This is a genomic window from Nocardioides sp. Bht2, assembly GCF_047308515.1.
Taxonomy (GTDB): Bacteria; Actinomycetota; Actinomycetes; order Propionibacteriales; family Nocardioidaceae; genus Nocardioides.
Map to the genome: position 1 here is coordinate 1 of NZ_JBLBWI010000013.1, position 56,003 is coordinate 56,003.

The window sequence follows — 56,003 nt, forward strand, 5'->3', positions numbered from 1 at the left end:
GAGCGGTCGCCGACCGACAAGAACGCAGGCATGTGCAGTGCATCGCGACTCTCAGTCCCAGTCCAGGCCGCCGCGTCGCCATACGTACGCGTAGGCCACGAAGACCGTCGCGATGAAGATGACCATCTCGACCAGCCCGAAGAAGCCCATCGCGTCGAAGTGGACGGCCCACGGGTAGAGGAAGATGATCTCGATGTCGAAGACGATGAAGAGCATCGCGGTGATGTAGTACTTCACCGGGAACCGGCCGCCGCCGACCGCTTGCGGGGTCGGTTCGATGCCACACTCGTAGGCGTCGAGCCGCGCGCGGTTGTAGCGGCTCGGGCCGGTCGCCATGCTCATCACGATCGAGAAGACGGCGAAGCCGGTGGCCAGGATCAGTAGGCCGAGGACCGGGGTATAGAGCTCCATGGTGACCTCCCTAGACGCCCTCACCCGGCGCAAGCGGGCGCCGTCGAGGGCTGAGAATCTCCAGCGGGGCCGTCACATCACCAGCCGCTTGTGGCCTGGCACCCCGCACGCGAGCAGCGATCCGGTTCAGTGGATCGGCATCGGCGAAGGCCATAGGGCTCCCTTGTGACGAACGGTCGCGCCGCGCTCACCGGCCACACTCTGACTTTGTGAACGCATTCACGAATGACGTACGTCACAGTGTATGAGGCACGAATCACATTGGTGAAGGGCAAACCGCCAACGATTCCGTTTTTCCACCGAACCCGTGCCACAGAAGGCAATTAGCCCACGGCCGCATGCCCTAATTCCACGCCTCGCGATAGTCCCTGACGAACGGCCCCCGACACGCCGGGCGAACGGGGCGCAACGTTCGGCAGCGGCACGGGGACGACGTCAACCCGCGACTTCGCACGTCTGGCCAGCCTCGACGCCCGGGATCGGGAAGTCGACGGTTCGCGCCATCACCGCTTCGCTGCCGAACGAAAAGCCCCTGAAAACGCAGTTTTCAGGGGCTTTTCGTCAGGGACTATCTCCCGCGGTGCGCGGTCAGGCGTTGGGAGCGACCTTCGTGAGTGCATTGATGACCTTGTCGTGGGCGTCGCCGCCGCGAGCGTCGGTGAGGTTGGCCATCAACTTCAGGGTGAACTTCATCAGCGTCTTACGCGGCAGGCCGTACTTGGTGGCCTGCTTCATGAAGGTGGGATTGCCGACCAGTTTGGCGAAGGCTCGGCCCAAGGTGAAGTAGCCGCCGTAGGCGTCGTCGAGCGCCTTCTGGTACCCGTAGAGCACCTGCTCCCGAGCAGCACCCTCAGGCACCGCCAACGCGGAGACGATGGTGTCGGCAGCCATGTGGCCGGCCTCCAGGGCGTAGTCGATGCCCTCACCGTTGAACGGATTCACCATGCCGCCGGAGTCACCGACCAGCAGCAGACCCCGTCCGTAGTGCGGCTTCCGGTTGAAGCCCATCGGCAACGCTGCCGACTTGATCGGCGCGACCAGGTTCTCGTCGGTGAAGCCGAACGCCGGGTCGACGTGCGCCAGCCAACGCCGCATCGAGTCCTTGTAGTCCATGTTCTGGAAGGCCGACGAGGTGTTCAGGATGCCCAGCCCGACGTTGGCGGTGCCGTCACCGAGCGGGAAGATCCAGCCGTAACCGGGGAGCTTGTTGCTTTCGCCGGGCTTGCCGTCCCACAGCTCCAGCCACGACTCCATCCACTCGTCGTCGTGCAGCGGCGTCCTGTAGTAGGCGCGGCAGGCCACCGCCATCGGACGGTTCTCCCGACGTTCGATCCCCAGCGCCGTCGCCAGCCGCGCGCTGACGCCGTCGCAACCGACCACGATCGGCGCCCGATAGGCGACCTCGTCACCGACCTTGCGGCCCCGCTCGTCGACCGGCTTGGCGGTGACGCCGACGACCCGGCCGGTGCGCTCGTCGAGCAGCGGGCCGGTCACCGCGGTCAGCTCCTGCAGCCGGGCCCCCGCCTTCTGCGCGTGCCGGGCCAACATCTCGTCGAGCTCCATCCGGGCCCGTGCCATCCCGAAGGAGGGGAAGGATGAGAGTTCCGGCCAGGGCAGCTCGATCCGGTGCCCGGCGCCGACGATCCGCAGACCCTTGTTCTTCTGCCAGCCCGGCTCGTTGAGGTCGAAGCCCATCGCGACCAACTGCTTGACCGCACGCGGTGTGAGTCCGTCGCCGCAGATCTTGTCGCGCGGGAACGCGGACTTCTCCAGCAGCAGGACGTCGACCCCCGCATTGGCCAGGTGGAAGGCGGTCGCGGCACCGGCCGGTCCCGCACCCACCACGATCACCTGCGCGTCGTATCCAGCAGCGTGGTCAACCGAAGTCATCGGCGCTCCTTCGAATCAGCGGGCCAAGCGTTAACGAGCGTAGGCGCGGTGCAGGGCGACGATCCCGCCCGACAGGTTACGGATCTCGCACGAGGCCCATCCGGCCTGGCGGATCAGCCGGGCCAGACCCTGCTGGTCGGGCCAGGCACGGATCGACTCGGCCAGGTAGACGTAGGCGTCCGGGCTCGAGGAGACGGCGCGGGCGACCGCGGGCAGAGCCTTCATCAGGTACTCGATGTAGACCTTGCGGAAGAGGCCGTTCGTGGGGTGGCTGAACTCGCAGACGACGAGACGGCCACCGGGCTTGGTCACCCGGCGCAGCTCGGAGAGCCCGGCCACCGTGTTCACGATGTTCCGCAGACCGAACGAGATGGTGACCGCGTCGAAGGTGGCGTCCGCGAACGGCAGCTTGGTGCCGTCTCCGGCGGTGAACGCCAGGTGCGGCTTGGCCTTCTTGCCGACCTGGAGCATGCCGAGCGAGAAGTCGCAGGGGACCACGGTCGCGCCACGGTCCGCGAACGGCTGGCTCGAGGTGCCGGTGCCGGCCGCGAGGTCGAGGATCAGCTCCCCCGGCTGCGGGGCGACGGCGTCCAGGACGTCCTTGCGCCACCGACGGTCCTGGCCCAGCGACAGCACATCGTTGGTGATGTCATAGCGCCGCGCCACGGCGTCGAACATGCGTCGGACGTCGCTCGGGTCCTTGTCAAGGTCGGCTCGGGTCACCCGGCAACCGTACTCGGCACAGTTCCAAAGATCGGCATCGGATCACCGCAACCAAATTCCCCGCTGCGGCGTCAACATCTATGACTGCTCTAGTGAACTCGGGAGGTAACGCATGAAAGCGCTGCGGATCACCACGCTGACCGCCTTGGTCGGCGCCTTGCTGATCGTGATCGCCTATGGAGCGGGGTACGCGACCCGCCACCTGGACAACCGGTCGGACGACCACGCCGAAACCTCGGCACCCGCAACGCCGTCGCCAGGCAAGGGGACCCACTCCCCCGACACCCCGGGGGCCAGCCCCAGCGCCGCCCCGAGCGACCTCCCGACCTCGCCGACCCCGTCGCCGACCAAGAAGCCGAAGCCACCCAAGCCCACCCTGACGCCCGGCCCCGCGCTGCTGAGTTCGGGCGACACCGGAGCGAAGGTCCGCGACCTGCAGGCCCGGCTCAAGCAGATCGCCTGGCTGTCGGGCTCGGTCAGCGACCAGTTCAACCCGGCCACGGTGGAAGCGATCCGCGGCTTCCAGGCGAAGCGCAAGATCCCGGTCACCGGCGAGGTGGATCAGCGCACCCTGGACCGGCTGCACGCGATGACCCGCCAGCCCACCAGGGCCGAACTCTTCAACCTCGCCCCACCGTCGGCCAGTACCGGCGCGCCGCTCGACGCCCGGTGCCAGACCGGTCGCGCGCTCTGCATCGACAAGTCCAGCCGCACGGTGCGCTGGGTGGTCGACGGCGAGGTGCAGCAGACACTTCAGGTCCGGTTCGGCGCCTCCTCCACGCCGACTCGCGAAGGCGCGTTCTCGGTACAGAGCAAGTCCCGGTACCACGTCTCCTCGCTCTACGACAGCGAGATGCCGTTCGCGATGTTCTTCTCCGGAGGCCAGGCGGTGCACTACTCCTCGGACTTCGCCGCCCGCGGCTACTCCGGCGCCTCGCACGGCTGCGTCAATGTCCGCGACCGGGCCGGGATCGAGTGGCTCTTCGACCAGGTCCGGGTGGGCGACAAGGTGATCGTCTACTGGAGCTGAGCCGAATCCACTCCGGGGCCACTACAGGCGTAGGCTGAGCCGCCATGAGCGGCACAGCACCCCGGGTGGTCACCACCGTCGCGGTCGAGGCGATCCACGGGTCGCTTCTCGACCTCGTCCCCCAGAGCGGACCGCTCAGCTGGCTACGCCACGGCGACGGCATCGTCGGTTGGGGCAACGCCGCCGAGATCCGGACCAGCGGCCCCACTCGGTTCGCGGACGCCGCCAAGTGGTGGAGCGAACTGGTCGCCGGCCTGGAGATCCACAACGAGCTCAGCGAACCCGGCACCGGGCCGGTCTGTTTCGGCACCTTCGGCTTCGCCGACGAGCCGGGCGACTCGGTGTTGGTGATGCCCGAGGTCGTCGTCGGTCGCCGGGGCAACCTGACCTGGGTGACCACGATCGACGGTGCCGCCCCGGAGCTGGCCGTCCAGTCGGCACCGGCCGCGCCGACCGTCACCTTCGCCGACGGCGCCCGCAACGGCGAACAGTGGATGAGTGCGGTCAGCGAGGCGGTGGCCCGGATCAACCGGGGCGATCTGGAGAAGGTCGTCCTGGCCCGGGATCTGGTCGCCACCGCGGACGCCGAGGTCGACGTCCGGTGGCCGCTGGCCCGGCTCGCCGAGGGGTACCCGACCTGCTGGACCTTCCACGTGGACGGCATGTTCGGCGCCACCCCGGAGATGCTGGTGCGCCGCGAACGTGGTCTGGTCACCTCGCGAGTGCTGGCCGGCACCATCCGGCGGACCGGTGACGACGAGCGCGACCTGGCACTGGCCGCCGCCCTGGCCCGCTCCTCGAAGGACCTGGAGGAGCACGAGTACGCCGTCCGTTCGGTGGCGGAGGCGTTGGAGCCGCACTGCACCGGGATGAACGTGCCGGATGTGCCGTTCGTGCTGCACCTGCCCAACGTGATGCACCTGGCCACCGACGTCACCGGCGTGGTCCAGGACGCCGCGCACCCGCACGGCGGGGTCTCCTCGCTCCGGCTGGCCGAGGCCCTGCACCCTTCCGCTGCGGTCGGCGGCACACCGACCGCGACCGCGGTCGCGGTGATCGCCGAGATCGAGGGGATGGACCGCGGCCGCTACGCGGGCCCGGTCGGTTGGATGGACGCGGCCGGCGACGGCGAGTGGGGCATCGCGCTTCGCTCCGGTGAGATCGACGGCAACACCGTGCGGCTCTTCGCCGGCTGCGGGATCGTCGGAGACTCGGCCCCGGAGGCCGAGTTGGCCGAGTCGCAGGCGAAGTTCGTCCCGGTCCGCGACGCCCTCAGCTGATTCAGAAAAGTTCCCTGTTCCAAACCGCGTCACGCCCGGGCGGTTGGACCGTCTCCTGGGCATGTCCGAGAGCAGCGCGGTCCGCCTGCGGCGCCCCACCTACGGGTCGCCGCAGCCCGCCGTGCCGTTTCCGATCATCGGGCCGAAGACACGGGAACGGACCCGAGCCGTCCTGGAACAGCTCGCCACACTGACCGGTTTCCGGGTCGCGGCGCTGAGCATCGTGCGCAACGGGCAGGACCTGATCCAGATGGCGGAGGTGGTCGGTGCCGAGCTCAGCCAGGCAGACAAGGAGCAGACCTGGCTCCCGCTCAACCGCTGGCTCCGCGACGGCGTCGAGCGCGAGCAGTGGGGGATCTGGATCTTCCGTCCATCAAGCTCCCAGCACCCCGATGACTGCCGCTACGACTGGCAGATCGACCCGAACACCGGTACCGACAACGACTCCGAGGGCGACTGGGACCCGGCCCACGCGCTGGCCTGCGAACTTCGCGACACCGACGGCAACCTGCGCGGCGCGCTCCATCTCGACGCCCCGGTGGACGGCCGGGTGCCGCCGCCGGAGGCGCGCGCTCAACTCGACGCGGTCGGCAGGATGGCCGTCCAGTCCATGATGAGCATCATCGAGGCCGAGGACGCCCGGCAGCGCGCAGAGCTGGCCGCCGGCGCACGGCAGATCGCCGAGACCGCCCCCGCCGCACCCGCCCGCGAGCACTCGCTTGCGATCCGGCAAGCGTTGATGTCGACCTTCGGTCTGGACGAGATCACGGTCTACTGGTTCCACCCCAGCACGGCGTCTCTGCTGCCCCGACCGGCTCCGGCTCCGGAGGTCCGCTCCGCAGCGATCCGGAGTTGGCGCCAAGGCACCGCGCTGGTCGTGCCGTCCCAGCGCCCCGGCGATGCTTCCGTGCTCCATCTCCCGATCGGCGACGAGACCACCTGCTACGGGATGTTGGTGCTGGAGCGTCGTACCCACCCGGCGCCCTGGAGCCCCGCCGAGATCGCCGGCGCCGTCACCATCGGGCGCGACCTCGGCCGGCAGCTGACGGACCGTGAGGTCCGGCGACGCCTGCGCCGGGAGGTGGAGGACCTGCGTGCCGAGGTCACCAACCGGGCTCAGATCGCCGCATCGGTCGCCCACGACCTGGCCTCACCGCTGCACGCGATCCGCAACTACATCGATCTGCTCAGCCACCCCGCGATGACGTCGGAGGAGCAACGCCACACCCTCCTGGAGGCGCTCCGCAGCGGCACCTCCCAGGCGGCAGAACTCGCCGCCCAACTCAGTCTGCTCAGCGATGCACCGGCAGCCGAGGCCGCCCCCACCACGGACCTGGCACCGCTGCTCCAAGAGACCCTGGACCTGCACACCCCGAGCGCGGAGGCGAAGGACCAGGTGCTCGGCGCCGAGATCGTGGCACCCACCTACGTCTCGATGGCCGCCGTCGAACTGCGTCGGGTGCTGGCCAACCTGACCAGCAACGCGTTGAAGTACACCCCGCCCGGCGGGAGCATCACCGTCACGGTCACCCACCGCGACGGCGAGGCGGTGATCCGTTGGCGCGACACCGGGGTAGGGATCGCCCCCAGTCAACTCCCCCGGGTCTTCGAGGAGTTCTACCGGTCACCGGACACGTTCACCCAGGCGCAGCCCGGCACCGGGCTCGGTCTCCCGATCGTCAAGCGTCTCGTGGAGAACGCCGACGGCACGGTCCAGGTCAGCTCGGCGCTGGGAGTCGGCACCACGGTTGAGGTGCGGCTACCGCTCAGCGTTGCGGAGGCTGCGGCCCCAGCGGTCCCCGGTTAGCACCGACGCGCCTCGCCAGGTCCGCCCCGGCCGACTCAGTCCAGGTCGGTGCCGTCCGGCACCCGTAGGTAGCGCTGCTCCGAGCCGAGCAGCGCCTTCATCTGGGTGTCCAGAACGCCATGGCCGAACTCGGTGTAGACGCGGTCGTGGATCGCCAGGTTGGTCGGGGCACCGACGGCACGGGCGAAGTCGACCGCATCCGCCGAGCGCAGCCACGGTGCGCTGGACGGCACCATCAGGACGTCGACGGTGCACTTCGGGAGGTCCAGCGCGTCCCCCGGGTGGAAGACGGTGCTGCCGCCGAGGTCGAACAGATAACCGCTGTTGAAGAACCGCGGCAGGTCCGGGTGGATCACGGCGTGCTGCTCGCCGAACACCTCGACCCGCAGGCCCAGGTCGAGCACGTCACCAGGGGCGACCACGTGGAGCCGGTCGACGGCTTCCGGGATCTCGGCGCGGATCTTGGTCGCGACGGCGTCGATCGTGTAGATCGCCGCGCTGCTCGTCCGCAGCAACTCCGGCTGATAGTGGTCGGGGTGCTCGTGGGTGATCAGGACCGCGTCCGCCCCGGCCAGCACCTCGGCGTCGGCGAAGAGGCCCGGGTCCACGACGAGGCTGACCCCGGCGTGCTCCAACCGAACACACGCGTGGCCGTACTTGGTGATCCGCATAGGGGGATAGTAGAAGATCGGTCACCATCCAAAAATCGTCTGGCCCCTACACATATTGCGCGCAAAGGCTAACGTGAGTGATAAGGGGTTGTGCTGGAACCGGGATGAAGGGGGCCGCATCGATGACAGATTCAGCGCGCCACTATCAGCGCAAGGCACCGACACCACGCACCTTCATCGAGACCGGCTCGACCCGTGCCGCCCGCGCCCTCTCCCTCGTCGCCCCAGCGACCCGGTCCAGCCTGCGCGAAGTACTCCATGAGCTCGCCGACCTCACCAACTTCGAGGTCGCGGCGTTCAACCGGGTCCGCGAGGACGGGTTCATGCAGGTGGTAGAGACGGTCGGCACCACCCTGAGCGATGCCGAACTGGAACGCACCGCCATCCCGTTGGAGATCTGGCACCGCGCCGTCGGCCAGACCGCGCACTGGGGCGGCTGGATCTACACCTCCGGCGCCGACTGTCCCGAAGATATCCGCGAGATGCTGCTGGTCGTCGACGAGCCGCCGGCCACCGACCCCGACGACTGGGACCCGTACTGCGGTCTCGACTTCCCGATCCACGACGACGCCGGCACCCTGATCGGCAGCATGAGCCTGGACATGCCGAAGAACGGGCGGGTACCGCGGCCCGAGGAGCACGCCGCCCTGAACGGCATCGGTCGTCTCGCTGCCCGCAGCATCCTGGCGATCGTCGAGGGCGACCTCGCCACCCAACGCGCCCGGATCATGCAGGCCACCCACGATGCCTCGGTGCGCGCCAGCCGCGCGGTCTCGGTCCCGGACCTGGTCGCCGACGCGATCGAGGGGATCACCCAGGGCATCGACGCCGACGAGGTGAGTGCCGGCTGGTTCCACCCCGCCGTCCTGAACCTCGGGATGGCAAGCGACCGCGCGCTGAGCGGTCAACGGCTCGCCCTCGTCAACGTCTGGCACCGGGACACCATCCTGCGCCTGGTCGAGGCGCCGAACCCCACCACCGACGTCTACCCCGAGACCCTGCTGCTCCCGGTCGGCGACGACACCACCTGCTACGGCGCTCTCGTGGTCCGGCGCTCGGCCACCCGTGCCTCCTGGACCCGGGCCGAGTTGGAGGGTGCTCGCGCGATCGCGGTCGAACTGGCCCATGCGATCAGCTCGTACCTGGTCCGGAACCGGCTCCACAACCAGCTCGACGAGCTCCGCGAGGAGATCGACCAGCACGCCCAGCTCGCCGCTTCCGTGGCGCACGACCTGGCCAGCCCGCTGCACGCGATGAACAACTACCTCGACCTCCTCGAGGAGCGCTCGATCGCCGACCCCGCGCTGCGCAGCCGCCTGCTCAGCGCACTGCGGGCCGGCACCACCCAGGTCACCGACGTCGCGGACCAACTCCAACTGCTGCACGGCGAACGGCCGAACCACGAGCTGCACATCCTGGACCTGGCCCCGCTGCTGGACGAGGTCCTGCAACTGCACCAGCCGCAGGCCGAGCAGAACCGGCAGGTGCTCCACGCCAAGGTCGACGCCGAAGACACCCGGACCAACGGCAATCGCAGCGATCTGCGCCGGATCCTGGTCAACATCACCTCGAACGCCCTCAAGTACACCCCGCCCGACGGCCGGATCGAACTGACCTTGAGGACCGAAGGCGACGACCTGGTGATGGAGTGCCGCGACACCGGGATCGGGATCGCCGACCGGCAACTCCCCCATGTCTTCGAGGAGTTCTACCGGGCGCCCGACCCGTGGGCACGTGCCCAACCTGGGACCGGCCTCGGCCTGCCGATCGTGAAACGGCTGGTCGAGGAGCAGGGCGGCGCGGTCCGGCTCACCTCACGACTCGGCGAGGGGACCAGCGTCGAGGTCCGACTCCCCCGGATCCACTGAGGCTCAGGCGTCGGTGACCAGCGCGCCCAGGCGAGCGTCGAGTTCGCGGCGGTTGTCGCGGCGGACCCGCACCTCGATCACTTCGATGCCGCCGTTCGGAGAGTTCAACGCCTGCTCGAGTTCGGCCGCCGACTCGACCCGCCAGTGCGGCGTCCGGGTCGAGGCGCAGAGCGCGGCAAGGTCGACCCCGTGCGGCGTCCCGAAGAGCTTCTCGAACCGGTCGTCGAAGGTAGGCGCACCCTGCTCCAGCATGGTGAAGATCGAGCCGCCGTCGTCGTTGACCACGACGATCGTCAGGTCGGGACGCGGCTCGTCCGGGCCGAGCACCAGACCGTTGGTGTCGTGCAGGAAGGTGACGTCGCCCAGCAGAGCGAAGTTCCGCCCGCCGTGGGACCGCCCCCACGCGGCACCGATCGCCGTCGAGATCGTGCCGTCGATCCCAGCGAGGCCTCGGTTGGCGATCACCCGACGTCGCTGCCCCACCGGGTAGGGACGCGCCATCAGATCCAGGTCCCGCACCGGGCTCGAGGCGCCCAGGATCAACAGGCCGCCGGGCGGCACCGCGGCGCTCACCGACGCCGCCACCCGGTACGGAGTCAACTCCGACTCCCCGGCCAGCAACGCATCGACGCGCTGGGAGAGTGCGCCATCGGCACGACGCCAATCCTCAAGCCAGGAAGGCTCCTCGGCCTCGACGCGAACCGTCTCGACCTCGACGTCGACCGCGAAAGGACGCTTCCCCCAGATGCCGCGGGACGGCAACGCCACGACCTCGACGTCAGCGCGTTCCAGCAACTGGGTGACCGGCCTCGACAGGGTCGGGTGGCCGGCGACGACGACGCGTTGGATCCTGGCACCGAGCTCACCGCCCAACAACAACCGGTAGCTGCGGATCGCGTTGCGTCCGGTCCGCGATCCGCTGCTCGGTTCGGCCAGCAACGGCCAGTTGGCAGCCTCGGCGAGTTGGCGGGCCGCCTTGCCGGCATCATCGCCGGCGACGACTACGGTGCGCGGGCCCGGCGCCAGCTCGGTGACCGTCGCCTCTCCCACGGGCGCCACCGCGACCGGCTCCGGGGCGATCCGGTCGGCCCACGGGGCGTCCGGCACCAACGGCAGGTCGAACTGAACGTTGACGTGCACCGGCTGGTCAGGCTGCGCCAGAGCTGCCCGCAGCTCGACACGGTCGACGCCGTCGGCGATGTCGAAACAGGGCACCTGAGCACCGAAGATGCCGACCTGGTCGGTGGTCTGGCTCGCCCCGGTACCCCGGAGCCGCGCCGGACGGTCGGCGCTGGCCACGATCAGTCCGACCCCGGAGTGCGCTGCCTCCAGGACGGCGGGATGCAGGTTGGCCACCGCCGTACCCGAGGTGCAGATCACCGCGGCACGGCTGCCGACCTTGCTCAGCCCCAGCGCCAGGAAGCCGGCGCTGCGCTCGTCGATCCGGGTGTGCAGCCGGAGCCAACCAGCCTGATCCGCCTCCCAGGCAGCGAACGCCAACGGGGCGTTGCGAGAACCCGGGGAGAGCACCAGCTCGCGAACACCAGCAGCCGCAAGCTCCTCGAGGAGTTCACGGGCGAGACGCGTCGACGGGTTGGCAGGCGGGAACATCACCGCCGATCATCCCGCACGCCGCCGCCAGAGGCAGCAACGGCGTCCCGGAAGGCGTAGACCTCGGCCAACCGGGTCGCCCACCAGTGCTGACGCTCCAACGGCGCAGTCACCTCCGCGAGCAGTTCCCGGTCGACCAGTAGCTCGTCCGCGCGCCGCACCGGCAGCATCCCGTCGCGGGGCAGCAGCCGGTCGCGGACGAGGTCGTCGACCAGCAGTTGACCGGTCGCCAGACCGCAGGCGTGCGGCAACTCGGGCAGCGCCGCCGCCAACGCCACCCCGGCGGCGAGGCCCAACGTGGTCTCCAACGCGCTGGAGACCACCACCGGCAGCCCGATCTCCTCCGCGATCCGCAGGCAGGCCCGGACCCCGCCGAGCGGCTGGACCTTGAGCACCGCGATGTCGGCGGCCTCCAGATCGCGGACCCGGTACGGATCCTCGGCCCGACGGATCGATTCATCGGCAGCGATCGGCACCTCGACCCGGCGCCGGGTCTCGGCCAACTCCTCGACGCTCTTGGTCGGCTGCTCGACGTACTCCAGGCCGCCGGCGGCGCGGTCCAGGGCCGCGATCGCGGTCACCGCCTGGTCGACGTCCCAGCCGCCGTTCGCGTCGACCCGGATCAGCCCACCGGCACCGAGCGCGTCACGGACCGCCTCGATCCGGGCGATGTCGTCGGCGAGGGTCTGTCCGCGTTCCGCCACCTTGACCTTCGCGGTCCGGCAGCCGCCCTGGGCGACGATCGCGTGTGCACGTTGCGGATCGGTGGCCGGCACCGTCACGTTGACCGGCACCTCGCTCCGGATCGGCTCGGGCCAGTCGCCCGCCGCCGCCTCCTCGGCACAGCGCAGCCACGGCTCCACCTCGGCGGTGCCGTACTCCCGGAACGGGCTCCACTCGCCCCAGCCACGCTCGCCTCGGATCAGGGCCCCTTCGCGGACGTTGAGTCCACGGAAACGCGTGTGCAGCGGGGTCTGCCAGACCACCAGGTCACTCATCGGGCCTCCTCGGCCAGTCGTCGGATCTCGGCGCGGTCGGGTTTTCCGTTGTCCAGCAACGGCAACGCAGCCAGCCGCACCAGCTGCTGCGGTGCCCAGCGCCGGTCGAGCCGATCCGCCACCCAGGCACGGAGCGCGACGAGCTCAGGCGCTGCCGCGCCGGTCACCACCGCCACCACCCGCTGGCCCCACTCGGGATCGGGCAGACCCACCATCTCCACCAGGTCGACGTCCGGGTGTTCGCGGAGCCGGGCCGCCACCGCGGGCATCGGCACCTTGACGCCGCCACTGATCACCACGTCGTCGGCGCGGCCCAGCACCTGCAACCGGCCGTCGACGATCCGGCCCAGGTCGCTGGTCAGATACCACCCGTCGCGCAGCGTCTCGGCGGTGAGCTCGGGGTCGTCGAGGTAGCCGTCGAAGATCGTCGCGCCACCCAGCCTGATCCGCGACTCGGCGTCGATCTCCACCAGCGCCCCCGGCAACGGGACGCCGTCGTAGACGCAGCCACCGGAGGTCTCGCTGGCGCCATAGGTCGCGATCACCCGCACTCCGGCGGCTTCGGCGCGCGCCCGCAGCGCGGGGTCGAGCGGTCCACCACCCAACAGGACGGCGTCCAGGCGGGTCAGCGCCGCCAGCGCGGCGCCGCCGTCACCATGGGCGTCAGCGTCGGTCAGGATCCGATGTAGCTGAGTAGGCACCAACGAGGTGTAGCCGACGCCGTCGAGCTGCTCGACAGCCGCCGTCCAGTCGTCGTCGACGACGATCGGCGGCTGACCCGCGAGCAGCGAACGGATCGCCACCTGGAGGCCGGCCACGTAGCTGATCGGCAACGTCAACAGCCAGCGCCCCGGGGCACCCAACCGCTGATGGGTGGCCTCGGCAGAGGCGAGCATCGCCCGACGGGAGAGAAGCACCTGCTTGGGACGGCCCGTCGACCCGGAGGTCGCGACCACCAGAGGCTCCGGCTCGCCCGGTGCGGCCAACCACTCGGCGAGCGCCCCGAGCACCTCGTCGGTGGTGCCGTGCACGGGCCGCAAGAAGTTCACCGCTGAAGGCTATCCCCGCAACGTGTGCCCACTGGCGGTACATGCTTGAATCGCTGATCATGGCCTCCCCGTCACAGTGGCTCGCCGGCGCGCGACCCCGCACCCTTCCCGCCGCTCTCGCTCCCGTCCTGATCGGTACCGGCGTCGCAGCACACACCGCTGAGCCGGTGTGGTGGAAGGCGGCCCTGGCGTTGGTCGTCGCTCTCGCGCTGCAGGTCGCGGTCAACTACGCCAACGACTACTCCGACGGGATCCGTGGCACCGACGAGGACCGGGTCGGCCCGCTCCGACTGGTCGGATCCGGCCTGGTGGAACCCGCGCTGGTGAAGCGCGCCGCCTTCCTCGCCTTCGGGGTGGCCGCCGTCGCCGGGCTCGCGCTCGCCGCAACCACTGCCTGGTGGCTGGTCGCCGTCGGCGCGCTCTGTGTGCTGGCCGGATGGTTCTACACCGGCGGCAGCAAGCCCTACGGGTATCTCGGCCTCGGCGAAGTGATGGTCTTCGTCTTCTTCGGCCTGGTCGCGGTGATGGGAACCACCTACGTCCAGACCGAGAGCTCGGCCGGCGACGTCGTCCTGCCCTCGCTCTACGGCGCGATCGTGGCAGGTGCGATGGCCTGCGCGATCCTGGTCGCCAACAACCTGCGCGACATCCCCACCGACAAGGAGTCCGGCAAGATCACCTTGGCCGTGCGGCTGGGCGACGGCGGGACCCGCAAGCTCTTCGCGCTGATGGTCTTCGCTGCCGCAGCAGCCGTCGTCGCCCTGGCAGCGACCACCACCTGGTGGGCCCTGGCCGGTCTGATCGTGGTGCCGATGAGCGGTCGTCCGTTGCGCCGGGTGCTCTCCGGCGCCCAGGGGCGCCACCTCGTGCCGGCACTGGCGCAGATCGGTATCGCCCAGCTCGGGTGTGCCGTTGCTCTCTTTGTGGCACTGGTTGCCACGGCCTGAGGCACTCAGTGCCACACTTCTTCCAGGCTGGCGCCGAATCCCGGCGACCGACTGTTTGAGAGCTGAGGAGTGACCATGGAGATCGTCTTCTTCGAACGTGCCGGCGAGAGCCTGGTGCCGACCGACGTCGCCCGCAGCCTGTGGTCGGCCGACCAGATGCACGGCGTCGCGATCAGCGGAGCACTCGCCCGCGCCGCCGAGCAGGCGGTCCTCGCCGAGGGCGGTCGCGAACTGGTCCCCGCTCGACACACGGTCGACCTCTTCCGTCCGGCCGCGATGGCCCCCTGCTTCTTCGCCACCACCGTGGTCCGCTCCAGCAACCGGCTCGCGCTGGTCGACACCCTGCTGCTCCAGGACGACGAAGTGATGGCCCGCTCGTCGGCGCTCTTCCTCAAGGCGACCGAAGAGCCGCCCGGCGACGTCTGGAAGCGGACCACGCCTTTGCCCTCGCCGCCCGACGTGCCGGTGGCCGGGCCTAACGACGTCCGCCCGCCGTTCTTCCTCAGCGGCGGCGAGTGGTCGCAGAACTTCGCCGCCCACCAGAACGCCGACCACAAGACGATCTGGAACACCGTGCCACAGGTCGTCTCCGGCGAGGTGTCGTCCGGGTTCAGCGCCGCGGCCGCCGTCGCCGACTCCACCACCCTGGTCACCAACTGGGGCAGCGCCGGCGTCAACTACATCAACGCCGACGTGACGCTGACCCTCTCGCGCCAGCCGGTCGGCCGCGAGATCGGTCTGACCGCTCTCGACCACACCTCCTACGACGGCGTCTCGGTCGGCAGCGCCCTGGTCTTCGACCGTGCCGGCGCGCTCGGCACCACGATCGTGACGGCACTCTCGAACGCCAAGCGGACCGTGAACTTCGGCGAGGTCTTCAACGGCAACCGTGGCGACCACGGTGACCAGGATCCGACCAGTCGGGTCTGAGGCCCACCGCCAGCCGCGCCGCGGGGCTAGATTGAGCCCATGACGTGGCTCATCATCCTGCTGGTTATCGCCGCTGGTTTCGCGGTGTACAAGTTCCGCGCACCGATCCTGGCCAAGGTGCTGGGGCAGCCGCGGTCTCGGATCGACCGGCACCTGAAGTAAGCCCTTCCCGCTCCCTCGCCCCATGCCGAGGGAGAACTGTTCTGCGCCCATTCCCAAGGAGTGTCCATGCCTGAGCCCCGTAAGTTCCTGCTCGACGACTCGGAGATGCCGACCCACTGGTACAACATCGTCGCCGACCTGCCGACGCCGCCGCCCCCGCCGCTGCACCCGGGCACGCACCAGCCGGTAGGCCCCGACGACCTCGCGCCGCTGTTCCCGCCGGAGCTGATCGCCCAGGAGGTCACCACCGAACGTTGGGTGGAGATCCCGGAGGCCGTGCGCGAGGTCTACGCGCAGTACCGCCCCTCGCCGCTGATCCGGGCCCGCAACCTGGAGCAGAAGCTCGGCACTCCGGCCAGGATCTACTACAAGTACGAGGGCGTCTCGCCGGCCGGTTCGCACAAGGTCAACACCTCCGTTCCGCAGGCGTACTACAACAAAATCAACGGGATCACCCGGCTCACCACCGAGACCGGTGCGGGCCAGTGGGGCACCGCACTCTCCTACGCCTGCGCGCTCTTCGACATGCAGTGTGAGGTGTGGCAGGTCGGCGCCTCCTTCGACACCAAGCCGCAGCGCCGGACCCTGATCGAGACCTTCGGCGGCACCGTGCACCGCTCCCCGTCACGGATGACCGAGTCGGGCAAGGCGTTCCCCGAGGACCACCCGGGCTCGCTGGGCATCGCGATCTCCGAGGCGGTCGAGCTCGCCGCTCAGGACCCGGAGGCCAAGTACGCCCTGGGCTCCGTGCTCAACCACGTGCTGCTGCACCAGACGGTGACCGGCGAGGAGACGCTCAAGCAGTTGGCCAAGGCCGGCGAGAGCGGCGCCGACGTGGTGATCGGCTGCGCCGGCGGCGGTTCGAACTTCGCCGGTATCGCCTTCCCGTTCCTGCGCGAGAAGCTGGCCGGCAACCAGAACCCGCGGATCATCGCGGTCGAGCCGTCCTCCTGCCCGACGCTGACGCGTGGCGAGTACCGCTACGACTTCGGCGACACGGCCGGGCTCACCCCGTTGATGAAGATGTACACGCTCGGCCACGACTTCGTGCCGTCCACGATCCACGCCGGCGGCCTGCGCTACCACGGCATGGCGCCGCTGGTCTCGCACACCGTGCACGAGGGCCTGATCGAGGCCACCGCACTGCACCAGACCGAGTGCTTCGAGGCCGCCGTCGAGTTCGCCCGTACCGAGGGCATCGTGCCGGCTCCGGAGTCGTCGCACGCGCTGGCCCAGGCCCGCCGCGAGGCGCTCGAGGCCAAGGAGACCGGCGAGGAGAAGGTGATCGTGGTGCTGCTCTCCGGCCACGGCCTGCTCGAGCTCGGCGCCTACGACTCCTTCCTGACCGGCCGCCTCGAGGACGACCCGCTCTCCGAGGACGACCTCCAAGCCGCCCTGGCCGGCGTCCCCCAGGTCAACTGACCGATAGTCCCTGACGAAAAGCCCCTGAAAGCTGCGCTTTCAGGGGCTTTTCGTTCGGCAGCGGCTGCGGAACTACACGAACTCGCGAGTTCGTCTAGTCACTCACCACGAGCAGATCTCCGACCTGACAGTCCAGAACCCGGCAGATCGCCTCCAGCGTGGAGTAGCGGATCGCGCGGGCCCGGTCGTTCTTGAGCACCGACAGATTGACGACGCTGACCCCGACGAGCCCGCTCAGCTCGGTGAGGGTCATCCCACGTTCGACGAGCAGCTCATCGAGGCGGCAGTGGATGCCGGTGTTCTCCGCTTCCGCTGGGCTCACACCAGGCCGTCCGTGTCTCGCTGCAAGGCCATCCCGCTACGCAGAACGACCGCAACCACCCCGAGCACCAGCGCGACGGCGAGCGGCCACAGGTCGAGGTTCACGGAGAAACTCGCCGCGGGCACGAACTGTTCCGGCGCCATGTCGGCGCACCCCTTCCCCTTGCACTCCCACGACGCGGAGGACCAGCGCAGCGCGGCCTCCGCCGCCTGGCTCCTACCGAGGCTACCCAGCACCTGGGCCACCATCGAGCCGATCGCCACGGCACCCGCGGCAAGACCACAGGCGCGAGCCAGGACGGGGGCGAACGGCGTGCCCCGGCCGATGTTGCGGCACGCCAGCCCGATCACCAGGACGACGGCAACGATGGTGAGCCCGGAGACGGCTTCCGCAGCCGCGAGCACCACACGGATGGAGGTTTCCAGGCCGGAAACAGTGAGCGTGGCACTGGTCATCGCGCCCTCCACGAGCCGATCCGGGCGTTGGCCGTCGTCGATCGTCATCCCCGCGGGCAGTTGAGGCCAGAACTCCTCGATCGGCGCTTCCACGGTCACCGTGTCGTCGGTGAGCACCTGCAGAACACCGAGAAGGGTGCCGATCACCACCACCGCTCCGTAGGTCACGCAGACCCACCAGGTGGTGCGCACGACGGGCGTCATCTCTGCCCCGCGACGCGATCGCGCCGAGGCTCGTGCGATCAGGCCGAGCGCAACCAACGCGACGACCGCCAGCACAAAGAGTTCAACGGATCCGATTCCAGCCATATCTTAACGATAATCGTTATTATCGATTTTCGATATGGATGCCACGGATCCACCCTCAGGCGAGCTCCCCCGAACTCAGGAAGTTGTCCAGCATCGCCCGGTACGAGCTCGGATCGATCCCTTGGGCATCGAGCCACGCGTCATTGAAGTAGGTGTCGGAGTAGCGTTCACCGCCGTCACAGATCAGAGTGACCACCGATCCGGTACGGCCATGCGCACGCATCTGCGCCACCTTGTGCAGGGCACCCCACAGCGCGGTCCCCGTCGAACCGCCAACCAACCGGCCGGTGACGTCGCTGCACCAGCGGGCGGCCGCGATCGACGCCGCGTCCGGTACCGAAAGCACCTCGTCCACCACGGTCGGGATGAAGGACGGCTCGACCCGAGGTCGACCGATCCCTTCGATCCGCGAACCACGATCGGTGGTCACCGTCGGGTCGCCGCTCGCATAGGACGGCGCGAACGCCGAGTTCTCGGGGTCGACCACACAGACTCGCGTGTCCAGACGCCGGTAACGCACGTAGCGCCCGATGGTGGCCGAGGTGCCACCGGTCCCGGCGCCGACCACGACCCACTCCGGAACCGGGTGCGGCTCCAGAGCCAGCTGTTCGAAGATCGACTCGGCGATGTTGTTGTTGCCGCGCCAGTCGGTGGCGCGCTCGGCATAGGTGAACTGATCGAGATAGTGCCCGCCGCACTCGGATGCGAGCCGACGCGCCTCGTCGTAGATCAGGGCACCGTCATCGACGAAGTGGCTGCGGCCGCCGTAGAACTCGATCAGCGCGATCTTCTCCGGCGAGGTGGACCGCGGCATCACCGCCACGAACGGCAGCCCCAGCAGCCGGGCGAAGTACGCCTCGGAGACCGCGGTCGAACCTGACGACGCCTCGATCACCGTGGTGCCTTCGGTGATCCAACCGTTGCAGAGTGAGTACAGGAAGAGCGAACGCGCCAACCGGTGCTTCAACGAGCCGGTCGGGTGGACCGACTCGTCCTTGAGGTACAGATCCACGCCCCAGGACGCCGGCAACGGGAAGACATGCAGGTGCGTGTCGGCCGAGCGGTTCGCGTCGGCCTCGACCTTGCGCAGCGCCTCGTTGAGCCAAGCGCGCCCAGCGGTGGTCACTCGTCGTCGTCTTCCTTGGCCCGGCGCTCCTCGAACCTCGCCGCAGCCCGCGCAGCGCGGCCCTCGACCTTCGCGGCGAACCGCTCACGCTGCGGGTTGAGCACGAAGAACGAAGCGATCCCGCTGATCAAGAAGGCGAGAACCACCGCCCACAGCACCGGCACGTCGTCCGCAAAGATGCTCCAGACACCGACCACGACAGCGAAGGCTCCGACCAACAGGCCGAGCCTCATCAGGGTGTAAACCACGAACTCCTTCACCCATCCAGCCTAAGCTCTACCGGCAACGTGGCTACCGGCGGCCAGCGAACTATCCTTGAGGCGTGGGCAAGCTGCTTCTTCTGCTGATCGTGATCGCGGTCGTGATCTACCTCGTGGTGCGCACGGTCGAAACCCGTGGCCACCCATTCCGTCGCGCCCCGGGCAGCCGCCCGTTCGGCGGCGGCAATCAGGCGCGTCCGATCGCGCCCGACGACGACGCGGAGTTCCTGCGCGACCTCAACCGGCGCCGGAAGAAACGCGACCCCGACTCCCCCGAGTGACGCCTCGACGTCACCCCTAGCGACGCGCAGCAACGCAGACGAGCCGTGCCCCTGAGCGGGACACGGCTCGTTTCGCTCTCTGCAGCCTGCGCTGCCGATAGCTAGAACTGCGTGGCTTGGGCCATATCCGTGCCGACCACCTGGACGACGGCGACTGCGGGCTCGGCGTAGGAGTGCTTGGAGCCACCACCGAAGAAGTAGTTGATCCCGATGAAGTTGAAGAGCAGCGTCACGAATCCGATCAGCGCCACGATCGCCGCGTTGCGACCCTTCCAGCCGGCGGTCACCCGGGCGTGCAGGTAGGCGGCGTAGACGACCCAGGTGATGAAGGCCCAGACCTCCTTGGCGTCCCAGCCCCAGTACCGCGACCAGGCCACCTGGGCCCAGATCGGGCCGGCGATCAGCACCGCGAAGGTCCAGACCGGGAAGGCGAAGGCGTGCAACCGATAGGCGAGCCGGTCCAACGCCTTGGACGACGGCACGCGGGCCAGGATCCCGGTATTGCCCTGCGGCGCCCGGAAGAAGGGCAGCCGCGACAGCGCTCGCGACAGCCGGCCCGGCTCCACCGCCGGGGCGTCGGTCACGACAGCCCCGCCACCACCCGCAGCGACCAGCTCAGCCTCGCGGACCGCGACCCGCTTCTCCTGACGCTCCTTGACCAGGAACAGGATCGAGACCAGGCCGCCGAGGGTGAAGATGCCGGTCGCGAGCACGGCAGCCGACACGTGGATCACCAGCCACGGGGAGCTCAGCGACTCAGCCAGCGGAGCGACCCGGTCGTGGAGCAGGATCATCGTCGCCATCAGGGTGACCCAGACCAGGCCCAGCACCCAGAGCGAGAGCCACTCCAGTTTGTACTTGCGGTAGAAGACCAGGAAGGCCAGCACCACCACGAAGGTCGAGCTGAGCACGAACTCGTACATGTTGCCCCAGGGCACCCGGTTCGGGTCGGCGGCCATGCCGCGACCGACCATCGCCACCAGGTGGACGGCGCAACCGATCGCGGTCAGCAGCAGGCCGAACCGGCCCCACAGGGCGGTCGTGCCGGAGGTCGGCGTCTCGTCCGCAGGCAACTTCCGTAGTCCGGCCCACTGGGCCGAGTACGAGAGCAGCGCCAGGAAGTAGACGACGCCACAGACGGTGGCCGCCTGATCGCTGAGCGTCTCCCACGCTTCGTTGGTCACAGCTCCTCCTTCACGGTCTCGCCCTTGAGCGCAGCGACGACCTCGACGATTTCTTCTCCGACCTCGCCACCGCTGGAGCGGTCGAGCGCGGCTACTTCTACGACGGTGCTGCCGTCCGTCTCACGGACCCGCACCCACATCCGGCGCGGACGGATGAACAGCGAACCCAGCAGACCGAGCAGCGCGGCGATCATCCCGCCCAACGCCACCATCTTGCCCGGGGTCTGGCTGATCTGCACCCGCACCCAGGGGGTGATGTCCTCGAACGTCACCGAGCCGGCCCCGTCCGGGAGCTGCACGGTGGAGTTCTCACACCGCGCGTTCTCCTTGCCATCGATCTTGGCCGGGCAGAGGTCGACGCGGAACAGATCCTTGGTGGTGCCGCCGAGCAGCTTCATGTTGGTCTTGTTCAGCACGTAGACCGACTGCGATCCTGCGGCCAGGCCGAGGTCGCCCACGTAGGCCTGCATCGAGATCAGTGGGTTGCCCAGCGCACCGAAGACCGAGCCCAGGTTGTTCGGGTCGCCGGAGTAGGTCGGGTAGAGCAACCCCTCCAGGCCGATCTGCTGCGGTTCGGCACCGGGCGCCTTCACCACACCGAAGGAGGTGAAGGTGGCCTGGTCCTCGGGGAGGAACGGCGTCGGACCGCTGGTCGCGATGTTGCCCTCGGCGTCGCGGATCGTGATCACCGGGGAGTAGCCGTGGCCGATCAGGAAGACGTCGGTGCTGCCGATCTTCAGCGGGTGGTTCACCCGCAGGTCGTAGGTCTTCTCCTCGCCGTCGCTACCGTCGCGGTAGGTCAGCGGGGCCACGAACTTGCGGGCCATCCCGTAACGCGGGTTGGTCGGGTCGTCGATCCATTCGACCTCGAAGTCGTCGACGGTGAAGGTGAACGGGTCGAGGTTGTCCACCCCGACCATCCGGCCCGCCTTGAAGTCGTCGTACTGGGTGAGGTTGTTGGAGAAACTGGCGCCCTTGCCGACGATCACGCCGCCCTGATAGCCCATCAGCGAGCCCATCGCGACGCCGGCGAGCACGACCAGCAGCGACGCGTGGAAGACCAGGTTCCCGGCTTCGCGCAGGTAGCCGCGCTCGGCCGAGATCGCGTCACCGTCGGCGATCACCCGGAACCGGCGCTTGCGGAGCACCTGCTCGGCTCGGGCCAGCACCTCCTCGACCGGTTCGTCGGTGGTGTAGCTGGCGTTCTCCGGCAGCCGGGTCAGGTTGCGCGGCGCCTTCGGCGGCGCGGCGCGGAAGCCGCGCCAGTAGACCCGCAGTCGCGGCAGGATGCAGCCGACCAGGGAGACCATCAGCAGCAGGTAGATGGCGCTGAACCAGACCGAGTCATAGACCGAGAAGAGCCCGAGCTTCTCGTAGATCGGGGTCAGGTCGGGGTGGTCGGCCTTCCAGTTGTTGGCCCGCATCGCGTCGACGTCGCTCTGCGGGATCACCGAACCGGGGACCGCGGCCAACGCCAACAGCAGCAACAGGATGAGCGCGGTCCGCATCGAGGTGAGCTGGCGCCATGCCCAGCGCATCAGCTCGATGAAGCCAAGATCGGGGACAGCCATCACACACTCGTTTCAAAGCCGAGGATCAGGTTCACCTGGAGCCACTTGACGATCCAGTCCCACCAGCCGGTGATCAGCAGCAGACCCACGATCACCATCATCGCGCCGCCGATCCGGGTCACCCAGACCTGGTGACGGCGGATGAATGCGAAGGCGCCGAGCGCGCGCCGGTAGGCGACCGCGGCCAGCACGAACGGAAGTCCGAGGCCGATGCAGTAGGCAGCGGAGAGCACCGCACTGCGGGGAGCGGTGGCCTCGTTGACGCCGAGGGTCAGGATCGCGCCCAGGGTGGGGCCGATGCACGGGGTCCAGCCCAGGCCGAAGAGGAAGCCGAGCAACGGTGCCGCCGCCAGCCCGACCGCCGGGACCTTGTGGATCCGCACGTCGCGCTGCATGAACGGCAGAAGACCGGCGAAGGCCAGACCCATCACGATCACCAACAGCCCGAGGACGAAGGTCAGCGTGCCGTGCTGGTTGATCAGGAAGGAGCCGAAGTAGCCCGAGAGTGCGCCGAGACCGATGAAGACGACGGAGAAGCCGAGCACGAAGAGGACCGCACCCAGGATCATCCGGCCCCGGCGGGCGTTCGCCAGATCGGCGCCGGAAAGGCCGGTGGCGTAGGAGAGGTAGCCCGGCAGCAGCGGGATCACGCAGGGCGAGAAGAACGAGACGAGGCCGGCCAACAGAGCCACGGGCAATGCCACCAGCATCGAGCCGGAGAGCACCGACTCCTCGAAGAACTCCCTCATTCAGCGACGACCTTCTCAATCATCGAGATCAGCGTCTGCTCGCTCGGCAGCACCCCGATCACGCTGGCCGCAACGCGACCCTCGCGGTCCAGGACCACCGTCGACGGCGTCGCAGAGATCGGCAGCGCGCCGTTGAAGGCCAGCAGCTTCTCGCTCGACGGGTCGTAGAACGACGGGAACGGGACGTCGTACTGCCGCTCGTAGGAGCGCGCGGTCTCCGGCGAGGAGTCGCGGACGTTGATCCCGACGAAGGCGACGTCGTCGCCCTCGGTCTTCTCGGCGGCCCCGACGACGTCTCCGGCCTCGGCGTGGCACTCGCCGCACCACTGGCCCCAGACGTTCATCACCACGACCTTGCCGCGGTAGTCGGCGAGGTCGAGTGGCTCACCACGCAGATCCTTGCCAGAGATCGAGATCGCGGAGCTGCGGTCACCCGCGTCGAGCTCGGTGACCCGACCGTCGCTGGTGACGTAGCCCTTCTCGCCTGTCCCTTCGAGACCGGAACAGCCGGCCAACGTCAGCGCCATCAGGAGCGCTGTGGTTGCTGCCCGTAGAACTGGTCGCCGCATCATGATCAGGGCCGGTGCTGCTCGGGAGCGTTCCCCGCCGAGAACGGCGCCGCCTTGTCGCGGTTCGGGATCAGGTGCCCGGCCGGCTCCGAGTAGGAGAGCGAGGTGAGCTTGTCGCCCTCGAAGTGGAGCGAGGTCAGCGAGCAGAGCGTGCACTGCCGCTTACGCGGGTCGTGCAGGTAGGAGCGCTTCTCCACGAAGAGCCGGGTGGTCCAGATCGGGAGCTGGTGGCTGACGATCACGGCTTCGTGGCCGCGGGCGGCGTCACGGGCGTCGTAGACCGCCGCCATCATCCGCGCCGCGATCTCCTTGTAGGGCTCGCCCCACGACGGCTTGAACGGGTTCCACAGGTGGACCCACGCCGACGGCTGACGCAACGCGCCGTCGCCGACACCGAACCGCTTGCCCTCGAAGTAGTTCTCCGACTCGATCACCCGCGCATCGGTGGTGATGTCGAGTCCGAAGGTCTGCGCGAACGGCGCCGCGGTCTGCTGGGCCCGCTCCAGCGGGGAGACCCGCAGGTGGGTGACGTCGCGGTCCGCGATCGCCTCGGCCACGGTGGCCGCCATCTGCTTCCCGAGATCGGAGAGGTAGTAGCCCGGCATCCGGCCGTAGAGCACGCCCTCGGGGTTGTGTACCTCGCCGTGGCGCAGCAGGTGGACGGTGGTCTTCTCACTCATGCGTTCTCACTTCGATTGGTGCGCGCATGAGAGACATGACGCACTGTCTTGATTGGTTCGCTGGGCACGCACCCGCACGGGGGCGCGATGAGTCGTCACGACGGCGGGCATCAGTTCGCGGCACCGTCAAGGGCTTCGGCGGCGGCGCGGGCCGCGGCGGGGAGGGCGTCGACGACGGTCTGCACGGCACGCTCGTCGTGGGCGGCGGAGAGGAACCAGGCCTCGTAGGCCGACGGCGGCAGATGGACCCCGGCGTCCAGCATGCTGTGGAAGAAGGCCCGGTAGGCCTCGGCGCTCTGGGTGCCGGCGTCGTCGAAGTTACGGACCTCGCGATCGGTGAAGAAGACCGAGAACATGGTGCCGCTGCTCTGCACCCGGTGCGGCACACCGGCTTCGGTCAGCGCCGCGGTGGCCGCCGCCTTGATCACCTCACCGGCCGCGCCGATGTGGGCGTAGACCTCGTCGGTGGCCAGGCGCAGCGTGGTGAGGCCTGCGGTGGTGGCGATCGGGTTACCCGACAGGGTGCCGGCCTGGTAGACGCCGCCGAGCGGGGCCAGGTGCGCCATCACGTCGGCGCGACCACCGAAGGCAGCGGCCGGGAACCCTCCGCCCATCACCTTGCCGAAGGTGACCAGGTCGGGGCGCCAGCCCTCTGCTGCGCCGTCCAGACCCCACTGGCCCTGCGCGGAGGCGCGGAAACCGGTCATCACCTCGTCGGAGATGAAGAGGGCACCGTTGGCGGCGCAGGTCTGCGCCAGGAACTGGTTGAAACCGGGTTCGGGCGGAACGACGCCCATGTTTCCGGGGGCGGCCTCGGTGATCAGGCAGGCGATCCGGTCACCGTGCTCAGCGAAGGCAGCGGTGACGGCGGCCCGGTCGTTGTACGGGAGCACCAGGGTCAGCGCCGTGGCGGAGTCGGGGACACCGGGCGTGCCGGGGACACCGAGGGTGACCAGGCCCGAGCCGGCGGCGACCAGGAGCGAGTCGACGTGACCGTGGTAGCAGCCGGCGAACTTCACCACCAGGTCGCGGCCGGTGAAGCCGCGGGCCAGCCGGATCGCGGACATGGTGGCCTCGGTGCCCGAGGAGACGAAGCGGACCCGCTCCACCGGGGTCCGGGCCACGATCGCCTCGGCGAGCTCGACCTCGGGGACGGTCGGTGTCCCGTAGGAGGTGCCACGGGAGACGGCCTCGTTGACGGCGGCGAGCACCTCGGGGTGCGCGTGGCCGAGCAGCATCGGACCCCAGGAGCAGATCATGTCGACGAGTTCGTTGCCGTCGGCGTCGGTCAGCCAGGCGCCTCGCGCGGAGGTGATGAAGCGCGGCGTGCCACCGACGGCGTTGAACGCCCGGACCGGGGAGTTGACGCCACCGGGGGTGACGGCGGAGCCCCGCTCGAAGAGAGCCTGGGAGCGCGCGGTCACGGCAGACGTCGAAGTGCTCACCGAATCATTGTCGCCGACGGTGCCAACCTGTGCACATCGGCACGACGGGCGGTGACGCCGCTCCCCCGTAGGCGGGACGGGGACGTTCGGAGCCGCAGGTTGCGGACCTACGAAACTTTGTGACCCAGATCGCGTCACGGTCGGCGAGCAGCCACGTCTTCCAGGTGAGCACGGGGAGAAAGGCACCGGTGTTACCAGAAAGTTGCGGATACCCGATGTGTTACGTAACTCACTGTGACACCATTCGTTGAATCAGGTGCCTGTGCTTGAGGGAGCGGGGCGTTGTAAGTACACACAGCACACTGGGGAGAACCGCACATCATGAGCAAGACACGCTTCAGCCGTGGCCAGAAAGCCACGGCATTGGTGCCCTTGGCCCTGCTCTCGACGGCCTGGACGGCCAGCTTGATCGGAGTCGGCGGCAGCGCCGTCGCCAGCGCCTCGGGCGAGCGCGATGCGCTTCCTGACGGCGCGACCGTCCCGGCCCAGGCGATCGAAGACCCGGCCAGCTACTCCCAGCCCGGCAGTATCGGCCTGGGCGTGCCGGAGCGCGAGGGCAACTCGATCGTGCGCACCTCCTCCACCAGTGGCATTCCGTCGGCCGCGCTCGCTGCGTACCAGCGTGCCGCCACGGTGATCAACTCCGCCGACAAGACCTGTGGCCTGGACTGGCAGCTGGTCGCCGCGATCGGCCGCGTGGAGTCCGACCACGGTCGCTACGGGGGCAACACCCTCGGTACCGACGGCGTCTCCCGCCCCGGTATCTACGGCATCGCGCTGGACGGCAACAACGGCACCCAGGAGATCACCGACACCGACGCCGGCCAGTTCGACAACGACGAGGTCTACGACCGCGCTGTCGGCCCGATGCAGTTCATCCCGACCACCTGGTCCTCGGTCGGCGTGGACGCCGACGGCGACGGCAAGCGGAACCCGCAGGACATCGACGACGCGGCACTCGCCACCGCCGTCTACCTCTGCGCCGGTACCGACGACCTCGGCACCGACCAGGGCCGCCGCTCCGCGGTGCACCGCTACAACCACTCCGACAAGTACGTCGACCTGGTGCTGCGGATCCGTGACGCCTACCTGGCCGGCGACTACTCCGCGGTGCCGAACAACACCACCTCGGCGATCAACTTCACCCCGGACTACTCGCTGGCCTCGCCGAACCTCGGCAACCAGTTGGCGACCAAGCCGCCGAAGGCCACGAACCCGACCACGAACACGCCGGGCACGACGACCAGCCCGACCACGCCGACCGACCCCGGCAGCGAGCCGGGCACCGAGAACCCGTCGACGCCGGGCAAGGACAAGGACAAGAAGCCCCTCGAGGCGCTCACCGAGCCAATCAAGCCGATCCTCGCCCCGGTGTTGTCGCTGACCGAGGCACTGAATCTCTGTAGCGCAGAGATCGAACGGGTGGACGTTCTTGGACTGCTTAAGGTCCTGGGCCTGAACGACACTGCGGCGGCGAAGTGCGCCAACCAAATCAACGGCAAGCCTGAGGACCAAGCGCTTGGATTGCTGACTGGGATCGTCAAGGGCTTGCTCAACCTCCTCACAGGGAAGCCCTGAGCTCTTTCGGCCTCGCCAAGTAGCCCGAGGGCGCACATATAGCCGCCGAGGTTGCAGAAGTAGCAACCGAAGGCGCAGAAACCAACGACGAAGCCCGCGGCAGGTGCCGCGGGCTTCGTCGTCTCTGCAGCCGATCGGAGCGATCCGACCCGGGCGTGCGTCGAACGGATGGTGGCCCCGGGGCCACGATCCGTACGACGCTAGCGCAGCAGCCGGGCCGCCTCCGCCGCCCAGTAGGTCAGCACCACGTCGGCACCTGCGCGCCGGATCGAGGTCAACGTCTCGAGGATCGCGGCGTCCCGGTCGATCCAGCCGTTGGCAGCCGCCGCCTCGACCATCGAGTACTCACCGGAGATGTTGTAGGCCGCGACCGGCACGTCGACGGCGTCGCGCACCTGACGGATCACGTCGAGGTAGGCCAGGGCCGGCTTCACCATCACCAGGTCCGCACCCTCGGCGACGTCGATCAGCGCCTCCCGGACGCCTTCGAGTGCGTTCGCCGGGTCCTGCTGATAGGTACGCCGGTCTCCTTGGAGGGTCGAGTCGACGGCCTCACGGAACGGGCCATAGAAGGCGGAGGCGTACTTGGCCGAGTAGGCCAGGATCGCGACGTCGGTGTGGTCGCCGGCGTCCAGCGCCTCACGGATCACGCCGACCTGGCCGTCCATCATCCCGCTCGGGCCGACCAACGCAGCCCCGGCTTCGGCGTGGGCCAGCGCCATCTGGGCGTAGATCTCCAGGGTGGCGTCGTTGTCGACACCCCCGGACTCGTCCAGTACGCCGCAGTGCCCGTGGTCGGTGAACTCGTCGAGACACAGGTCGCTCATCACCGGCAACGCGTCACCCACCTGGGCGGCGACGTCGGCGATCGCGACGTTCAGGATCCCTTTGGGGTCCAGCGCGCCACTGCCCACGGCGTCCTTGGTCTGCGGCACCCCGAACAGCATGATCCCGCCCAGGCCGAGCTCGGCGGCCTCGTCCGCAGCCTGCTTGAGCGACTCCCGAGTGTGCTGGACGACGCCCGGCATCGAGCTGATCGGAACCGGCTCATTGATCCCCTCCCGCACGAAGACCGGCAGGATCAACTGCTCGGGCCGGACATGGGTCTCCGCGACCATCCGGCGCAGGGCCGGGGTACGACGGAGCCGACGAGGACGGACGACAGGGAACTCCATGGCACCCATTGTGCTCTCGCCCAAATGCCTATGTGGCACCTGGCTCCCAGTATCTGGGTGCCAGGTGCCACATAGGCGATCAGCTCGGCGAGAGGATCAGCTGCTGGTCGCCTTGCGCCGGGCCGACGGCTTGCGGTCCGACGGCTTGGTGACCGGCTGGCCGGCTTCGACCAGGGCCGCGCGGCGAGCCGCACCGAAGTCGGCTAGCGACTCGACGAGGTCCTCGACCGACGGCGTCGGGGCCATCACGTCGACGCGCAGGCCGTGCTCCTCGGCGGTCTTCGCGGTGGCGGGACCGATCACGGCGATCACCGTGGAGGCGTGCGGCTTGCCGGCGATACCGACCAGGTTGCGCACCGTCGAGGACGAGGTGAAGACGACGGCGTCGAACTTGCCGGTCTTGATCGCGTCACGGGTCGGCGCCGGCGGCGGGGTGGCCCGCACCGTGCGGTAGGCGGTGACGTCGTCGCACTCCCAGCCGAGGTCGATCAGGCCCGCGACCAGGTTCTCGGTGGCGATGTCGGCACGCGGCAGGAAGACCCGGTTGATCGGGTCGAGCACGTCGTCGTAGGGCGGCCAGTCGGCGAGCAGGCCGGCAGCCGACTGCTCACCCGACGGCACCAGGTCGGCGCGGAGGCCCCAGGCGGCGATCGCGGCGGCGGTCTTGTCACCCACCGCGGCGATCTTCAAGCCGGAGAACGCACGCGCGTCGAGGCCGTACTCCTCGAACTTCTCACGGACCGCCTTGACCGCGTTGACGGAGGTGAAGGCGATCCACTCGTAGCGACCCTCGACCAGGCCACGGACGGCCTTGTCCATCTGCTGCGGGTTCCGCGGCGGCTCGACCGAGATGGTCGGCACCTCCTCGGGCACAGCACCGTAGGAGCGCAGACCCGAGGTCAGCGTTCCGGCCTGCTCCTTGGTGCGCGGCACCAGGACGCGCCAGCCGAAGAGCGGCTTGGTCTCGAACCAGGAGAGCGTGTTGCGCAGGTTGACGACGTCGCCGATCACGGTGATCGCCGGCGGGGCGATCCGGGCGGCACGCGCGTCGGCGGCGATGTTCTCCAGGGTCGAGGTGACCGTGCGCTGGTTGGTGGTGGTGCCGGTCTGCGTCATCGCGACCGGCGTGTTCGCGTTGCGGCCGGCCGCGATCAGCGCCTTGGCGATGTCGGCGATCCCGCCGACGGCCGAGAGCAGGACCAGGGTGCGGTTGTCCGCGTACTGGCTCCAGTCGACCTTCTCGCCGCAGGTCACGACGGCGACCTCACGGTTGTTCTTGGTGGTCAGCGGGACGCCGGCGTAGGCAGGGACGGCGGTCGCCGAGGAGACACCGGGCACGATCTCGAAGGCGATCGAGGCCTTGGCGCAGGCCTGCGCCTCCTCCGGGCCCGAGGCGTAGAGGAACGGGTCGCCGTTCATCAGGCGCACGACACGGAGGCCGCGCTTGGCCTGCTTGACGACGACCTTGGCGCGGTTGGCGTGGGTCAACGGCTGGCCGTCGTCGCCGAAGCCACCGTCGATGAACTCCGGACCCGGCACCTCGGTGACGGTCTCGTTGCCGTCCTCGTCGACGACGACCGTCGGCTCGGGCAGGCCGAGCACGGTCCGCACCATCGGCTCGTGCTCAGGGAGCTCGGTGATCACCACGTCGGCCTCAGCGAGGAGGCCTGCCGCGCGGACGGTCAACAGGTCGGGGTCGCCGGGGCCACTGCCCACGAACGCTACCCAGCCCCGGGGCCGATCCGCGTCCGTGGCCGGAGTGGTCTTGGTCTTGCGTCCAGTCATCAGTGCTGCCTCTTCGCTGGTGTGTGGATCAGTTCTGCCGCGCCCTCTTCGAGCATCCCGGTCCCCAACCGGTTGCCCACCTCCGCAGCGTCGGCGACGGGGCCAGTCGCCGACCTACGCATGTTCACGGCGCCGTCGTGCGAGAGCACCACAGCGCGCAGCCAAAGTTCCGCATCACCTTCGCCGCCCGAGACCACTTCGGCGAGCGCACCCACCGGGGCCGAGCAGCCGGCCTCCAGGGTGCGAAGTACAGCGCGTTCCGCGGTGACCGCGGCGCGGGTGTCGGCGTCGTCCAGGGCGGCGGCGAGTTGCGCCACCAGCTCGACGTCGGCGCTCCGGCACTCGATGGCCAGCGCCCCCTGCCCGGGAGCGGGCAGCATCTGGAGCGGATCGAGGCTCTCGGTGATCACGTCGAGCCGGTCGATCCGACTCAGACCTGCTCGCGCCAGGATCACGCCGTCCGCCTCCCCCGAGGTGACCTTGCCGAGCCGGGTGTCGATGTTGCCGCGCAGCCCGACGACCTCCAGGCCGAGACCCAGCGCGTTTAGCTGCGAGGCGCGGCGCGGCGAACCGGTGGCCACCACGCTGCCCGGCGGAAGCTCACCGAGGGTGAGTCCGTCGCGGGCGACCAGGACGTCGCGCGGGTCCTCGCGGGTCGGGATCGCGGCCAGGGCGATCCCTTCGCAAGGCTCGGTGGGCAGATCCTTGAGGGAGTGCACCGCGAAGTCACAGAGCCCGTCGATGAGCGCGTCACGCAGCGCCGAGACGAAGACACCGGTGCCGCCCATCTGGGCCAGTGGGGTCCGGTTGACGTCACCCTCGGTGGTGACCGGAACCAGCTCCACCTCGACGCCGAGCCGCTCGCGGACCATGTCGGCCACGTGGCCGGACTGGGTGCGGGCGAGCAGCGAGGCACGGGTGCCGAGACGAAGTACAGCCATCAGCGGCCACCTCCGGGACGAGTAACAGCATCGACAGCGTCGGGGTCGAGCGCGAAGAGCTCGGCCAACGCGGTGGCGTAGGAGACCGCACCGGTCTCGTCGGCAAGTTCACGGACCCGCGTGGTGGGGCGGTGGAGCAGCTTGTCCGCGACCCGGCGGATCGCCTGCTCCACCTCGTCCCGGTGCGCCGGGTCGAGCCCGGGCAGGCGGGTCAGCAGGCGCTCGATCTCGGCGTCCACGACGCTGGTCGCCATCGACCGCAGCGCGACCACGGTCGGGGTGACGCTGGCCTGCCGACGGGCGTTGAGGAAGGCAGCGATCTCTTCGGAGACGATCGCCCGGACGCCGGTCACGCTCTGCAGGCCCGCGACGTCGTGCAGTTCCTCGGCGAGAGTGCTCAGGTTCTTGAGGGTGACGCCGGGAAGATCGCCGACCGCCCACTCGATGTCGTGCGGCAGCGCGAGGTCGATCAGGGTCACCGGGCGGGTGGAGCCACCGCGGACGGCGGCGACCTGCTCGGCGGTGATCACCGCGCCGCTGGCACCGGTACAGGAGATGACCAGGTCCGCATCGGCGAGCACCTCGCCGAGCTCGTCGATCGGCCGGGCCTCACCGTCGTATTCGGCGGCGAGCCGCTGCGCGGCGCTCTCGGTCCGGTTCAGCACGGTCACCAGGCCGGCGCCGCGACGCGACAGCGTGGAGACGGCGAGCGAGGCCATCGCGCCGGCACCGACGACGACGGCACGGCGACCCTCGATGGAGCCGACCAGGTCGAGTGCGGCGCTGACCAGCGACGGCGCCGCGTGGTCGATGTCGGTCTCGGCGTGACTGCGCTTGCCGACCCGCAGGGCCTGCTGGAAGAGCACGTTGAGCGAGGCGCCGACGGTGCCGTGCTCCTGACCGATCCGCAAGGCCTCACGGGTCTGGCCGAGGATCTGGCCCTCACCGACCACCATCGAGTCGAGGCCGGAGGCGACGTGGAAGAGGTGTGAGACGGCGGCGTCGCCGTAGTGCACGTAGAGGTTGCCGATCAGCTCGGCGTCGACGGGCTCGTCGGCTTCGTGGCCGAGCAGCAGCCGGGAGATCTCTTCGACACTGCCGTGGAAGCGGTCGACGTCGGTGTAGACCTCGAGCCGGTTGCAGGTGGAGAGCACGGTCGTCTCGCTGACGTGCTCCATCTCGGAGGTCCGCGCGATCAGCTTGTCGACCCCGGAGGCGTCCAGGGTCAGCCGCTCCAGCACCTCCACGGGGGCGGTGCGGTGCGAGATTCCGACAACCAGGATGCTCATGCCGAGGCTCCTTCTTCCGGCTCGGAGACCGACGGCGCCTTGCGCTGCTCGTGGTAGGCGAGGATCTGCAGTTCGATGGAGAGGTCCACCTTGCGGACGTCGACGCCTTCAGGCACGGCAATGACGCTCGGAGCGAAGTTCAAGATGCTGGTGATGCCTGCGGCGACCATCTCGTCGGCGACCGGCTGAGCGGCTTCGGCCGGGGTGGCGATGACGCCGATCGCGACGGACTGGTCGGCGACGATCGCGGCGAGTTCGGCGAACGGCCGGACAGGGAGACCGGCGACGACCTTCTCGCTCAGCGCCGGGTCGGCGTCGAGCAGCGCGACCACCCGGAAACCGCGGGAGCGGAAGCCGGAGTAGTTGGCCAGCGCGTGGCCCAGGTTTCCGATACCGACGATGATGACCGGCCAGTCCTGGGTGACGCCGATCTCGCGGGCGATCTGGTAGCGCAGGTAGTCGACGTCGTAGCCGACCCCACGGGTCCCGTACGAGCCCAGGTAGGAGAGGTCCTTGCGGAGCTTGGCACTGTTGACGCCGGCCGCCACCGCGAGTTCCTCGCTGGAGCAGGTGCTGATGCCACGTTCGAGCATCGCGTGCAGGGCCCGGAGGTAGATCGGCAACCGGGCCACCGTAGCCTCGGGGATCTCACGGCCTGCGGCACGAGTCGCCCCACCATCAACAGAGGCTGCCGACTCGCGGCCGCCAGGTGACGGGGTGGGTGCGCTCACGCTGAACTCGTCTTTCAAAGAGGCCGCCAGGCGCCACCATCGCCGGCGCTGGAATGCGCCTGCGACGTCCTTGCGACCCATTCACCTTAGGAGTTTGTGAACGTGAGAACAAACTGGCGAAGCCTGGGGATAACACAGGTGACTTGGCTCACTCCACGCGGGGTGGGCGATAGCACCCAACGAACCGGCGAGTAGGAGCTCAGCTGGGGCGGGTCAATGCCGCGCGCAACCGCTCCTCGTCGACCCGCCAGAAGTCGTGCTGCTTGCCGTCGACCAGGGTCACCGGGATCTCGTCGTCGTAGTGCGCGGGGAGTCCGACGGCGTCGTCGATGTCGATCTCGTCGAAGCTCTCCCCCAGCTCCGCACAGACCCGCGCGATCACCGCGCGTGCCTCGTCGCAGAGGTGGCAGCCCTCCCGGGCGTAGAGCGTGACCCGTGCGCTCACGCCTCAGCCCCCTGGTCGATCAGGTCGAGCACGCGACGCCGCTCGGCGGCCCGCAGACGACCCTTCTGGACCTGACCGGTCGCCGTATGCGGCAACTCAGGCACCAGGTGGACCACCGTGGGCTGCTTGAACCGGGCCAGCAACTTCTCCGCCCGAGCGGTGACGCCGGCGCGGACCTCGTCGGGGTCGCCGTCGGCGACCAGGTAGGCCACCACCGCCTCGCCGGTCGCGGCGTCGGGGACACCGACGACCGCGACCTCGCGGACCCCGGGGACACCGGCCAGGACGACCTCGACCTCGACCGGATAGACCCGGAAGCCGGAGACGGTGACGACGTCCTTGCGGCGGTCGACGAGGAAGAGGTCGCCGTCGTCGTCGATGAAGCCGACGTCGCCGGTCCGCCACCAGCCTTCGGCGTCGGGACCGTCCTCACCGTCGGGCCAATAGCCGGAGAAGAGGTTGTCGCCGCGGATCTCGATCTCGCCCGGGTCACCGTCGTGGTGCGGCAACCCGCCGTCGTCGACCAGGCGCACCTCGATCCCGGGCAGCGGCGCCCCCAGCGATCCGGGAGTGGCCTGCTTGCTGCAGAGCGTGGAGGTGACCACGGGCGCCGCCTCGGTCAGGCCGTAGCCCTGGTGGACGCCGACCCCGACCTCCGCGGCGAACGCGTCGACGTCGGAGCCGGTCATCGCCGCGGAGCCGGAGAGGACGAGGCGGACCGAGCCGAGCCGGAGCGCGAGGTCCTCCATCGGCAGCCAGTGCGCGAAGACCGGCGGAGCCACCGGGACGACACTGACCGCCTCGTCGTCGATCAGGTCGAGGGTGCCGTCCGGGTCGAAAGACTCCGCGATCACCAACCGGGCGGCCTGGCCGACCGTGGCACCGAGGACGGCGTTGAGGCCGTAGACGTGGAACAGCGGGAGGACGCCGAGCACGACGTCGGTGGCGGCCAGCATCGGCGGCTGGACGGCGGCGATCTGCGCGATGTTGGCGAGCAGGGCGCGGTGGGTCAGCATCGCCGCGCGGGGACGGCCCGAAGCACCGCTCGTGTAGAGCAGCACCGCCAGCGCCTCGGCGTCGGCCAACGGCGGTAGCGCCCGGCCCCGCTGCAACGCGAGTTGGTCGTAGGAGTGCTCGCCCGGCTGCAGGGTGGTGCCGACGGTGACCACGCGGACGGTGAACGCGTCGAGGGCGGCGACCGCCTCGCGGCTGGCCGTCACCGACCGGGAGTCGGCGATCAGCAGCCGCGACCCGCTGTCGGCGAGCATCCGGGCCAGATCGTCGGCCGAGGAGCGCGGGTTGACCGGCACGGCGACCAACTGGGCACGCAACGCGGCGAGGTAGCAGGTCACGAACTCGATCCGGTTGCCGAGCGCGATCATCACCCGGTGTCCGGCGACCAGGCCGGCGTCGGCGTACCCACCGGCGACCCGGTCGACCTCGTCGTCCACTTCGGCCCAGGTCATCCGGCGGCCGCTGGCGGCCTCGACCAGGGCGGTGTCGTCGCCGTGGGCGTGGGCAGCCTGGGTGAGCAGATCCGCGAGGTTCAACATGGCCGAATCCTTCCACACCCGACCAGCCTCGGTACGGGACTCTGCCGACCAGACACCCGCTCCGTTAAGGCTCCCCGGCGAACCTCGGTCGGGCTAGGCTGCACTCGTGAGCGACGACTACCGTCCTGGCCCCCGCCGTCGAGACCTGCAACGACGCTCAACCCTGGCCGGAGAAGCCGCTGCCGCCGAGGCGGAGGTGGAGGCTGCGCTCGCGGTTCCGCAGGATCAGACCGCGGCCGCCTTCTTCGACGTCGACAACACGGTGATGCAGGGCGCCAGCATCTTCCATCTGGCCCGCGGCCTGCACCGCCGCAAGTTCTTCACCACCCGCGACATTCTTGGCGCCGCCTATAAACAGGCCTACTTCCGCGTGGTCGGCGTCGAGGACCCGGAACATATGGACGAGGCGCGCAACTCGGCGCTGAGCTTCATCGCCGGGCACACGGTGCGCGAGTTGGAGGAGCTCGGCGAGGAGATCTTCGAAGAGGCGATGGCGCACCGGATCTGGCCGGGCACCCGCGCCCTCGCCCAGATGCATCTGGACGCCGGCCAGCGGGTCTGGCTGGTCACCGCGGCACCGATCGAGATCGCCGCGATCATCGCCCGCCGACTAGGCCTGACCGGAGCGATGGGGACGGTCGCCGAGCATGAGGGCGGCGTCTACACCGGGCGACTGGTCGGCGAGATGCTGCACGGTCCGGCGAAGGCCGAGGCGATCAAGGCGTTGGCTGCGCGTGAGGGACTGGACCTGAGCCGGTGCTCGGCGTACAGCGACTCCTCCAACGACCTGCCGATGCTGAGCCTGGTCGGCGACCCGGTGGCGATCAACCCCGATCCGCGCCTCCGCGACCATGCCCGCGCGGAGGGTTGGCGGATCCGGGACTACCGGACCGGCCGGAAGGCCGCCCGCGCCGGCCTGTTGGCGGGTGCGGCTATCGGTGCGGTCGCGGGCGCGCTGGCGGCCGCCGGGGCCACTCGGCGTCGCTGAAACACCGAAAGGACCATGCCCGCAGGGGGTCATACCACCCCTTTTTGCGTGTACAGGACAACTGGCATGGCCCGTTCGGACCATTCCTGCCGCTCAGACGCTCGGACCAGACTCAAACTCCTTCCCCACTTCTCGTAGCTGGCCTATGCTCGGCCAGAACCACGGGCGGGAACGCCTCGGGGGAGGGGTAGGGGCTGTGAGGGAGCAAGGTCGAGTCGAGCACGGCATGGCCGCGCTGCGCCGCGCCTTGGCACAGGTACTCGTCGGGCTCGATCCCAGCGAGCTCCAACTCACCGGGCCGCTCTTCGCCACCGCGGGAACCACCGGCACCGGATCCACGCTGCGGCCCAACGTCGGACTGTTGATCTCGGAGGCCGCCTCCGAGGTGGCCCCCACGAGCGGCCCCGACTACAACGACTCCGCCTTCGCCGCCTCCTCCGAGGAGAGTGAAGCCGACCGGGAACGACTGATCGCCCTGGTGGAGCTCGCTCGCGGCGGGGACAAGGAGGCGTTCGGACTCCTCTTCGACCACTACCACCCGTCGGTCTACCGGTTCCTCTTCTACCGGACCCGCTCCCAGACGCTCGCCGAGGACCTGGCCTCCGAGACCTTCTTCCGCGCGCTCCGCTCGATGAACAACTTCCGCTGGCAGGGCAAGGACTTCGGCGCCTGGCTGATGACCATCGCGCGCAACCTGACCACCGACCACTTCAAGGCCGGCCGAACCCGCCTGGAGCAGACCACCGACGACATGGGCGTCCACGACGACGCCACCGAAGGCCCCGAGGCCGAGGTACTGACCGCCCTCACCAACGAGGTCCTGCTCGACGCACTCACCCAGCTCCCCAAGGAGCAGCAGGAGTGCCTGGTCATGCGGTTCCTGCAAGGAATGAGCATCGCCGAGACGGCCGCCGTCCTGCAACGCTCGGACGGAGCGGTCAAGCAGCTCCAGCTCCGCGGCGTCCGCAACCTGGCGAAGCTACTGCCGGAGGGGATCAAGGACCGATGATGCCCAGCTCACATTCGCGCACCGTAACCCCGGATATCGGCGCCTCGTTGTGCCAGCGACCACCTTTCGCTCTCACCTCCAGGATCTGCTCATGATCTCCCTGACGCCGGCCGCCCGCCGCGCCGAGGAATTCGCCGCTCAGCTCGAGGGGCGTTCCGATCAGCGCGCGACGCGCAATGCTGATCTCCTCGAGCTCGTCGGCGCGCTGCGCAGCGTCCCTGGGCCCGCACCTCGGCCCGAGTTCGTCGCCGACCTCCGCGCCCAGCTGATGGCCGAGGCCGACGTGGTGCTGAGCGAGACCTCCCGCAAGCTGGCCCTGCCGAGCGCCGGTTCGCCGCGCAAGCGGGACCGCCGGATCGCCGTCGCCGCTGGTGCGATCGCGTTGATCGGCGTCTCGTCCTCGGTAGCCGTGGCCGCGCAGAGCGCTCTGCCGGGCGACGCGCTCTACCCGATCAAGAAGGCGCTGGAAGGCGCCAGCACCACCTTGCAGGTCAACGACGGCGCCAAGGCGGACCAGCTCCTGGACAACGCCAACTCGCGGCTCAGCGAGGTCAAGAAACTCTCGGCCCGCTCGGACCGTTCGGCCCAGGTTCCGGTCACGCTGAACGCCTTCAGCGAGCAGACCAACGACGCCGCCGACATCCTGATCGAGGACTACAAGCAGAACGGAAACGAGGCGAGCGTCGAGAAGCTGCGCGCCTTCGCGTCGAGCAGCATCGAAGAGCTCACCACCCTCGGCCGCTCACTGCCCGCCTCGGTCGCCGACGCCCTCAGCGATGCGGTCGGCAACCTGATCCGGCTCGACAGCATCGCCGCCGACCTCTGCCCGACCTGCGCGGGTAGCCTCCCGATCCTCCCCGAGCCGACGGCGAACGGGTTCACCAGCGACATCGAGAAGCTGCTCGGCAAGCTCGACCCGAGCAACGTCCCGGCGAAGCAGGAGTCCCCGGCCAAGTCCGAGACCGATGGTGCCACCGAGCCCAGCGCTCCGCAGACACAGACGCCGGCCCCGACCGAGCAGGACGACCCGACGACGCCGAAGCCGAATTCGGACAAGCCGTCCAGCAAGCCCGCGCTGACCGATCCACTGGTCGGCGAAGAGGGCCTACTCGGTCCGAAGGGCCCCGTCATCGGCGGCGTCGTCGACCCGCTCCTGGGCGGTCTCCTCGGCGGCCTGCTCGGCGGCGGCGACCGCAACGCGGAGTAGCAGCCACTCCCGACCGTCGCCGTCAGCACCGCTGACGGCGACGTTTGTCGTGTACCGCCCGACGGTGACGCTTCGGGCGTGCCGCGACGCGGCTCAGCCGAAGACCGAACCCCGGTCCATCAGCAGCTTGTAGAGCGACTGCTGGATCGTCTCGCGCACCTGGTCGGTGACGTCGAAGACCAACATCGGGTCGTCGGCCGCCGAGCCCTCGTAGGTGTCGGTCCGGATCGGCTCGCCGAACTCCAGGATCCACTTCGAGGGCAACGGCACCAGGCCGAGCGGCCCGAGCAGCGGGAAGAACGGGGTGATCGGGATGTACGGCAGACCCAGCAACCGGGCCAGCGACGGCACGTTGCCGACCAGCGGGTAGATCTCCTCAGCGCCGACCACGGAGAGCGGGATGATCGGTACGCCGGTGCGGAGCGCCGCACTCACGAAGCCACCACGCCCGAAACGCTGCAGCTTGTAGCGCTCGGAGTAGGGCTTGCCGATCCCCTTGAAGCCTTCGGGCCAGACGCCGACCAGCTCGCCCTTGCGGAGCATCCGCTCGGCGTCCTCGCTGCAGGCGAGCGTGGTGCCCGCCTTGCGCGCCAGGCCGCCGACGATCGGCAACTGGAAGACCAGGTCGGCGCCGAGCGGGCGCAGCGAGCGGCCGGTGTGGTCGTGCAGGCTGACCATCGTCATCAGGCCGTCGACGGGGATCGTGCCGGAGTGGTTCGAGACGACGAGCGCTCCGCCTTCGGCCGGGATGTTCTCCAGCCCGCGGACCTCGATCCGGAACCACTTGTTCGCGATCGGGCGCAGCAGCGCCATCACGAACCGCTCGGTGATCTCGGCGTCGAAGCCGAACTCGTCGACCTCGTACTCACCGTTGACCCGACGTCGGAGGAAGGCGAGGAACTCGGCGAGCTTGGGCTCCCAACTCTCCCCGAAGACCTCACGCGCGGCACTGACGCCGGCGTTGATCCAGTCGGTGATCGGAATGCCCTGCTCGGGGGTGTTCACGCTGAGCCGTTGTTCGGCGACGTTGGCGTTGCCGGGTTCGTCGTTGGACGTCGTCTCGGCCGAGGTCTCTGCGCCTTCGGTCGCCATCTGTGCGCCCTCGGCGGCTATTTGTGCGCCCTCGGGGGCGGTCTCTGCGTCGTCGGGCTTGCGGGGCTTGCCGACGAGGTCGCGCGCGGCAGCAGAGGGTCGCTGGTTGCCGGAGCCGCGACCGGGGCGACCACGGGTACCGATCGGAATGATGTCAGCGTCACCCACGTGCGGCTCCTCGACTCAGCGCGGCCGATACTCCGGCCAACATGGTGTCAGGCGAAGTGAGGCGCCCGGGCGTACGCGGTCCGGGCGGAAGCGAAGCCGCGAAGTCACCGATCACCTCGGCAGTGCTGAACCGCGGCTCGAAGCCGAGCTCGGTACGCATCCGCGTGGTGTCGATGCCACGGCCGTAGGTGAGGAACGCCTGTTGCTCCGGGGAGAACTCGACGACGCCGCCTCGGCGTAGAGCGGTACCCAGGCCGCCGAGCGCGAAGGGCGGCAGCGGGACCGAGGCGCGCCCGAGCCGCCGGGTCGCCTGCGACAGCATGATCACGCCATCGCCGGCCACGTTGAAGGTCCCGGGGATGTCCTGGTTCACGGCGTGCTGAAGCACCCCGATCAGGTCGTCGTGGTGCAGGAACTGCAGGCGCGGGTCGAAGCCGAAGACCCGAGGGATCACCGGCATCCGGAAGTACTCGGCGATCGGGCTCTGGACCGTCGGCCCGAGCACGTTCGCCATGCGCAACGTCGTCACCCGCACGTCAGGACGGCGACGCGAGAAGCCACGCACATAGCCTTCGATCTCGAAGGCGTCGCGGGCATACCCCGAGCGAGGGAGCCGGCGAGCCGGCATCTCCTCGGTGAACATCGCGGGATCGCGGCTGCTCGCACCGTAGACGGTGGAGGTCGACTTGATCACCAGATGTTTGACACTCGGCGCACGCTGGCAGGCAGCCAGAAGCTGCATCGTGCCGATGACGTTGAGTTCCTTCATCGTCGCCCGACCGCCGACGCCACCAGGGGTGGCGATGACGCTCATGTGGACGACGGTGTCGACATCCTCTTTGACGATGATCTTGGCGATCACCGGGTTGCGGATGTCGGCCCGCACGAACGAGACCTCGCCGATATCACCGCGCGGCGGCACGATATCGACACCGATCACCCGATCAACGGCAGGGTCTTGCGCGATTGTCCGCGCGAACTGGCGACCGAGATCCCGTGAGACCCCGGTGACCAGTACGACCCTGCCCATTGCGGACAGGTCCCTTACTTGCCGAGCTTGCGGCGCTGCACCCGCGTCTTCTTAAGCAGCTTGCGGTGCTTCTTCTTCGCCATGCGCTTGCGACGCTTCTTGATGACAGAACCCACGGTTAACCCTTCCAATGCCTGTACGCCGACCGGGCGAGTGCACGCGGACGGCCGACACAGCCTATCCGGACATACCCGCCGAGCAGAAACCACGGGGGTGACGTCCAGCATCCGAATACTCGATCCGGACGCCGCGCACCCTCGCCGCGGCACTCGGAGACTACTCAGCCAGCGTCGTAGAAGCTGCGCTGCAAGTAGGCGTTGACGTCCTTCTCGGTGACCCGGAAGGAGCGCCCGACCCGCACCGCAGGCAGGTCTCCGTTGTGCACCAGTCGGTACACCGTCATCTTCGAGACCCGCATCATCGATGCGACCTCAGCGATCGTGAGGAACTTCGCCTCGGAGATGTCGCCGGGATTGGCCATGGCACACCACTTTCTCTTCCGAGTCACCCACCAGCTTCCCCACTGGTGATCACGCGCCCCGTCATTGCGAGCATAGGGGCTGATGTGACTCATGGGGAAGAGTGAAAGTGAAAAATGTCTGATCCTTCCGGCGTGTCGGATTGCTTCCCCGCGCCGAACCCGGCTCAAATCTCGGCACGAACCACCTGATCGAGCCCGTGCGCGGCCCGGCTCTCCACGATCGACGCATCCAACGGCGCGTGGGGATTGAACCCTTCCTCCCACGGTCGCCAGGCCGGTCGACGCCCATCGGTGAGGCGCGACGGTGCCAGTTCGCCCGTCGCCTCCCGGACCTGGTCGCGCCACTCCTGCGGCACCGCCGTCACCGGCTCCAGCGGGCGTCCGGCGACGACGGCCAGGAGATGGGTCCAGGCCCGCGGCACCACATCGGTCAGGTGGTACCCACCGCCTCCGGTGGCCACCCAGCGCCCGCCGCAGAGCTCGTGGGCCAACTCATGGAGCGCCAGATAGGTGGCCCGCTGTCCATCCACACTCAGCATCAGGTGCGAGAGCGGATCGTCCATATGGCCGTCGCAGCCCTGCTGCGTCACCAGGATCTCTGGCTGCCAGGCCCGCAACACCGGCACCGCGACCGCATGGAAGGCGCGCAGCCACCCGGCGTCCGACGTGCCGGCCGGGAGCGCCACATTGACGGCGCTGCCCGGCGCCTGCGGTCCGCCGATATCGGCAGCGAAGCCGGTGCCGGGGAAGAGCGTGGTCCCGCTCTCGTGCAGGGAGACGGTGAGGACCCGCGGGTCGTCGGCGAAGATCCGTTCGACGCCGTCGCCGTGGTGGACGTCGACGTCGACGTAGGCGACCCGGGTGGCGCCCTGGTCCAACAACCATTGGATACCGACCGCCAGGTCGTTGTAGATACAGAAGCCACTGGCCGTGTTCCGCATCGCGTGGTGCAGCCCACCGGCGATGTTGCAGCTGTGCAGCGACTCCCCGCTCCAGACCTGGCGGCAGGCCTCAACGGTGGCGCCGACGATCTGAGCGGCGGCGTCGTGCATGCCGGCGAAGAGCGGGTTGTCCGGCGTGCCGAGGCCGAACCGGAGGAGCCGTTCACGGTCGATCCGCGACGGGTCGACCACCGAACTCACCGCCTCGATCAGCGCGGGCTCGTGGACGGTGGCCAGCAGATCTCGGCTCGCCGCGGCGGCGTCGACGATCTCCAGACCGCCGGCGCTCATCACCCCGAGCCGCTGGGCCAGGCTCATCGTCAACTCGACCCGGAGCGGTGCCATCGGGTGGTGCTCACCGAAGTCGTAGGCCAACCACCTGGGATCGAAGATGGCGGTCCGACGACCACAGCGCGAGGCGTCGAGTGGTCCGGTCACCCGCAGAACCCTCCCCCGGCCGATGCCAGAACGCAAGGGCGTCGGTGGCACTATGGAGGGGTGACGTCGTTCCGCAGCACCCAGTGGTGGCCCGCCCCGTAAGGCGGACCACCTTCTCGACGTTCTCGAAAACCGGCCGCCCATGGGCGGCCGTTCTGCATTCGCTGCGTCCCGTCCGTGGGCTCTTCTAGGAAAGAGACCCCGATGACCACGCTCTCCCTGCTCACCCCGACCGGCGAGCTCACCCTCGGCAACCACCTCGGCGCGCTGCGCCAGATGCACGCCACCCAGGCAGGCGACACCTGCTACTTCGGCGTCGCCGACCTGCACGCACTCACCATGCCGCGCGACCCCGCCGTCCTACGGACGACGATCCGACGGACCCAGACCCTGCTCCTGGCCAGCGGTCTCGAGCAGAGCGTGCTGTTCCGGCAGAGCCAGGTGCCGACCCATGCCGAACTCGCGTTCCTGCTGGAGTGCACCGCCACCACCGGCGAACTGAACCGGATGATCCAGTTCAAGGAGAAGGGGCGGGGCAACACCTCGACCCGGGCCTCACTCTTCACCTATCCCGCACTGATGGCCGCCGACATCCTGCTCTACCGCCCCGAGCGGGTCCCGGTCGGCGCCGACCAGCGCCAGCACATCGAGCTCACCCGCGACCTCGCGCTGCGTTTCAACCACGACTACGCGGAGGTCTTCACGGTTCCCGAGATCGTCGTCCCGACCGCTGGCGCTCGGGTGATGAACCTGCAGGAGCCGACCAGGAAGATGAGCAAGTCGGCCACCGACCTCTCCGGGGTGATCCGCCTGCTCGACGAGCCGGCGGTGATCAAGCGGAAGGTGGCCCGCGCCGTGACGGACTCCGAGGTGGGCCCGGACGCCGTCCGCGCGGATCGGGACGCGAAGCCCGGCGTGACCAATCTGCTGGAGATCCTGACCGCCTGCGGCGGGTCAGCCGAGGCGATCACCAGCTACGGCGCCTTGAAGAGTGCGGTGACCGAGGCGGTGATCGCGGAGCTGGAACCGCTCCAGCGCCGCTATGCCGAGCTGAGCAAGGCCCCCGACCACGTCGACGCGGTCTTCGCCGAGGGCGCGGCAACCTGCATGGAGGTGACCCATCCCGTGTTGAGCGCCGCTCGGGCCGGGATGGGGCTATGACCTCAGTGTGACCTCAGCGCTAGAAAACACCGGGTACTACGACGCTGAGGTCACATTGGGCTACTCGGAACCCTCCTTCAGCAGGGCCAGGATCTCTTCCTCCCGGAACCTGCGGTGACCCCCAAGGGTCTTGATGGAATGAATCCGGCCTGCCTTGGCCCATCGGGTAACTGTCTTAGGATCCACCCGAAAGAGAGCTGCGACCTCGGCCGGTGTGAGCAACTTTTCTGCATCGCCGTCGCGGGTACTCATGGATCGACTTTCATCTGGGAAATTGTCCGACTCGGTCGAGTCTTACACATTCCGCAAGCACCTCCTAGATGCCCCGTTCGCCCAACAACACGGAACGGCCTAGGCTGGATCGTGTGACCTGCACCACCTCGCAGGCACTGGTCCCCCGCGCCTCCATCCAGGGCGCGGCAGCACGGAAAGGTCCACCATGACCAGCCACCACGTCAGCGATCCGTTCACCCAGGAACACGAACAGGTCGTCTTCGCCCACGATGAGGCGAGCGGACTGCGCGCCATCATCGCGATCCACTCCACAGCACTCGGCCCGGCCCTCGGCGGCACCCGGTTCCACGCCTATCCGGACACCGCGACGGCGCTCGCCGACGCGCTCGATCTGGCCCGCGGGATGACCTACAAGGCAGCTCTCGCCGGCCTCGACCTCGGCGGCGGCAAGGCGGTGATCATCGGCGATCCGCACCAGATGAAGTCCGAGCACCTGTTCCGCGCCTACGGTCGCTTCGTCGAGACCCTCGGCGGTCGGTACATCACCGCCTGCGACGTCGGCACCACCTCGCACGACATGGACCTGATCGGCCGCGAGACGGCGCACGTCACCGGCCGCACCCTCGCCCACGGCGGCGCCGGGGACTCCTCGGTACTGACCGCCTTCGGCGTCTTCCAAGGGATGCGGGCCAGCGCCGAAGCCGCCTGGGGCGACAGCAACCTGTCCGGCCGCACGGTCGGCGTTCTCGGCGTCGGCAAGGTCGGCCGCCACCTGGTCGGCCATCTCGTCGACGTCGGCGCCCGGGTCGTGGTCAGCGACGTCTGGCAACCCGCGATCGATCGGGTCCGCGACGAGTACCCCGACGTCGAGGTGGTCGAGAGCGCCGAGGCCCTGCTGGCCCTGCCGCTCGACGTCTACGCACCCTGCGCACTCGGCGGGGCACTCGACGACGAGGTGGCTGCCCACCTGCAGGCACGGGTCGTCTGCGGTGCGGCGAACAACCAGCTCGCCCACCCGGGGGTGGAGAAGGTGCTCGACGACCGCGGCATCCTCTATGCGCCCGACTACTGCGTGAACGCCGGTGGCCTGATCCAGGTCGCCGACGAGTTCGAGGGGTTCTCCTTCGAACGCGCCAAGCACCGCGCGACGGGGATCTTCGACACCACCCGCAACGTGCTGGAAACAGCCCGCCGTGACGGCGTCCCGCCGGCAGTGGCAGCCGACCGGCTGGCTGCGCGACGGATCAACGAAGTAGGCCGCCTGCGCGGTCTCTGGCTGCCTCGCTGACCGCACACCGGTGCGCGGCGGAAGACCGCCGCGCACTGGTCGTCAGCCAGACGAACCAGAGCCGCTCAGACGACACCGGGGCTGTCACGACAGCCCGAGGGCCCGCGTCAGGGCAGGAAGTCGCTCTACGGGACGGTCAGAACCGTCCGGCAGCGCGACTGCGCTCAATCGCGCGACGACTCCGAGTAGTCGGCATAGTCGTCGCGCTCGTCATCCGAGCGCTTCGCCTCCGACGAAGAGTTGTCGTGGTGCAGTTCGTTGGCCAGGGCAGAGAAGTCCGTCTCGTGGGTACGGTACTTAAGCTCCCGGGCGACCTTCGTCTGCTTGGCCTTGGCACGGCCGCGTCCCATAGGATCGACCCCTTCGCGCGCTCGGCCGGGTAACGTCGGCGTAAAGGCACCGCGTGGATCCCCGGCTCTTGGTCTGGTATCTCGTAGGGCCAACGCTACCTGAGCGGTGGCTGTTCCCGCGAACCCGGCCCAACTTTCGACCGCGCGCCGAGCGGCCGGAGCCTGCTGGGGCCACATGGCCGAAACGCCTCCGTGGGGTCGCGACCCCATGCGCCACTCAGCAGTGGTCAGGGCACAGCGACGCCCAGGAGGCGTTTACAGACGGTTCTAGCGCTTACCAGCCGGGGTGCTGACCGGTCATAGCCACGGAGCCGGTTCCGGCGCTCACGGAGCCCGCAACCCAGGCCTTGATCCCGAACTCGCCGAGCACCTCGATCGCCTTGTCGGCGTCCGCGGGGGCGGTCAGCGAGACCATGCCCACACCACAGTTGAGGGTCATCTCGAGGTCGGGCTGCGCGACCGAACCGACCTGGCGGACCAGGTCGAAGATCGGCTGCGGGGTCCAGGTACCGCGGTCCAGGGTGGCGTCCAGGTGCTTGGGCATGACCCGCTCCAGGTTGGCCGCCAGGCCACCACCGGTGATGTGCGACATCGCGTGGGTCTCGGTCGCCTTGGCCAGCGCCAGGCACGCCTTGGCGTAGATCCGGGTCGGCTCGAGCAGCTCCTCGCCCAGCGTGCGACCCAACTCGGGGACGTCGCGGTCGAGCTTCCAGCCGGCGGTGTTGAGCAGCACGTGGCGCACCAGCGAATAGCCGTTGGAGTGCAGGCCACTGGCCTCCATCGCGATGACGACGTCGCCGTCACGGACCAGTTCGGCACCGAGCAGGTCGGCAGCCTCGACGACACCGGTGGTCGAACCGGCCACGTCGTACTCGTCGGGGCCCAGCAGGCCCGGGTGCTCGGCGGTCTCGCCACCGACCAGTGCGGTACCGGCCAGCACACAGGCCTCGGCGATGCCCTTGACGATCGCGGCGATCCGCTCCGGGTGCACCTTGCCGGTGGCGATGTAGTCGGTGAGGAACAGCGGCTCGGCACCGCAGACCACCAGGTCGTCGACGAGCATGCCGACCAGGTCGTGTCCGATGGTGTCGTGCTTGTCCATCGCCTGCGCGATGGCGACCTTGGTGCCCACTCCGTCAGCCGAGGAGGCCAGCAGCGGACGGTCGTAGCTCTTCAGCGCCGAGGCGTCGAAGAGACCGGCGAAGCCACCGATACCGCCGACCATCTCGGGGCGGCGCGCCTTCTCGATCCAGGTCTTCATCAGCTCGACGGCACGGTCACCGGCCTCGATCGAAACTCCGGCCTGGGCGTAGGCGTTCTGGTCGCTCATCTCTCTCCTCTGCGACGAAATCTGGCGTTGATGCGTTCAGGGACGGTCGAGCGCGTCAGCCGCGCCGCCACCGGCAACGGAGGCGGCCAGACCGTCGACATCGGTGCGAGCCGACGCCGCGAGCGGAGCCTCCAGGAGGTTCTTGCCGAGCAGCTCGGGCTCGGGCAGCGCAACCGGGTAGACGCCGTCGAAGCAGGCGCGGCAGAGCTGGTCGTTGGGGACCGTGGTCGCGTCGACCAGATCCTCCAACGAGATGTAGCCCAGCGAGTCGGCGTCGATCGAGCGGCAGATCTCGTCGTTGGTCAGACCGTTGGCGATCAGCTCGGCGCGGGTGGCGAAGTCGATGCCGTAGAAACAGGGCCACTTCACCGGCGGCGAGGAGATCCGCACGTGCACCTCGCGGGCACCGGCCTCACGCAGCATCCGGACCAGCGCACGCTGGGTGTTGCCGCGCACGATCGAGTCGTCCACGACGACCAGGCGCTTGCCCTCGATGACGTCGCGCAGCGGGTTCAGCTTCAGCCGGATACCGAGCTGGCGGATGGTCTGCGACGGCTGGATGAAGGTCCGGCCCACGTAGGAGTTCTTGACCAGGCCCATCCCGTAGGGGATCCCGGAGGCCTCGGCGTAGCCGATCGCGGACGGGGTCCCGGACTCGGGGACCGGGATCACCAGGTCGGCGTCGGCGGGGAACGCCTTGGCCAGGCGGCGGCCGATCTCGACGCGGACGCTGTGCACCCGCTTGCCGGTGATGATCGTGTCCGGGCGCGCCAGGTAGACGAACTCGAAGAGGCAGCCCTTGGGCGCGGGCTCGGCGAACTGACGCGAGCGGAGCCCGTCGGCGTCGATGACGACCATCTCGCCGGGCTCGATCTCACGGATGTAGGAGGCGCCGACGATGTCGAGCGCGGCGGTCTCCGAGGCGACCACCCAGCCTCGCTCCAGACGACCGATCACCAGCGGACGGATGCCCTGGGGGTCGCGGGCGGCGTAGAGCGTGTTCTCGTCCATCCAGACGAAGGAGAAGGCGCCCTTGACCAGCGGCAGCAGCTCCATCGCCTTCTCCTCGACGGTGCTGTCGGGGTGGTGCGCGAGGAGGGCGGTGACCACGCTGGTGTCGTTGGTCGACGCTTCGGGACGGCGCATCGCCAGGTCGAGCTCACCGGTCAGGCCGGCGAGATCCTCCACCATCGTCGAAAGCTCGGCGGTGTTGGTCAGGTTGCCGTTGTGCGCCAGCGCGATCGAGCCGTGCGGCGTCGGGTGGAAGGTCGGCTGGGCGTTCTCCCAGGTGCTGGCACCCGTGGTCGAGTAACGCGCGTGACCGATCGCCAGGTGGCCCTTGAGGGCCTCCAGAGTGGACTCGTCGAAGACCTGGGAGACCAGGCCCATGTCCTTGTAGACCAGGATCTGACGGCCATTGCTGACCGCGATACCGGCAGACTCCTGGCCGCGGTGCTGCAGCGCATAGATGCCGTAGTAGGTCAGCTTGGCGACGTCTTCACCAGGGGCCCACACACCGAAGACGCCACAGGCGTCCTGGGGGCCAGAGTCCTGGGGGTCGAGGGCTGCCGTGAGGCGGCCGTCGCCGCCCTTGCGCGTGTTGCTGGGCTGAGGCACACAAATATCGTACGGGCCTACCGAGGAAGCCGCACATCGAGCGCCGCCGACTGAGAACGCCGCCGCCCGATCGTCCCTCACGTTGTGGTCGGCGCCACACCGACGCGGGCACCGGAACGTGAGGGACGGTCGTGGATCAGCGCTGTTCGGCGAGGCCTAGCAGCAGCAGCGCCTCGGCGATGCAGACCCGGTAGAACTCGGCCAGGTGCAGGCCCTCGTTGGCGCCGTGGGCCCGGGTGTCGGGGTCCTCGACGCCGGTCACCAGGACGCTGGCCTCGGGGAACGCTCCCAAGAACTCGGCGATGAACGGGATCGAGCCGCCGACGCCCATGTCGACGGGGTCGACGCCGTCCCAGGCCTGCCGGAACGCCTCACGGGCGACGTCGTAGGCGGGCCCGGTGGCGTCGATCTGGGTCGCCTCGCCGGCGTCGACCAGGGTGACCTTGAGCTCCGCGCCCCACGGGACGTGCTGCTCGAGGTGCCGGGTCAGGCACTCCAGCGCGTTGGCGGTGGTGTCGTTCGGCGCGACCCGGAGCGAGAGCTTGGCCCGAGCGGCCGGGACCAGGGTGTTGCTGGCGCCGTCGACCTTGGGGGCGTCGATGCCGGTCACCGACAACGCGGGCTGGGTCCACAACCGCTCGACGGCGCTGCCGCTGCCGATCCAGTGCAGGCCCTCGATCGCGCCGGACTCGGCGCGCAGCCGGTCCTCGGGGTAGACGACGTCGGCAGCCGGCCCACCGCGGAGCCCCTGGACGACCAGGTTGCCGGCGTCGTCGTGCAGGGAGGCGATCAGACGGCTCAGCGCCATCAGCGCGTCCGGCGCCAGGCCGCCCCACATGCCGGAGTGGACGGCGTGGGTCAGCGTGCGGACCTCGATGTCGACGCGGACCAGGCCGCGAAGGCTGGTGGTCAGCGCCGGGACGCCGATGTCCCAGTTGCCGGAGTCGGCGATCACGATCACGTCGGAGCGGAGCCGGTCCAGGTTCTGCTTGAGGAGGTCGGGCAGCGACTCCGAGCCGGTCTCCTCCTCGCCTTCGACGAAGACGGTCACGCTGACCGGCAGCTCGGCGCCGAGCATCCGGATCGCCGCCAGATGCGCGACGATGCCGGCCTTGTCGTCGGCTGCGCCCCGACCGTAGAGCCGGTCGCCGACCTCGGTCGGCTCGAACGGCGGGGTGTTCCACTCCGCGTGGTCGTTCTCCGGCTGGACGTCGTGGTGTGCGTAGAGCAGCACCGTCGGGGCACCGGCCGGGCCTGCCTTGTGGGCGATCACGGCAGGGGCGCCACCCTCGTAGGCGGTGACGACCTCGGCCTCGAAGCCCTCGGCGGCGAACAGGTCGCGGGTCTTCTCCGCGCTTCGCAGCACCTCGCCGGCGCGGGCCGGATCGGCACTCACCGAGGGAATCCGGACGAGCTCCTCCAGGTCAGCCCGCAGGGCGGGCATCAGGTCGTTCAGGCGGGCGCGAAGGTCATCGATCGAAGTCACCCCTGCACCTTACGCCGGGGCGGACGGCTGCCCCGAAGGGCCGGAGTCAGCGCGCGAGCGCCCGGTGTACGTCCAGCGCCGCGGTGATCGCGTCGGCAGTGTCGAGGCGTACGGTGCCGTTCGCCGGCATCAGCCCCGGTGCCGCGATCCGGACCCGCAGCTGGCCGATCACGACCTGGGCGCCGTCCGAGGTGAGCGGGGCCTCGAGGTCGAGGTACTGGGTCGGGGAGATCACGAAACCACCGGCCCGCTCCACGGTGGGCAGGTCGAGGACGTGGCCCACGACGTCGGTCCGGCGGATCTGGCCCTCCGCGCGCTCGACGGTCAGCACCAGACCGGTCTGCTCCTCGGCCGCCGGACGCGAGCGCCACTCGCAACGCTGGCGGACCGGGTCGGACGAGGGCTTCGGCGTCGCGGCGAGCGCAGATCCACCGCTGACGTCGGTAGGCACCGACGCGTCGGCGGCCGCGGCGTCCAGCTTCTGAGCCTTGAGCTTCTTGACGTTGACGGCCTGCGAGACCAGGCGCAGATCGGTGGCCCGCTCTCCCAAGGCAGCGCCGAGCTCATGGCAACTGGGCAGGGCGACGGCGGAGACCGGAGCGGCCTTGGCACGGAGGGTGCCGGCGTCCTCACTGATCATCTGCTGCTGGTCGAGCTTCGCGGTCCGGTCCTCGGCACGCGAGGCCGGCTCGGTCGCCTGCTGTTCACCGCAACCGACGACCAACGCGCCAACGAGCGCTAGGCCACCCACGAGCCTGAGCATTGTTTTCTCCCAACGAACGCCAACTCAACGACTCCCCGAAGGCCGAAGAGTAGTCAAGAAGTGAATCGCTTGCTCAGGCGGTGCCCACTTTGGTGCGGTATTCAGCGAGGAACTCAGCGATCCGGCCGATCGCTTCCTCGAGCATCGCCACGTCCGGCAGGCAGACCATCCGGAAGTGGTCGGGGTCCGGCCAGTTGAAGCCGGTGCCGTGGGTGACCAGCAGGTGCTTGGCCCGGAGCAGGTCGATGACGAACTGCTCGTCGTCCTTGATCGGGTAGATCTCCGGGTCGAGCCGGGCGAAGACGTAGAGCGCTCCCCGCGGCTTGACGGCGCTGACGCCGGGAATCTCGTTGAGCAGCCGGTAGGCGAGCATGCTCTGCTCGTAGAACCGGCCGCCGGGGACGATCAGTTCCTGCACCGACTGGTAGCCGCCGAGAGCGGTCTGGATCGCGTGCTGGGCCGGGACGTTCGCACACATCCGCATGTTGGAGACCAGGGTCAGACCCTCGAGGAAGTCGCGCGCGATGTGCTTCGGGCCGCTGACCAGCACCCAGCCGGAGCGGTAGCCACAGACCCGGTAGGCCTTGGAGAGGCCGCTGAACGTGAGGCAGAGGACGTCGTCGCCGGCGTAGGTCGCGGTGTGGTGGTGAACGGCGTCGTCGAAGAGGATCTTCTCGTAGATCTCGTCGCTGAAGATGACCAGTTCGTGGCGGCGCGCGATGTCGACCAGGCCCTTGACGATCTCCTCGCTGTAGACCGCGCCGGTCGGGTTGTTCGGGTTGATGATCACGATCGCGTGGGTGTTCTCGGTGATCTTCGACTCGATGTCGGCGAGGTCCGGAGCCCAGTCGTTCGACTCGTCGCACAGGTAGTGCACCGGGGTGCCTCCGGAGAGGGTGACCGCGCCGGTCCACAGCGGGTAGTCGGGCGCCGGGACCAGGATCTCGTTGCCGTCGTCGATGAAGGTCTGCAGCACCATCGTGATCAGCTCGGAGACGCCGTTGCCGATGAAGACGTCGTCGACGTGGGCCTCGGTCAGCCCCCGACTCTGGTAGTACTGCGCAACCGCGGTGCGGGCGGAGAAGATGCCCCGCGAGTCGCTGTAGCCCTGCGCCTCGGGGAGGTGGTGGATCATGTCGGCGACGATCGCCTGCGGCGCCTCGAAGCCGAAGGGTGCGGGGTTACCGATGTTGAGCTTCAGAATCTTGTGACCCTGTGCCTCGAGGCGCTGTGCCTCTTCCAGGATCGGACCGCGCACGTCGTAGCGGACGTTCTTCAGCTTCTGGCTCTGCTTGATCTCGCGCACTCCCCCATAGTCTCAGGCGGGGCGGTTGCTCCGCATCCGGGTTATTGAGACACCAGGTTGCGTAGCTGCTCGCCGGCGACCAGTGCCTGAAGTTGACCGCGCACCAGCGCTGCCACCCGCGGCAGCATCGCGGTGGTGCCACCCGCGACGTGCGGGGTGATCAGCACACCGGGCGCGGCCCAGAGCGGATGGTGCTCCGGCAGCGGCTCGGGGTCGGTGACGTCGAGCGCGAACCGGAGCCGCCCGGCCTCGGCCAGCACTGCGTCGGTGTCGAGCAGCGGCCCCCGTCCGACGTTGACCACCAGGGCGTCGTCACCGAGCTGGGCGAGGAACGCGGCGTCGACGGCGTGGCGGGTCTCCTCGGTGAGCGGCAGCACGACGACCAGCACGTGCTGCTCGGGCAGCAGCGCGGCGAGCCGCTCGGGGCCGTGGACGGTTCCGACGAGATCGTCGGTGCGGGGTCGGCTCGCGACCGCGGTGACCTGCGCCTTGCAGGCCATGAACCGCTCCGCGATGGCGCGCCCGATCGAGCCGTAGCCGTAGATCAGCACCCGGCTGTCGGCGAGCGAACGGCGTCCCGGCATTCGGTGCCATACGCCGTGCTGGCGCACCGATTCGGGGATCCCGCGTAGGGCGGCGAGGGTGAGACCGAGTGCGTGTTCGGCGGTGGCGTCGTCGTGGACACCCGTGGCGTTCGCCAGGGCGACGCCGTCCGGCAGCCGTTCCAGGAACCCGTCGTAGCCGGCCGACTGGAGCTGCACCAGGCGCAGTCGCGGGAACGAGCCGAGTTCGGCGAGCGCCTCGACGCCGGTGGCGTAGTCGGCGACGTAGACGTCGACCTCCTCGGCGCGGTTGCGGGCGGCGGCACCGATCACGAAGTCGACGCCGTCGACCGGGCCGATCGCGTGTGCCAGCTGGGCGTCCGGGAGCCGGACCAACAGGGAGCTCATCGGCCCACCAGCGGCAGCCAGACGCCGAGGTCGGACCGCTCGCCGCTGGCGTGGACCCGGCCGGCCGCCGTCTCGGCGTCCCAGGTGGACTCGCCGGTGGCCAGGGCCAGCCAGACGTCGGGCGTGATCTCGACGACCGCCGGCGGTGTACCGCGGGTGTGTCGGACGCCTTCGATCACCTGCACGGCCGCATAGGGCGGCACCCGGACTTCGACCGAGTTGCCGGGCGCGATCTCCTGGAGCAGCGCCAGGAAGTGCTTCGTCAGCAGCTTGAGTTCGGCCTTCCCAGCGGTACCCGTAGCCCGCGCCGCCAACGCAGCGCGCACCTCGCCCGGCTCAGCCGGCATCAGTCTCCTGGGCATGACCCTCCTCAATGTGACCTGACGGTGCATGTACAGCCTATTTTCCAACGCTCAGGTCACATTGAGCGGGTGAGCGGACACTACCGAGTGTGACCACCCGAGAAGAGAGCTTCACCCGCTGCTGGCAGGCGGATGCACCCAGAGTGCTGGCGTTCGCGCGCCGTCACCTCGGGGACGACGCCCAGGATGTTGTCGCGGAGACCTTCCTGCACGCCTGGCGCCGCTGGGACGAGTTGCCCGATCCACCGATCGGCTGGCTGCTCGGCACCGCCCGCAAGGTGATCTCCAACCGGGTCCGGGGCGCTGTCCGGAACCGCGCCCTGGTGGACCGGGTGGCGCTGCTCGACGCCGTCGCCGCTGACGTCGCCGACCACCGGGGCGCAGCCGGTCAGGACGGCGCACTGGCCCGGCGCGAGGCGCTGGAACGGCTGGCGGCGCTGCCCAACGAGCAACGCGAAGCCCTGCTACTGGTGGCCTGGGACGGGCTGAGCTCCGACGAGGCCGCGCAGGCCCTAGGGCTGCGCCCGGCGACCTTCCGCAAACGACTCAGCCGGGCGCGTGCCGCGCTCAGCCCGGTCGAGGAACCGCATCCGGAGCCCGGCCTTGCCCCGCTCCCTACCCGACACCCCATCAAGGAGTCCTCATGAAGTCCGAGTCGATCGTCGAGTCACTGCGTCCCGCCCCCGAAGCACTCGATCCAGCCTGGTCGGTCGACACCTTGGAGGCGATCCTTGCTGCGCCTGATCCGACAGCGCCGCGACGTCGCCGAGCACGAGTGCTGGCCGGACTCGCTGGAGTTGCGGTGCTGGGGCTCGGCGGCGCCGCTTGGGCTGCCGGGCTGCTGCCTGGCGGGAACGAGGCACCGGAGTCGGTGCGCAAGGAGGTCAGCAAGTGGGGCGGCGACGCCGATGGGCTCCGCACCGTCGCGGACGTGACGCTGACCGACGGGACCGGGTTCGTGATCTGGCAGGCCGAGGGCGACCGGTCCTGCATGGCCATCTCCCACACCCGACCGGGCACCCCACGCAATCAGATGTGGAACGGCAGTACCGGCTGTGGGACCGGTGACCTCTCCGCCGACTCCGCCGGCAGGGTCTGGGTGGTCCGCGAGGGCGCGGCCGCGCCGGGTGAGCCCGGGTGGCGGACCGCGCCCTGGTACCCGGTGGCCTACGGCGTCACCAAGACCGGCGCCACCGAGGTGCGGATGCACGGCACCCTGGCCTGGACCGAGGATCGGATCGACCTGACGATCCCCGTCGATCCCAAGACCGGTGGATTCGCCGCGGCGCTGGACGGCGTCAGCTGGCCGGCGGGCAACTACCCCGAGACAACCACCAAGGCGTTGAGCGGCCTGACCTTCGACTACCTGGACGCCGACGGAACCGTCCTGGCCACCGCCTGCGATTGCTGACGCTCAATGTGACCTGACGGCGCACTTCGGACCGAATTCCCGACGCTGAGGTCACATTGAGCTAGTGCGACGCCGATTGAGCTAGTCGACGCCGAGCTGGCCGCTGAGCCGTCGGTGCATCCCGGCGCTGGCGTCGTTCAACCCGCGGATCTCGACCTGCTTGCCGAGGCGCGCGTACTTGGCCTCGATCGAGTCCAGGACGGCGACGGTGGAGGCGTCCCAGACGTGGGCGTCGCTGAGGTCGATCACCACCCGGTCGGGGTCCGCGGTGTAGGAGAACTGGCTGTAGAGGTCGTTGCTGGAGGCGAAGAAGAGCTCGCCGGTCACCCGGTAGACCACCTGATCGTCGTCGACGTGCCGGGCCAGCCCGGCGAGGTGTGCCACCCGGCGGGCGAAGAGCATCAGCGCCACGATCACGCCAGCGATGACGCCGATCGCGAGGTTCTCGGTGGCCACCACGACGGCCACCGTCACCAGCATCACGGCGGTCTCCGAACGGGGCATCCGGCGCAGGGTGGACGGCGCGATGCTGCGCCAGTCGAAGGTGGTCACGGAGACCACCACCATCACCGCGGCCAGCGCCGCCATCGGAATCCGGCCCACGGTCTCGCCGAGGCCGACCACCAGAAGCAGCAGCCAGACACCGGCCATCACCGAGGAGATCCGGGTCCGAGCCCCGGCTTCCTTCACGTTGACCATCGTCTGGCCGATCATCGCGCAGCCGCCCATACCGCCGAAGAGTCCGGTGACCAGGTTGGCGCCGCCCTGGCCGAGCGCCTCCCGGGTCTTCGAAGAACGGGTGTCGGTGAGGTCGTCGACCAGCTTGGCGGTCAGCAGCGACTCCATCAGCCCGACCAGTGCCACCGCCAGCGCATAGGGCGCGATGATCTTCAGCGTCTCGGCCGTCAGCGGCACATCGGGGAGCATCAGGCCGGGCAGGCTGTCGGGCAGTTCACCCTCGCCGGAGAGCTGCGGCACCGCGGCGCCGGTCGCCCAGACCAGCACCGCCAGCCCGACGACGGTGACCAGCGGCGCCGGAACGACGCGGGTCAACCGGGGCACCAGCACCATCAGCGCGATGCCGAGCGCAGCGATCGCGGCCGTCGTCACGCCGTGCTCGACCAGGTGCGGCACCTGGGCGGCG

General features: G+C 69.2%; 56 protein-coding genes (1 of these 56 running past the window's edge). 17 read left to right on the plus strand and 39 right to left on the minus strand.

The annotated features are described in order from the left end of the window. Positions 1-51: 51 nt before the first annotated feature. The 3 genes from ACLM5J_RS15230 to ACLM5J_RS15240 all read right to left on the minus strand — a co-directional run bounded on the left by ACLM5J_RS15230 (position 52) and on the right by ACLM5J_RS15240 (position 3,024). Complete coding sequence (locus ACLM5J_RS15230) at positions 52-411, minus strand: NADH-quinone oxidoreductase subunit A (RefSeq protein WP_413657298.1); 360 nt, start codon at positions 409-411, stop codon at positions 52-54. A 588-nt stretch (positions 412-999) separates the two neighbouring features. Further along, positions 1,000-2,301: a geranylgeranyl reductase family protein gene (locus tag ACLM5J_RS15235; RefSeq protein ID WP_413657300.1), complete on the minus strand. Its 1,302-nt coding sequence runs from the start codon at positions 2,299-2,301 to the stop codon at positions 1,000-1,002. A 30-nt stretch (positions 2,302-2,331) separates the two neighbouring features. Further along, entirely contained in the window at positions 2,332-3,024 is a 693-nt protein-coding gene (locus ACLM5J_RS15240) for a demethylmenaquinone methyltransferase (protein ID WP_413657301.1), read from the minus strand. 112 nt (positions 3,025-3,136) lie between these two features. Here ACLM5J_RS15240 and ACLM5J_RS15245 point away from each other — a divergent pair, with 112 nt between their 5' ends. From ACLM5J_RS15245 to ACLM5J_RS15255, 3 genes are all read left to right on the plus strand, one after another. Beyond that, positions 3,137-4,054 carry a L,D-transpeptidase family protein gene (locus ACLM5J_RS15245; RefSeq protein ID WP_413657303.1) on the plus strand — a complete coding sequence of 306 codons (918 nt, stop codon included), beginning with the start codon at positions 3,137-3,139 and terminating at the stop codon, positions 4,052-4,054. Between the two features lie 44 nt (positions 4,055-4,098). After that, positions 4,099-5,334 (plus strand): isochorismate synthase, encoded by a 1,236-nt coding sequence (locus ACLM5J_RS15250; RefSeq protein ID WP_413657304.1) that lies wholly within the window; start codon positions 4,099-4,101, stop codon positions 5,332-5,334. 61 nt (positions 5,335-5,395) lie between these two features. Beyond that, positions 5,396-7,141, plus strand: coding sequence for a sensor histidine kinase (locus ACLM5J_RS15255; RefSeq protein WP_413657305.1), 1,746 nt, complete (start codon positions 5,396-5,398; stop codon positions 7,139-7,141). Positions 7,142-7,176: 35 nt separating this feature from the next. On the opposite strand, the gene ACLM5J_RS15260 is transcribed toward ACLM5J_RS15255, so the two are convergent. Then, on the minus strand, positions 7,177-7,812 hold the full coding sequence (locus ACLM5J_RS15260; RefSeq protein ID WP_413657306.1) for an MBL fold metallo-hydrolase: 636 nt from the start codon (positions 7,810-7,812) through the stop codon (positions 7,177-7,179). 122 nt (positions 7,813-7,934) lie between these two features. On the opposite strand from ACLM5J_RS15260, the gene ACLM5J_RS15265 reads away from it, so the two are divergent. Then, entirely contained in the window at positions 7,935-9,680 is a 1,746-nt protein-coding gene (locus ACLM5J_RS15265; RefSeq protein WP_413657307.1) for a sensor histidine kinase, read from the plus strand. Between the two features lie 3 nt (positions 9,681-9,683). On the opposite strand, the gene menD is transcribed toward ACLM5J_RS15265, so the two are convergent. Genes menD through ACLM5J_RS15280 form a run of 3 tightly spaced genes read right to left on the minus strand, consistent with a single transcriptional unit; the run spans position 9,684 to position 13,338 of the window. After that, a complete protein-coding gene (gene menD / locus ACLM5J_RS15270) occupies positions 9,684-11,291 on the minus strand; it encodes a 2-succinyl-5-enolpyruvyl-6-hydroxy-3-cyclohexene-1-carboxylic-acid synthase (RefSeq protein WP_413657308.1) in 1,608 nt (535 codons plus the stop codon). Further along, positions 11,291-12,289: an o-succinylbenzoate synthase gene (locus ACLM5J_RS15275; protein WP_413657310.1), complete on the minus strand. Its 999-nt coding sequence runs from the start codon at positions 12,287-12,289 to the stop codon at positions 11,291-11,293. The genes menD and ACLM5J_RS15275 overlap by 1 nt, the downstream gene beginning before the upstream one ends. Continuing rightward, positions 12,286-13,338, minus strand: coding sequence for an AMP-binding protein (locus ACLM5J_RS15280; RefSeq protein ID WP_413657311.1), 1,053 nt, complete (start codon positions 13,336-13,338; stop codon positions 12,286-12,288). The genes ACLM5J_RS15275 and ACLM5J_RS15280 overlap by 4 nt, the downstream gene beginning before the upstream one ends. Positions 13,339-13,397: 59 nt before the next feature. Between ACLM5J_RS15280 and ACLM5J_RS15285 the strand changes: the two genes are divergently transcribed. From ACLM5J_RS15285 to ACLM5J_RS15300, 4 genes are all read left to right on the plus strand, one after another. Then, the gene (locus ACLM5J_RS15285) at positions 13,398-14,285 is read left to right on the plus strand and encodes a 1,4-dihydroxy-2-naphthoate polyprenyltransferase (RefSeq protein WP_413657312.1); all 888 of its coding nucleotides are present in this window, start codon (positions 13,398-13,400) and stop codon (positions 14,283-14,285) included. A gap of 75 nt (positions 14,286-14,360) precedes the next feature. Continuing rightward, on the plus strand, positions 14,361-15,215 hold the full coding sequence (locus ACLM5J_RS15290) for an acyl-CoA thioesterase domain-containing protein (protein ID WP_413657313.1): 855 nt from the start codon (positions 14,361-14,363) through the stop codon (positions 15,213-15,215). Between the two features lie 39 nt (positions 15,216-15,254). Beyond that, on the plus strand, positions 15,255-15,377 hold the full coding sequence (locus tag ACLM5J_RS15295) for a hypothetical protein (protein WP_413657314.1): 123 nt from the start codon (positions 15,255-15,257) through the stop codon (positions 15,375-15,377). Between the two features lie 66 nt (positions 15,378-15,443). Then, positions 15,444-16,799 carry a TrpB-like pyridoxal phosphate-dependent enzyme gene (locus ACLM5J_RS15300; RefSeq protein WP_413657316.1) on the plus strand — a complete coding sequence of 452 codons (1,356 nt, stop codon included), beginning with the start codon at positions 15,444-15,446 and terminating at the stop codon, positions 16,797-16,799. Positions 16,800-16,893: 94 nt separating this feature from the next. Here ACLM5J_RS15300 and ACLM5J_RS15305 read toward each other — a convergent pair whose 3' ends face one another. From ACLM5J_RS15305 to ACLM5J_RS15320, 4 genes are read right to left on the minus strand one after another with little or no spacing between them, the layout of a single operon-like run. Continuing rightward, the gene (locus tag ACLM5J_RS15305; protein ID WP_413657317.1) at positions 16,894-17,121 is read right to left on the minus strand and encodes a helix-turn-helix domain-containing protein; all 228 of its coding nucleotides are present in this window, start codon (positions 17,119-17,121) and stop codon (positions 16,894-16,896) included. Further along, positions 17,118-17,885: a hypothetical protein gene (locus tag ACLM5J_RS15310; RefSeq protein WP_413657319.1), complete on the minus strand. Its 768-nt coding sequence runs from the start codon at positions 17,883-17,885 to the stop codon at positions 17,118-17,120. The genes ACLM5J_RS15305 and ACLM5J_RS15310 overlap by 4 nt, the downstream gene beginning before the upstream one ends. 55 nt (positions 17,886-17,940) lie before the next feature. Then, a complete protein-coding gene (locus ACLM5J_RS15315; protein ID WP_413657320.1) occupies positions 17,941-19,011 on the minus strand; it encodes a PLP-dependent cysteine synthase family protein in 1,071 nt (356 codons plus the stop codon). Next, entirely contained in the window at positions 19,008-19,271 is a 264-nt protein-coding gene (locus ACLM5J_RS15320; protein ID WP_413657321.1) for a DUF4229 domain-containing protein, read from the minus strand. The genes ACLM5J_RS15315 and ACLM5J_RS15320 overlap by 4 nt, the downstream gene beginning before the upstream one ends. Positions 19,272-19,333: 62 nt before the next feature. On the opposite strand from ACLM5J_RS15320, the gene ACLM5J_RS15325 reads away from it, so the two are divergent. Beyond that, positions 19,334-19,552, plus strand: coding sequence for a hypothetical protein (locus ACLM5J_RS15325; protein ID WP_413657323.1), 219 nt, complete (start codon positions 19,334-19,336; stop codon positions 19,550-19,552). A gap of 101 nt (positions 19,553-19,653) precedes the next feature. Here ACLM5J_RS15325 and ccsB read toward each other — a convergent pair whose 3' ends face one another. The 6 genes from ccsB to hemL all read right to left on the minus strand — a co-directional run bounded on the left by ccsB (position 19,654) and on the right by hemL (position 25,750). After that, positions 19,654-20,736 carry a c-type cytochrome biogenesis protein CcsB gene (gene ccsB, locus ACLM5J_RS15330; RefSeq protein ID WP_413657325.1) on the minus strand — a complete coding sequence of 361 codons (1,083 nt, stop codon included), beginning with the start codon at positions 20,734-20,736 and terminating at the stop codon, positions 19,654-19,656. Continuing rightward, positions 20,733-22,307: a cytochrome c biogenesis protein ResB gene (locus ACLM5J_RS15335; protein ID WP_413657326.1), complete on the minus strand. Its 1,575-nt coding sequence runs from the start codon at positions 22,305-22,307 to the stop codon at positions 20,733-20,735. Before ACLM5J_RS15335 ends, ccsB begins: the two co-directional genes overlap by 4 nt. Beyond that, positions 22,307-23,056: a cytochrome c biogenesis CcdA family protein gene (locus ACLM5J_RS15340; RefSeq protein ID WP_413657327.1), complete on the minus strand. Its 750-nt coding sequence runs from the start codon at positions 23,054-23,056 to the stop codon at positions 22,307-22,309. Before ACLM5J_RS15340 ends, ACLM5J_RS15335 begins: the two co-directional genes overlap by 1 nt. After that, entirely contained in the window at positions 23,053-23,583 is a 531-nt protein-coding gene (locus ACLM5J_RS15345; RefSeq protein WP_413657329.1) for a TlpA disulfide reductase family protein, read from the minus strand. The genes ACLM5J_RS15340 and ACLM5J_RS15345 overlap by 4 nt, the downstream gene beginning before the upstream one ends. 47 nt (positions 23,584-23,630) lie before the next feature. Beyond that, entirely contained in the window at positions 23,631-24,305 is a 675-nt protein-coding gene (locus ACLM5J_RS15350) for a histidine phosphatase family protein (RefSeq protein WP_413657330.1), read from the minus strand. A gap of 110 nt (positions 24,306-24,415) precedes the next feature. Continuing rightward, positions 24,416-25,750 carry a glutamate-1-semialdehyde 2,1-aminomutase gene (hemL, locus tag ACLM5J_RS15355; protein WP_413657331.1) on the minus strand — a complete coding sequence of 445 codons (1,335 nt, stop codon included), beginning with the start codon at positions 25,748-25,750 and terminating at the stop codon, positions 24,416-24,418. 321 nt (positions 25,751-26,071) lie between these two features. On the opposite strand from hemL, the gene ACLM5J_RS15360 reads away from it, so the two are divergent. Beyond that, entirely contained in the window at positions 26,072-27,328 is a 1,257-nt protein-coding gene (locus tag ACLM5J_RS15360; protein WP_413657333.1) for a lytic transglycosylase domain-containing protein, read from the plus strand. A 200-nt stretch (positions 27,329-27,528) separates the two neighbouring features. On the opposite strand, the gene hemB is transcribed toward ACLM5J_RS15360, so the two are convergent. The 7 genes from hemB to ACLM5J_RS15395 all read right to left on the minus strand — a co-directional run bounded on the left by hemB (position 27,529) and on the right by ACLM5J_RS15395 (position 35,247). Beyond that, a complete protein-coding gene (gene hemB / locus ACLM5J_RS15365; protein WP_413657334.1) occupies positions 27,529-28,503 on the minus strand; it encodes a porphobilinogen synthase in 975 nt (324 codons plus the stop codon). Positions 28,504-28,599: 96 nt separating this feature from the next. Beyond that, a complete protein-coding gene (locus ACLM5J_RS15370) occupies positions 28,600-30,288 on the minus strand; it encodes a uroporphyrinogen-III synthase (protein ID WP_413657335.1) in 1,689 nt (562 codons plus the stop codon). After that, entirely contained in the window at positions 30,288-31,229 is a 942-nt protein-coding gene (gene hemC / locus ACLM5J_RS15375; protein WP_413657337.1) for a hydroxymethylbilane synthase, read from the minus strand. The genes ACLM5J_RS15370 and hemC overlap by 1 nt, the downstream gene beginning before the upstream one ends. Continuing rightward, the gene (locus ACLM5J_RS15380) at positions 31,229-32,518 is read right to left on the minus strand and encodes a glutamyl-tRNA reductase (RefSeq protein ID WP_413657338.1); all 1,290 of its coding nucleotides are present in this window, start codon (positions 32,516-32,518) and stop codon (positions 31,229-31,231) included. The genes hemC and ACLM5J_RS15380 overlap by 1 nt, the downstream gene beginning before the upstream one ends. Next, positions 32,515-33,165: a redox-sensing transcriptional repressor Rex gene (locus ACLM5J_RS15385; protein WP_413657430.1), complete on the minus strand. Its 651-nt coding sequence runs from the start codon at positions 33,163-33,165 to the stop codon at positions 32,515-32,517. The genes ACLM5J_RS15380 and ACLM5J_RS15385 overlap by 4 nt, the downstream gene beginning before the upstream one ends. A gap of 283 nt (positions 33,166-33,448) precedes the next feature. Continuing rightward, positions 33,449-33,694 (minus strand): glutaredoxin family protein, encoded by a 246-nt coding sequence (locus tag ACLM5J_RS15390; protein WP_413657340.1) that lies wholly within the window; start codon positions 33,692-33,694, stop codon positions 33,449-33,451. After that, complete coding sequence (locus ACLM5J_RS15395) at positions 33,691-35,247, minus strand: class I adenylate-forming enzyme family protein (RefSeq protein WP_413657341.1); 1,557 nt, start codon at positions 35,245-35,247, stop codon at positions 33,691-33,693. Before ACLM5J_RS15395 ends, ACLM5J_RS15390 begins: the two co-directional genes overlap by 4 nt. 106 nt (positions 35,248-35,353) lie before the next feature. On the opposite strand from ACLM5J_RS15395, the gene ACLM5J_RS15400 reads away from it, so the two are divergent. From ACLM5J_RS15400 to ACLM5J_RS15410, 3 genes are all read left to right on the plus strand, one after another. Then, positions 35,354-36,235, plus strand: coding sequence for an HAD family hydrolase (locus tag ACLM5J_RS15400; RefSeq protein ID WP_413657342.1), 882 nt, complete (start codon positions 35,354-35,356; stop codon positions 36,233-36,235). A gap of 196 nt (positions 36,236-36,431) precedes the next feature. Continuing rightward, a complete protein-coding gene (locus ACLM5J_RS15405) occupies positions 36,432-37,244 on the plus strand; it encodes a sigma-70 family RNA polymerase sigma factor (protein WP_413657343.1) in 813 nt (270 codons plus the stop codon). A 91-nt stretch (positions 37,245-37,335) separates the two neighbouring features. Next, positions 37,336-38,451, plus strand: coding sequence for a DUF5667 domain-containing protein (locus ACLM5J_RS15410; protein WP_413657344.1), 1,116 nt, complete (start codon positions 37,336-37,338; stop codon positions 38,449-38,451). A gap of 93 nt (positions 38,452-38,544) precedes the next feature. On the opposite strand, the gene ACLM5J_RS15415 is transcribed toward ACLM5J_RS15410, so the two are convergent. From ACLM5J_RS15415 to ACLM5J_RS15435, 5 genes are all read right to left on the minus strand, one after another. Continuing rightward, complete coding sequence (locus ACLM5J_RS15415; RefSeq protein ID WP_413657345.1) at positions 38,545-39,711, minus strand: lysophospholipid acyltransferase family protein; 1,167 nt, start codon at positions 39,709-39,711, stop codon at positions 38,545-38,547. After that, on the minus strand, positions 39,704-40,741 hold the full coding sequence (locus ACLM5J_RS15420; protein WP_413657346.1) for an NAD-dependent epimerase/dehydratase family protein: 1,038 nt from the start codon (positions 40,739-40,741) through the stop codon (positions 39,704-39,706). The genes ACLM5J_RS15415 and ACLM5J_RS15420 overlap by 8 nt, the downstream gene beginning before the upstream one ends. Before the next feature lie 14 nt (positions 40,742-40,755). Beyond that, a complete protein-coding gene (locus ACLM5J_RS15425) occupies positions 40,756-40,857 on the minus strand; it encodes a 30S ribosomal protein bS22 (RefSeq protein WP_008356322.1) in 102 nt (33 codons plus the stop codon). Between the two features lie 164 nt (positions 40,858-41,021). After that, a complete protein-coding gene (locus ACLM5J_RS15430; RefSeq protein ID WP_413657348.1) occupies positions 41,022-41,222 on the minus strand; it encodes a helix-turn-helix domain-containing protein in 201 nt (66 codons plus the stop codon). Positions 41,223-41,386: 164 nt separating this feature from the next. Continuing rightward, the gene (locus ACLM5J_RS15435) at positions 41,387-42,601 is read right to left on the minus strand and encodes an acetoin utilization protein AcuC (protein ID WP_413657349.1); all 1,215 of its coding nucleotides are present in this window, start codon (positions 42,599-42,601) and stop codon (positions 41,387-41,389) included. Between the two features lie 204 nt (positions 42,602-42,805). Between ACLM5J_RS15435 and trpS the strand changes: the two genes are divergently transcribed. After that, positions 42,806-43,762 carry a tryptophan--tRNA ligase gene (gene trpS, locus ACLM5J_RS15440; RefSeq protein ID WP_413657350.1) on the plus strand — a complete coding sequence of 319 codons (957 nt, stop codon included), beginning with the start codon at positions 42,806-42,808 and terminating at the stop codon, positions 43,760-43,762. A gap of 60 nt (positions 43,763-43,822) precedes the next feature. Here trpS and ACLM5J_RS15445 read toward each other — a convergent pair whose 3' ends face one another. Continuing rightward, entirely contained in the window at positions 43,823-44,014 is a 192-nt protein-coding gene (locus ACLM5J_RS15445) for a BldC family transcriptional regulator (RefSeq protein ID WP_413657351.1), read from the minus strand. 187 nt (positions 44,015-44,201) lie between these two features. Between ACLM5J_RS15445 and ACLM5J_RS15450 the strand changes: the two genes are divergently transcribed. Then, positions 44,202-45,284 carry a Glu/Leu/Phe/Val family dehydrogenase gene (locus tag ACLM5J_RS15450; protein WP_413657352.1) on the plus strand — a complete coding sequence of 361 codons (1,083 nt, stop codon included), beginning with the start codon at positions 44,202-44,204 and terminating at the stop codon, positions 45,282-45,284. A gap of 164 nt (positions 45,285-45,448) precedes the next feature. Here ACLM5J_RS15450 and ACLM5J_RS15455 read toward each other — a convergent pair whose 3' ends face one another. The 8 genes from ACLM5J_RS15455 to ACLM5J_RS15490 all read right to left on the minus strand — a co-directional run bounded on the left by ACLM5J_RS15455 (position 45,449) and on the right by ACLM5J_RS15490 (position 53,448). Beyond that, complete coding sequence (locus tag ACLM5J_RS15455; protein ID WP_413657353.1) at positions 45,449-45,634, minus strand: DUF3073 domain-containing protein; 186 nt, start codon at positions 45,632-45,634, stop codon at positions 45,449-45,451. 274 nt (positions 45,635-45,908) lie between these two features. Next, the gene (gene purM / locus ACLM5J_RS15460; RefSeq protein ID WP_413657354.1) at positions 45,909-46,964 is read right to left on the minus strand and encodes a phosphoribosylformylglycinamidine cyclo-ligase; all 1,056 of its coding nucleotides are present in this window, start codon (positions 46,962-46,964) and stop codon (positions 45,909-45,911) included. A gap of 36 nt (positions 46,965-47,000) precedes the next feature. Then, complete coding sequence (purF, locus tag ACLM5J_RS15465; protein ID WP_413657355.1) at positions 47,001-48,581, minus strand: amidophosphoribosyltransferase; 1,581 nt, start codon at positions 48,579-48,581, stop codon at positions 47,001-47,003. Between the two features lie 136 nt (positions 48,582-48,717). Then, positions 48,718-50,058, minus strand: a complete 1,341-nt coding sequence (locus tag ACLM5J_RS15470; protein WP_413657431.1) for a dipeptidase — start codon at positions 50,056-50,058, stop codon at positions 48,718-48,720. Positions 50,059-50,113: 55 nt separating this feature from the next. Beyond that, the gene (locus ACLM5J_RS15475) at positions 50,114-50,830 is read right to left on the minus strand and encodes a hypothetical protein (protein ID WP_413657356.1); all 717 of its coding nucleotides are present in this window, start codon (positions 50,828-50,830) and stop codon (positions 50,114-50,116) included. A 73-nt stretch (positions 50,831-50,903) separates the two neighbouring features. Beyond that, positions 50,904-52,136 carry a pyridoxal phosphate-dependent aminotransferase gene (locus tag ACLM5J_RS15480; protein WP_413657357.1) on the minus strand — a complete coding sequence of 411 codons (1,233 nt, stop codon included), beginning with the start codon at positions 52,134-52,136 and terminating at the stop codon, positions 50,904-50,906. A gap of 41 nt (positions 52,137-52,177) precedes the next feature. Beyond that, positions 52,178-53,086, minus strand: a complete 909-nt coding sequence (locus ACLM5J_RS15485; protein WP_413657358.1) for a 2-hydroxyacid dehydrogenase — start codon at positions 53,084-53,086, stop codon at positions 52,178-52,180. Further along, positions 53,083-53,448 (minus strand): sterol carrier family protein, encoded by a 366-nt coding sequence (locus tag ACLM5J_RS15490; protein ID WP_413657359.1) that lies wholly within the window; start codon positions 53,446-53,448, stop codon positions 53,083-53,085. Before ACLM5J_RS15490 ends, ACLM5J_RS15485 begins: the two co-directional genes overlap by 4 nt. A gap of 89 nt (positions 53,449-53,537) precedes the next feature. Here ACLM5J_RS15490 and ACLM5J_RS15495 point away from each other — a divergent pair, with 89 nt between their 5' ends. Together ACLM5J_RS15495 and ACLM5J_RS15500 are read left to right on the plus strand one after the other, a co-directional pair. After that, on the plus strand, positions 53,538-54,095 hold the full coding sequence (locus tag ACLM5J_RS15495; RefSeq protein WP_413657360.1) for an RNA polymerase sigma factor: 558 nt from the start codon (positions 53,538-53,540) through the stop codon (positions 54,093-54,095). After that, positions 54,092-54,859 carry a hypothetical protein gene (locus ACLM5J_RS15500; RefSeq protein WP_413657361.1) on the plus strand — a complete coding sequence of 256 codons (768 nt, stop codon included), beginning with the start codon at positions 54,092-54,094 and terminating at the stop codon, positions 54,857-54,859. The genes ACLM5J_RS15495 and ACLM5J_RS15500 overlap by 4 nt, the downstream gene beginning before the upstream one ends. A gap of 81 nt (positions 54,860-54,940) precedes the next feature. On the opposite strand, the gene ACLM5J_RS15505 is transcribed toward ACLM5J_RS15500, so the two are convergent. Beyond that, a protein-coding gene (locus ACLM5J_RS15505) for a SulP family inorganic anion transporter (protein ID WP_413657362.1) crosses the window boundary here: on the minus strand, positions 54,941-56,003 show its 3' portion. It continues 377 nt past the right edge of the window; only the last 1,063 of its 1,440 coding nucleotides appear in the window; the start codon falls outside the window, past its right edge; it ends in the stop codon at positions 54,941-54,943.

Bases quoted from the DNA above. Each gene is read 5' to 3' on its own strand.
- ACLM5J_RS15410 (WP_413657344.1), top strand. From the start codon at position 37,336: ATGATCTCCCTGACGCCGGCCGCCCGCCGCGCCGAGGAATTCGCCGCT.
- ACLM5J_RS15345 (WP_413657329.1), bottom strand. From the start codon at position 23,583: ATGGCGCTGACGTTGGCCGGCTGTTCCGGTCTCGAAGGGACAGGCGAG.
- purM (WP_413657354.1), bottom strand. From the start codon at position 46,964: ATGAGCGACCAGAACGCCTACGCCCAGGCCGGAGTTTCGATCGAGGCC.
- ACLM5J_RS15445 (WP_413657351.1), bottom strand. From the start codon at position 44,014: ATGAGTACCCGCGACGGCGATGCAGAAAAGTTGCTCACACCGGCCGAG.
- ACLM5J_RS15380 (WP_413657338.1), bottom strand. From the start codon at position 32,518: ATGAGCATCCTGGTTGTCGGAATCTCGCACCGCACCGCCCCCGTGGAG.
- ACLM5J_RS15370 (WP_413657335.1), bottom strand. From the start codon at position 30,288: ATGACTGGACGCAAGACCAAGACCACTCCGGCCACGGACGCGGATCGG.
- ACLM5J_RS15310 (WP_413657319.1), bottom strand. From the start codon at position 17,885: ATGGCTGGAATCGGATCCGTTGAACTCTTTGTGCTGGCGGTCGTCGCG.
- ACLM5J_RS15395 (WP_413657341.1), bottom strand. From the start codon at position 35,247: ATGTTGAACCTCGCGGATCTGCTCACCCAGGCTGCCCACGCCCACGGC.
- ACLM5J_RS15235 (WP_413657300.1), bottom strand. From the start codon at position 2,301: ATGACTTCGGTTGACCACGCTGCTGGATACGACGCGCAGGTGATCGTG.
- hemC (WP_413657337.1), bottom strand. From the start codon at position 31,229: ATGGCTGTACTTCGTCTCGGCACCCGTGCCTCGCTGCTCGCCCGCACC.
- ACLM5J_RS15420 (WP_413657346.1), bottom strand. From the start codon at position 40,741: ATGGGCAGGGTCGTACTGGTCACCGGGGTCTCACGGGATCTCGGTCGC.
- ACLM5J_RS15335 (WP_413657326.1), bottom strand. From the start codon at position 22,307: ATGGCTGTCCCCGATCTTGGCTTCATCGAGCTGATGCGCTGGGCATGG.
- ACLM5J_RS15290 (WP_413657313.1), top strand. From the start codon at position 14,361: ATGGAGATCGTCTTCTTCGAACGTGCCGGCGAGAGCCTGGTGCCGACC.
- ACLM5J_RS15350 (WP_413657330.1), bottom strand. From the start codon at position 24,305: ATGAGTGAGAAGACCACCGTCCACCTGCTGCGCCACGGCGAGGTACAC.
- ACLM5J_RS15250 (WP_413657304.1), top strand. From the start codon at position 4,099: ATGAGCGGCACAGCACCCCGGGTGGTCACCACCGTCGCGGTCGAGGCG.
- ACLM5J_RS15295 (WP_413657314.1), top strand. From the start codon at position 15,255: ATGACGTGGCTCATCATCCTGCTGGTTATCGCCGCTGGTTTCGCGGTG.
- ACLM5J_RS15485 (WP_413657358.1), bottom strand. From the start codon at position 53,086: ATGAGCTCCCTGTTGGTCCGGCTCCCGGACGCCCAGCTGGCACACGCG.
- ACLM5J_RS15255 (WP_413657305.1), top strand. From the start codon at position 5,396: ATGTCCGAGAGCAGCGCGGTCCGCCTGCGGCGCCCCACCTACGGGTCG.
- ACLM5J_RS15450 (WP_413657352.1), top strand. From the start codon at position 44,202: ATGACCAGCCACCACGTCAGCGATCCGTTCACCCAGGAACACGAACAG.
- menD (WP_413657308.1), bottom strand. From the start codon at position 11,291: ATGTTCCCGCCTGCCAACCCGTCGACGCGTCTCGCCCGTGAACTCCTC.
- ACLM5J_RS15245 (WP_413657303.1), top strand. From the start codon at position 3,137: ATGAAAGCGCTGCGGATCACCACGCTGACCGCCTTGGTCGGCGCCTTG.
- ACLM5J_RS15275 (WP_413657310.1), bottom strand. From the start codon at position 12,289: ATGAGTGACCTGGTGGTCTGGCAGACCCCGCTGCACACGCGTTTCCGT.
- trpS (WP_413657350.1), top strand. From the start codon at position 42,806: ATGACCACGCTCTCCCTGCTCACCCCGACCGGCGAGCTCACCCTCGGC.
- ACLM5J_RS15285 (WP_413657312.1), top strand. From the start codon at position 13,398: ATGGCCTCCCCGTCACAGTGGCTCGCCGGCGCGCGACCCCGCACCCTT.
- ACLM5J_RS15490 (WP_413657359.1), bottom strand. From the start codon at position 53,448: ATGCCCAGGAGACTGATGCCGGCTGAGCCGGGCGAGGTGCGCGCTGCG.
- ACLM5J_RS15340 (WP_413657327.1), bottom strand. From the start codon at position 23,056: ATGAGGGAGTTCTTCGAGGAGTCGGTGCTCTCCGGCTCGATGCTGGTG.
- ACLM5J_RS15265 (WP_413657307.1), top strand. From the start codon at position 7,935: ATGACAGATTCAGCGCGCCACTATCAGCGCAAGGCACCGACACCACGC.
- ACLM5J_RS15260 (WP_413657306.1), bottom strand. From the start codon at position 7,812: ATGCGGATCACCAAGTACGGCCACGCGTGTGTTCGGTTGGAGCACGCC.
- ACLM5J_RS15430 (WP_413657348.1), bottom strand. From the start codon at position 41,222: ATGGCCAATCCCGGCGACATCTCCGAGGCGAAGTTCCTCACGATCGCT.
- hemB (WP_413657334.1), bottom strand. From the start codon at position 28,503: ATGGAGTTCCCTGTCGTCCGTCCTCGTCGGCTCCGTCGTACCCCGGCC.
- ACLM5J_RS15500 (WP_413657361.1), top strand. From the start codon at position 54,092: ATGAAGTCCGAGTCGATCGTCGAGTCACTGCGTCCCGCCCCCGAAGCA.
- ACLM5J_RS15230 (WP_413657298.1), bottom strand. From the start codon at position 411: ATGGAGCTCTATACCCCGGTCCTCGGCCTACTGATCCTGGCCACCGGC.
- ACLM5J_RS15475 (WP_413657356.1), bottom strand. From the start codon at position 50,830: ATGCTCAGGCTCGTGGGTGGCCTAGCGCTCGTTGGCGCGTTGGTCGTC.
- ACLM5J_RS15300 (WP_413657316.1), top strand. From the start codon at position 15,444: ATGCCTGAGCCCCGTAAGTTCCTGCTCGACGACTCGGAGATGCCGACC.
- ACLM5J_RS15360 (WP_413657333.1), top strand. From the start codon at position 26,072: ATGAGCAAGACACGCTTCAGCCGTGGCCAGAAAGCCACGGCATTGGTG.
- ACLM5J_RS15455 (WP_413657353.1), bottom strand. From the start codon at position 45,634: ATGGGACGCGGCCGTGCCAAGGCCAAGCAGACGAAGGTCGCCCGGGAG.